Source organism: Spartinivicinus marinus (assembly GCF_026309355.1).
GTDB lineage: Bacteria > Pseudomonadota > Gammaproteobacteria > Pseudomonadales > Zooshikellaceae > Spartinivicinus > Spartinivicinus marinus.
Genome location: NZ_JAPJZK010000001.1, coordinates 1,208,426 through 1,266,096, shown reverse-complemented (window position 1 = coordinate 1,266,096; position 57,671 = coordinate 1,208,426). Strand labels below are relative to the sequence as shown.

Annotated in this window: 49 protein-coding genes (1 of these 49 cut by a window edge); 21 read left to right on the top strand and 28 right to left on the bottom strand. The window is 41.5% G+C overall.

Translation table 11 applies throughout. The features are described from left to right. The 3 genes from OQE68_RS05930 to OQE68_RS05920 form a co-directional block, all read right to left on the bottom strand. Positions 1–814, bottom strand: the 5' portion of a protein-coding gene (locus tag OQE68_RS05930) for a nitrilase-related carbon-nitrogen hydrolase (RefSeq protein WP_180567770.1). Its footprint begins 53 nt before the window's first position; 814 of the gene's 867 nt are visible here — the first part of the coding sequence; the start codon lies at positions 812–814; its stop codon lies off the left edge, out of view. A gap of 162 nt (positions 815–976) precedes the next feature. Then, entirely contained in the window at positions 977–2,284 is a 1,308-nt protein-coding gene (gene aptA / locus OQE68_RS05925; protein WP_180567769.1) for an omega-aminotransferase AptA, read from the bottom strand. Between the two features lie 554 nt (positions 2,285–2,838). After that, positions 2,839–2,991 (bottom strand): hypothetical protein, encoded by a 153-nt coding sequence (locus OQE68_RS05920; RefSeq protein WP_180567768.1) that lies wholly within the window; start codon positions 2,989–2,991, stop codon positions 2,839–2,841. 408 nt (positions 2,992–3,399) lie between these two features. Between OQE68_RS05920 and OQE68_RS05915 the strand changes: the two genes are divergently transcribed. Further along, a complete protein-coding gene (locus tag OQE68_RS05915; protein ID WP_180567767.1) occupies positions 3,400–3,714 on the top strand; it encodes a hypothetical protein in 315 nt (104 codons plus the stop codon). 233 nt (positions 3,715–3,947) lie between these two features. Here OQE68_RS05915 and OQE68_RS05910 read toward each other — a convergent pair whose 3' ends face one another. From OQE68_RS05910 to OQE68_RS05855, 12 genes are all read right to left on the bottom strand, one after another. Further along, positions 3,948–4,853: a CheR family methyltransferase gene (locus OQE68_RS05910; protein ID WP_266195868.1), complete on the bottom strand. Its 906-nt coding sequence runs from the start codon at positions 4,851–4,853 to the stop codon at positions 3,948–3,950. After that, on the bottom strand, positions 4,825–11,310 hold the full coding sequence (locus OQE68_RS05905) for a HAMP domain-containing protein (RefSeq protein WP_219339971.1): 6,486 nt from the start codon (positions 11,308–11,310) through the stop codon (positions 4,825–4,827). The genes OQE68_RS05910 and OQE68_RS05905 overlap by 29 nt, the downstream gene beginning before the upstream one ends. A gap of 55 nt (positions 11,311–11,365) precedes the next feature. After that, positions 11,366–11,947 carry a response regulator gene (locus OQE68_RS05900; protein ID WP_180567766.1) on the bottom strand — a complete coding sequence of 194 codons (582 nt, stop codon included), beginning with the start codon at positions 11,945–11,947 and terminating at the stop codon, positions 11,366–11,368. A gap of 22 nt (positions 11,948–11,969) precedes the next feature. After that, positions 11,970–12,413 carry a response regulator gene (locus OQE68_RS05895; RefSeq protein WP_180567765.1) on the bottom strand — a complete coding sequence of 148 codons (444 nt, stop codon included), beginning with the start codon at positions 12,411–12,413 and terminating at the stop codon, positions 11,970–11,972. Positions 12,414–12,475: 62 nt separating this feature from the next. Then, entirely contained in the window at positions 12,476–16,165 is a 3,690-nt protein-coding gene (locus OQE68_RS05890; protein WP_180567764.1) for a CheR family methyltransferase, read from the bottom strand. 559 nt (positions 16,166–16,724) lie between these two features. Then, positions 16,725–17,375, bottom strand: a complete 651-nt coding sequence (locus OQE68_RS05885) for a hypothetical protein (RefSeq protein ID WP_180567763.1) — start codon at positions 17,373–17,375, stop codon at positions 16,725–16,727. Positions 17,376–17,753: 378 nt separating this feature from the next. Further along, positions 17,754–17,966: a hypothetical protein gene (locus tag OQE68_RS05880; protein ID WP_180567762.1), complete on the bottom strand. Its 213-nt coding sequence runs from the start codon at positions 17,964–17,966 to the stop codon at positions 17,754–17,756. An 86-nt stretch (positions 17,967–18,052) separates the two neighbouring features. After that, positions 18,053–18,751 carry a transporter substrate-binding domain-containing protein gene (locus tag OQE68_RS05875; protein WP_180567761.1) on the bottom strand — a complete coding sequence of 233 codons (699 nt, stop codon included), beginning with the start codon at positions 18,749–18,751 and terminating at the stop codon, positions 18,053–18,055. Between the two features lie 279 nt (positions 18,752–19,030). Then, positions 19,031–21,814, bottom strand: a complete 2,784-nt coding sequence (locus tag OQE68_RS05870; protein WP_180567760.1) for a valine--tRNA ligase — start codon at positions 21,812–21,814, stop codon at positions 19,031–19,033. A gap of 156 nt (positions 21,815–21,970) precedes the next feature. Further along, a complete protein-coding gene (locus OQE68_RS05865; RefSeq protein WP_180567759.1) occupies positions 21,971–22,660 on the bottom strand; it encodes a hypothetical protein in 690 nt (229 codons plus the stop codon). 47 nt (positions 22,661–22,707) lie between these two features. Further along, entirely contained in the window at positions 22,708–23,139 is a 432-nt protein-coding gene (locus tag OQE68_RS05860; protein ID WP_180567758.1) for a DNA polymerase III subunit chi, read from the bottom strand. A 79-nt stretch (positions 23,140–23,218) separates the two neighbouring features. Next, positions 23,219–24,715, bottom strand: a complete 1,497-nt coding sequence (locus tag OQE68_RS05855; RefSeq protein WP_180567757.1) for a leucyl aminopeptidase — start codon at positions 24,713–24,715, stop codon at positions 23,219–23,221. Positions 24,716–25,044: 329 nt separating this feature from the next. On the opposite strand from OQE68_RS05855, the gene lptF reads away from it, so the two are divergent. Then, entirely contained in the window at positions 25,045–26,178 is a 1,134-nt protein-coding gene (gene lptF, locus OQE68_RS05850; RefSeq protein WP_180567756.1) for an LPS export ABC transporter permease LptF, read from the top strand. Next, on the top strand, positions 26,171–27,238 hold the full coding sequence (gene lptG / locus OQE68_RS05845; RefSeq protein WP_180567755.1) for an LPS export ABC transporter permease LptG: 1,068 nt from the start codon (positions 26,171–26,173) through the stop codon (positions 27,236–27,238). Before lptF ends, lptG begins: the two co-directional genes overlap by 8 nt. A gap of 251 nt (positions 27,239–27,489) precedes the next feature. On the opposite strand, the gene OQE68_RS05840 is transcribed toward lptG, so the two are convergent. From OQE68_RS05840 to OQE68_RS05785, 12 genes are all read right to left on the bottom strand, one after another. Continuing rightward, complete coding sequence (locus tag OQE68_RS05840) at positions 27,490–27,948, bottom strand: RDD family protein (protein ID WP_180567754.1); 459 nt, start codon at positions 27,946–27,948, stop codon at positions 27,490–27,492. Positions 27,949–28,009: 61 nt separating this feature from the next. Next, positions 28,010–29,365 (bottom strand): magnesium transporter, encoded by a 1,356-nt coding sequence (mgtE, locus tag OQE68_RS05835; RefSeq protein ID WP_180567753.1) that lies wholly within the window; start codon positions 29,363–29,365, stop codon positions 28,010–28,012. A 309-nt stretch (positions 29,366–29,674) separates the two neighbouring features. Next, entirely contained in the window at positions 29,675–29,944 is a 270-nt protein-coding gene (locus OQE68_RS05830; protein ID WP_180567752.1) for an HPr family phosphocarrier protein, read from the bottom strand. Positions 29,945–29,949: 5 nt separating this feature from the next. Next, positions 29,950–30,801, bottom strand: coding sequence for an RNase adapter RapZ (rapZ, locus tag OQE68_RS05825; protein ID WP_180567751.1), 852 nt, complete (start codon positions 30,799–30,801; stop codon positions 29,950–29,952). Positions 30,802–30,959: 158 nt separating this feature from the next. Continuing rightward, positions 30,960–31,421: a PTS IIA-like nitrogen regulatory protein PtsN gene (ptsN, locus tag OQE68_RS05820; RefSeq protein ID WP_180567750.1), complete on the bottom strand. Its 462-nt coding sequence runs from the start codon at positions 31,419–31,421 to the stop codon at positions 30,960–30,962. A gap of 23 nt (positions 31,422–31,444) precedes the next feature. Next, complete coding sequence (hpf, locus tag OQE68_RS05815) at positions 31,445–31,753, bottom strand: ribosome hibernation-promoting factor, HPF/YfiA family (protein ID WP_180567749.1); 309 nt, start codon at positions 31,751–31,753, stop codon at positions 31,445–31,447. 182 nt (positions 31,754–31,935) lie between these two features. Beyond that, positions 31,936–33,456, bottom strand: a complete 1,521-nt coding sequence (locus OQE68_RS05810; RefSeq protein WP_180567748.1) for an RNA polymerase factor sigma-54 — start codon at positions 33,454–33,456, stop codon at positions 31,936–31,938. Between the two features lie 255 nt (positions 33,457–33,711). Beyond that, the gene (gene lptB, locus OQE68_RS05805) at positions 33,712–34,437 is read right to left on the bottom strand and encodes an LPS export ABC transporter ATP-binding protein (protein ID WP_180567747.1); all 726 of its coding nucleotides are present in this window, start codon (positions 34,435–34,437) and stop codon (positions 33,712–33,714) included. Between the two features lie 6 nt (positions 34,438–34,443). Beyond that, positions 34,444–34,959: a lipopolysaccharide transport periplasmic protein LptA gene (lptA, locus tag OQE68_RS05800; protein ID WP_180567746.1), complete on the bottom strand. Its 516-nt coding sequence runs from the start codon at positions 34,957–34,959 to the stop codon at positions 34,444–34,446. Further along, the gene (gene lptC / locus OQE68_RS05795) at positions 34,943–35,527 is read right to left on the bottom strand and encodes an LPS export ABC transporter periplasmic protein LptC (protein WP_180567745.1); all 585 of its coding nucleotides are present in this window, start codon (positions 35,525–35,527) and stop codon (positions 34,943–34,945) included. The genes lptA and lptC overlap by 17 nt, the downstream gene beginning before the upstream one ends. Beyond that, on the bottom strand, positions 35,524–36,066 hold the full coding sequence (locus tag OQE68_RS05790) for a KdsC family phosphatase (protein WP_180567744.1): 543 nt from the start codon (positions 36,064–36,066) through the stop codon (positions 35,524–35,526). Before OQE68_RS05790 ends, lptC begins: the two co-directional genes overlap by 4 nt. Then, positions 36,063–37,037: a KpsF/GutQ family sugar-phosphate isomerase gene (locus tag OQE68_RS05785; protein ID WP_180567743.1), complete on the bottom strand. Its 975-nt coding sequence runs from the start codon at positions 37,035–37,037 to the stop codon at positions 36,063–36,065. The genes OQE68_RS05790 and OQE68_RS05785 overlap by 4 nt, the downstream gene beginning before the upstream one ends. Before the next feature lie 724 nt (positions 37,038–37,761). On the opposite strand from OQE68_RS05785, the gene OQE68_RS05780 reads away from it, so the two are divergent. The 11 genes from OQE68_RS05780 (at position 37,762) to hisC (ending at position 47,892) form a co-directional block, all read left to right on the top strand. Then, entirely contained in the window at positions 37,762–39,438 is a 1,677-nt protein-coding gene (locus OQE68_RS05780; protein ID WP_180567742.1) for a M20/M25/M40 family metallo-hydrolase, read from the top strand. Between the two features lie 365 nt (positions 39,439–39,803). Further along, a complete protein-coding gene (locus OQE68_RS05775) occupies positions 39,804–40,616 on the top strand; it encodes an ATP-binding cassette domain-containing protein (RefSeq protein WP_180567741.1) in 813 nt (270 codons plus the stop codon). Next, complete coding sequence (gene mlaE / locus OQE68_RS05770; protein WP_180567740.1) at positions 40,616–41,410, top strand: lipid asymmetry maintenance ABC transporter permease subunit MlaE; 795 nt, start codon at positions 40,616–40,618, stop codon at positions 41,408–41,410. The genes OQE68_RS05775 and mlaE overlap by 1 nt, the downstream gene beginning before the upstream one ends. A 1-nt stretch (position 41,411) precedes the next feature. Further along, positions 41,412–41,882 carry an outer membrane lipid asymmetry maintenance protein MlaD gene (mlaD, locus tag OQE68_RS05765; RefSeq protein WP_180567739.1) on the top strand — a complete coding sequence of 157 codons (471 nt, stop codon included), beginning with the start codon at positions 41,412–41,414 and terminating at the stop codon, positions 41,880–41,882. An 18-nt stretch (positions 41,883–41,900) separates the two neighbouring features. Beyond that, positions 41,901–42,575, top strand: coding sequence for an MlaC/ttg2D family ABC transporter substrate-binding protein (locus OQE68_RS05760; RefSeq protein ID WP_180567738.1), 675 nt, complete (start codon positions 41,901–41,903; stop codon positions 42,573–42,575). Then, positions 42,575–42,883, top strand: a complete 309-nt coding sequence (locus OQE68_RS05755) for an STAS domain-containing protein (RefSeq protein WP_180567737.1) — start codon at positions 42,575–42,577, stop codon at positions 42,881–42,883. The genes OQE68_RS05760 and OQE68_RS05755 overlap by 1 nt, the downstream gene beginning before the upstream one ends. Before the next feature lie 291 nt (positions 42,884–43,174). After that, the gene (locus OQE68_RS05750) at positions 43,175–43,432 is read left to right on the top strand and encodes a BolA family protein (RefSeq protein WP_219339970.1); all 258 of its coding nucleotides are present in this window, start codon (positions 43,175–43,177) and stop codon (positions 43,430–43,432) included. A gap of 61 nt (positions 43,433–43,493) precedes the next feature. Next, positions 43,494–44,756 (top strand): UDP-N-acetylglucosamine 1-carboxyvinyltransferase, encoded by a 1,263-nt coding sequence (gene murA, locus OQE68_RS05745; protein WP_180567736.1) that lies wholly within the window; start codon positions 43,494–43,496, stop codon positions 44,754–44,756. Positions 44,757–44,774: 18 nt separating this feature from the next. Then, positions 44,775–45,419 carry an ATP phosphoribosyltransferase gene (gene hisG, locus OQE68_RS05740; RefSeq protein WP_180567735.1) on the top strand — a complete coding sequence of 215 codons (645 nt, stop codon included), beginning with the start codon at positions 44,775–44,777 and terminating at the stop codon, positions 45,417–45,419. 44 nt (positions 45,420–45,463) lie between these two features. Beyond that, positions 45,464–46,786: a histidinol dehydrogenase gene (gene hisD / locus OQE68_RS05735; protein ID WP_266195549.1), complete on the top strand. Its 1,323-nt coding sequence runs from the start codon at positions 45,464–45,466 to the stop codon at positions 46,784–46,786. Between the two features lie 2 nt (positions 46,787–46,788). Continuing rightward, on the top strand, positions 46,789–47,892 hold the full coding sequence (gene hisC / locus OQE68_RS05730; protein WP_180567734.1) for a histidinol-phosphate transaminase: 1,104 nt from the start codon (positions 46,789–46,791) through the stop codon (positions 47,890–47,892). A gap of 50 nt (positions 47,893–47,942) precedes the next feature. Here the strand turns inward: hisC and OQE68_RS05725 are convergent, their stop codons facing one another. Then, a complete protein-coding gene (locus OQE68_RS05725) occupies positions 47,943–49,178 on the bottom strand; it encodes a S1C family serine protease (protein WP_180567733.1) in 1,236 nt (411 codons plus the stop codon). A gap of 146 nt (positions 49,179–49,324) precedes the next feature. Here OQE68_RS05725 and OQE68_RS05720 point away from each other — a divergent pair, with 146 nt between their 5' ends. The 7 genes from OQE68_RS05720 (at position 49,325) to OQE68_RS05690 (ending at position 57,615) form a co-directional block, all read left to right on the top strand. After that, positions 49,325–50,086, top strand: coding sequence for a Nif3-like dinuclear metal center hexameric protein (locus tag OQE68_RS05720; protein WP_180567732.1), 762 nt, complete (start codon positions 49,325–49,327; stop codon positions 50,084–50,086). Positions 50,087–50,270: 184 nt separating this feature from the next. Beyond that, complete coding sequence (gene cysD / locus OQE68_RS05715) at positions 50,271–51,179, top strand: sulfate adenylyltransferase subunit CysD (protein WP_180567731.1); 909 nt, start codon at positions 50,271–50,273, stop codon at positions 51,177–51,179. Between the two features lie 35 nt (positions 51,180–51,214). Continuing rightward, positions 51,215–52,855, top strand: coding sequence for a sulfate adenylyltransferase subunit CysN (gene cysN / locus OQE68_RS05710; protein ID WP_180567730.1), 1,641 nt, complete (start codon positions 51,215–51,217; stop codon positions 52,853–52,855). A 559-nt stretch (positions 52,856–53,414) separates the two neighbouring features. Then, positions 53,415–54,434, top strand: coding sequence for an amino acid ABC transporter substrate-binding protein (locus tag OQE68_RS05705; RefSeq protein ID WP_219339969.1), 1,020 nt, complete (start codon positions 53,415–53,417; stop codon positions 54,432–54,434). 82 nt (positions 54,435–54,516) lie between these two features. Beyond that, on the top strand, positions 54,517–55,704 hold the full coding sequence (locus OQE68_RS05700) for an amino acid ABC transporter permease (RefSeq protein ID WP_180567729.1): 1,188 nt from the start codon (positions 54,517–54,519) through the stop codon (positions 55,702–55,704). 1 nt (position 55,705) lies between these two features. Further along, positions 55,706–56,806 carry an amino acid ABC transporter permease gene (locus OQE68_RS05695; RefSeq protein ID WP_180567728.1) on the top strand — a complete coding sequence of 367 codons (1,101 nt, stop codon included), beginning with the start codon at positions 55,706–55,708 and terminating at the stop codon, positions 56,804–56,806. A gap of 80 nt (positions 56,807–56,886) precedes the next feature. Further along, positions 56,887–57,615, top strand: coding sequence for an amino acid ABC transporter ATP-binding protein (locus tag OQE68_RS05690; RefSeq protein ID WP_180567836.1), 729 nt, complete (start codon positions 56,887–56,889; stop codon positions 57,613–57,615). The last annotated feature ends 56 nt before the right edge of the window (positions 57,616–57,671 follow it).

Here is a 57,671-nt window from a genome sequence, read left to right as displayed (position 1 = left end):
ACTGCCACTGATTTCGAACTTCTCTCACCAGTTCTAAATTTAAGTCACAGATTAATAGCTCATCTTTATCTTCACTGGCCTGGGCTTCTATTTCACCGCGAGGGTTTACAAAATATGAGGAACCATAAAAAGTGCCAATATCCCATGGTGCTTCATTACCAATTCGGTTAATTGCAGCAATATAACAGCCATTAGCAACGGCAGCGGCTGGTTGTTCTAACTCCCACAAATATTTGGATAAGCCAGCAACGGTGGCTGAAGGGTTGAAAATAATTTCCGCACCATTAAGCGCTAACGCTCGCCAACCCTCTGGGAAGTGACGGTCATAGCAAATATAAACACCAATCTTGCCGTATTGTGTTTCAAAGACGGGCCAATTAGATTGCCCTGGCTTGAAAAAGAATTTTTCCCAAAAACCTGCTACTTGAGGAATATGGGTTTTACGGTATTTTCCTAAATATTCACCATTAGCATCGATCACTGCAGCTGTATTATAGTAAACGCCAGGGATGTCTTCCTCGTAAATAGGTGCAATAATGACCATTTGATGTTTTTTGGCATATTGCTTTAACAGTTGTATGGTTGGGCCATCTGGCACTTTTTCCGCAGCAGCATACCACTTAGTATCTTGACTGGGGCAAAAGTAAGGTTGATTGAAAACCTCTTGCATACATAGAATTTGTACGCCTTTTTCCCCTGCCTGATCAATTAATTGAATATGAGCTTCATTCATTAAGTCACGGATAGTTTCGGGCGATTCGTTAGTATCCGCTTTTAGGCCCATTTGAATTAGGCCTGCCTTTATTTTTTTCATAAATTTCCTTATATACACTTCGCGAATGTTTTTATACCCCTAGGGCACAAGGGCTTTGTTACCTTCGCTTTGAGTCTATACCGTTTTTTCTTTACACCTAAAAATTATTCTTTTTAACTATAAATGTGCAAGCTAATACTGACTTTACTGGTAATTGATTTTTTACGTCAGGTGCTTTAGCACTTTACTCACAGTTTCCACCAGCCTATCAATGTGTTGTTTCTCAATAATCAACGGTGGTGAAAAAGCGATGGTATCACCTGTTGTACGAATTAGCAGCCCTGCTTCATAGGCATTAAGAAATGCCTGAAAAGCACGTTTGCCAGGTGAACCGGCAACGGGTTCTAACTCAATAGCGCCAATTAACCCTAAGTTGCGTATATCAATCACAAAAGGCAAGTTCATCATACTATGCATGGCATCCTCCCAGTATTGATATATGCCATCCTGGCGTTGAAAAAGTTTTTCTTCTTCATATACATCTAGTGCTGCTAAAGCGGCGGCACAGGCTAATGGATGTCCTGAAAAAGTATAACCATGAAATAACTCAACCGTATGCTCAGGGCCATGCATAAAGGCTTGATAAATTTCATCGCTTATCATTACAGCCCCCATAGGAACAGTACCATTAGTCAGCCCTTTGGCTGTAGTAAGGATATCGGGAATTACTCCAAAATAGTTGGTAGCAAATGAATCTCCCAGCCGACCAAAGCCAGTGATTACTTCATCGAAAATCAATAAAATATCATGTTGATCACAAATAGCGCGTAACTTTTCGAGGTACCCTTTTGGGGGAAGCAAAACACCTGCAGAGCCAGCAATAGGTTCAACAATCACTGCTGCGACCGTTGATGGGTCATGCAAATTCAGTAAATCATTAAGGACATCTGCTTTTTCCATACCATGGCTTGGTAATCCTCTGGAAAAAGCATTTTTGGATATATCGTGAGTGTGAGGTAAATGGTCAACATTACCCAGTAGGTTGGCAAACATTTTACGGTTGGCCACCATTCCGCCTACAGACATTCCTCCAAAATTGACACCATGATACGCACGTTCACGCCCGATTAATAAAGTTTTTTGTCCTTGTCCTTTGGCTCGGTGGTAAGCTAAAGCTATTTTAAGCGCAGTTTCTACTGACTCAGAACCAGACCCTGTATAAAACACATGTTGTAAACTGTTAGGAAGTAAATTCGTCAAGCGATTAGCTAATTCAAAAGCTTTTGGGTGACCCATTTGAAAAGCGGGTGAATAGTCAAGTTCTGCTACTTGTTGTTGAACAGCACTAACAATTTTGCTGTGGCAGTGGCCAGCATTAACACACCATAAACCCGCAATGCTATCCATCACTTCTAGGTTTTCTGGGGTGTAATAAAACATTCCCTTTGATTTTGTAAACATTCGAGGAGATTGTTTGAACTGTCTATTGGCGGTAAACCCCATCCAATAAGCACTTAGGTTATTTTCCATTCTGGTACTCTTAAAATTAACCAATTAGTTTCAAGTGTTGGACAACAATAGTCGATGAATTAGGCAAAAAATTGTGTTGATTTAAAAATTAACTGTTAATTGAGCAAACAAAATAGGTGAGCGTTAATTTATATTTTTTATTATACTCTTTGCTGTGAGTATATATCTCATTATGAATGGCTGTTAGGTCATGTTGTCACTAGAAGCTATTCATATTTAACAATATACCTAAGATTTAACAATATACCTAAGTGTACTCTCCAAAAGCTGACCAGGCTGTTAAGATTTGTAACTTGTTTTGTTTCTAAAGACTGTGATAAAAAAAGTCAATATCAATCATGAAAAAGTTGAGAGTATGATTTTTAGTAATAAATTTATTTGCTTGAAGGCATAAATAATGTTTTGTGTAAAAGTGAGCATGCACGATAATTGATAGTCATTCTTATTTTTTGTTGTCTTCGCTCCTTACCCCAATCACCTGCTTGCGCAGAGGCCATAAACAATTTTTAGAGGTGCCTTGAGTCGGTTGAGGCGGATTCAACTAACAAGTGCAACTACGCGTTTTCTTCCTTTTCACGCTTGCGGTCAGCAACGCTTTTTTTACCACTAATACCGGAAGGTATTTTCACAATTTCGCCACCCGATTTGAGGAATGCAACGGTTTGCTCTTCAATACTCTGGTGGGTAACCGCTTTTCTAATAAACATAAGTAAACTCTTCAATTCACAGCATTCTTATAGTAAGTATAGTTGAGCCAGAGGTTCTCTCTATACTCAATGCTAATCGTATTAAGGATTTGACTGGCAGAGTGGTCAGCAATTTAAGGTAACAGCTTTATGCATGGATCACTAGAGAGCAGTGTCAGAGTGTCTAGCAGGGTTTTCATGAATGGCTTAGCGGCCTGCGAAAAGTATATGAATGATAAAGCAGGCCGCTAGCTGCTAAGGCTTATTTGCCTTTGCATTATTAATTATAGCTAAATTTAAAAAATTACGAATTTGACTGAAAACATAATCTTGTTGTCTAACCTATGATAAGGTGGTAACTAAAGTAGGTTTACTACAGCCTATAGAGCTATTACGTATAAAAAATGCAATGAAAGAGGTTTTTAATCAGTGTCGGTTCATAACACTACCCTTAAGACTGCCCATTTTAAAATTAATGGTCAAAGCCTGAGTGTTGCATTAGCAGACGTTCTGGAAACTGTAAGAAAAAGCAAACTAAGCCCAGATGTTTACAAAGCTATAAGTAATGCAATTAATGATAGCTTTCAATGGTTCATAGACAATGCCATTGATGTAATGAATGATCCTGCTCAAATGACTTTTTTTGTTGATTATCTTGTTCTTAATGCCGACTTGCACTTTAGAGAGCTTCTAAGTTTTCTGGATGAACTGGCCAAATTACTTGGGATAATTAAAAATTTATGACAATGGTATACCCAATGCGTAGGATTTTTAGGTGAGGCCATCAAGTGACGAAGCCTCATGAGCCTATATTAATAGGTGATTGGGGTGACAGTTAAATGCTCCATGCATTAACTGCATTCACACCATCCTTGGTGATTAGGAACGATGATAACAAAGCCTAAAAATGATTCGCGACGGATATATCTCTAATGCGACTTGTTTGTGGGTAGGTCATATAACATTTACGAATTAATTTAGGCTCTTTTCTGAAAAATGCTGTATTGCTCATCTAATGTTTTGTATTGCAGGCGAGTTGGAGTTAAATTTATCGTCTCCTGATGGCCAAGAATTAATGTGCCAAATCGACAAAGACTATTATATAAAAGATGGTGCACACGGCTGCGTAATGTTTCATTAAAATAAATCATGACATTGCGACAAAAAATGACAGTAAATTCGTTAAAAGAACTATCTGTTACTAAGTTGTGCTTTGCAAAGACGATTTTATTGCGTAGCTCTGGTGCTAAAATAGCGTGATCATATTTTGCAGTATAATAACGAGAAAATTCTTTTTTGCCGCCTGCTTTAAGATAATTAGTTGTATACGTTTGCATAACTTGTAATGGGAAAATACCCTCTTTGGCTTTTTTTATGGCCACCTCATTGATATCTGTGGCATAAATGGTTGCCTTGTCAGCAAGTTGTTCTTCTTGTAGCAAAATGGCAAGAGAATAAACTTCTTCTCCTGTAGAACAACCAGCATGCCAAATTCGAATGGAAGGGTAGGTATGTAAAACAGGAACAATTTTTTTCCTGAAAGCCAAATACATACCTACATCTCTAAACATAGAGGTAACATTAACAGACAGGTTTAATAGAAACCGCTCCATTACCTGTTGGCTATGTAAAATTTTATTTTGTACGTCTGATATAGAATTAATATTCTCCAGCTCCATGAAGCTTTGAATACGCCTAGCTAAAGAAGCACGTGCATATTGACGAAAGTCAAAGCCATAATGCCGAAAAATACCCTCACAAAGAAGATCAATCTCAATATCTTCTAATTTTTTTGCTGAGGCCTGTTGTATCAGCTGAGAACTATTTTGGAGATAGCCCGTGAAGCCTCTCATTTTAACACTGTTCTTTGTATAGCCATACACGTACAAGAGAAAGTAGTTGCTCGGTATCAATAGGTTTAACAATATAGTCTGATGCACCTGCATCTAGACATTTTTGTCGGTCTTCCTTCATAGCCTTGGCGGTGACAGCAATAATTGGAATTCCTTTAAACTGGTTTATTTTTCTAATGGCTCCCATTGTTTCATAACCATCCATTTCAGGCATCATGATGTCCATCAATATGATTTCTATGTCTGGGTGACTTTTCAGTGTTTCAATGGCTTGCTTGCCACTTTCTGCATATAAAGTAATGCTATCATGTGCTTCGAAAATAGACGTTAGCGTAAAAATGTTACGCACATCATCATCAACTACCAATATTTTTCGACCGGCCAACTGTGGGTCATTTTCATGCACTTGCTGTAACATTTGTCTTTTCGGCTCAGGCAGGTTTGCTTCGATGCGATGTAAAAATAAGGAGGTTTCATCGAGTAAACGCTCAGGCGATTTTACATTTTTGATAATAATGGTCTCAGCTACTGAACTTAACCTGGTTTCTTCTTCTGGAGTGATTTCCTTTCCTGTGTAAACAATAATGGGTAAATTAACCAGGGATTCTTGATGTTTGATATTTTCTATTAATTCAAAGCCACTCATATCCGGTAGCATTAAATCCAGTACCATGCAGTGGAATTTTTTCTCATTTAACGCAGCGAGCCCCTCTTCAGCTGTGGCAACAGCAGTCACTTTTACATCGCCGTTACCAATGAGATCGATAATCGCTGACCGTTGTTTTTCATCATCCTCAATAACAAGTAGTTGTTTTTCATTCAACTGTTGAAACTCGACAATTTGATCAAAAATACTTTTTAAACGGTCATCGTCTAATGGTTTTTGTAAACAGGAAATTGCACCTTGTTTTAGACTGCGTTGGGTTACATCATCAATAGATATAACATGTACTGGAATATGTCGAACATTAGGGTCATGCTTTATACGATCTAGCACTGTCCAGCCATTCATTATAGGTAGCTTAATATCTAAAATAATGGCATCGGGACGATATTCTTGGGCACAAAATAGCCCCGCATCGCCACTTGAGGCCACAATACCCTTAAAGCCTTTTTCTCGGGCATGTTCTAGTAATATTCTGGAAAAGTGATGGTCATCTTCAATAATTAATACTGTTCGATCGCCAGGTTTCAGATAAGTGCGATCATCTTCTATTTCAGTTAAAGTGTGTTCGATGACGGTTTGACTGGTTGTTGTATCCAACACTGTTGTTTCAAACAAAGGGACATTTTGTTTCTTGGGCTCGACTACTTGCCACTTTTCTGCTTGCCACTTTTCTGCGTTTTCACTCAAATGAGGCGAGTCAGGGTAAACTTGTGGTAAGAAAAGGGTAAACGTACTCCCTTTACCTACCTCACTTTGTAAAACAATCTCACCACCTAATAACGCCGATATTTCACGACTGATGGATAAACCTAAACCAGTGCCACCAAACCGACGGCTGGTAGTACCATCGGCTTGTTGGAAGGCTTCAAAAATCAATTGGGTTTTATCTGGCGCAATCCCAATGCCGGTGTCTGCAACTGAAAAAGCGATTACCATTTTTGCTTCATTTAATGTGTGAATATGTTCACTCCAGCCTGAACGAGCAGGGTGGATAATAAAGCTTACTTGCCCAGTGTTGGTGAATTTAATGGCATTAGATAAAAAGTTTTTAATCACTTGCTGTAAGCGTTTTTCATCAGTTTGAATAGCGGCAGGCAAACTACTATCAGCTTTGGTATTAAATTCTAAACCTTTATTTTCTGCCATTTGTTGGAAGCTGCGTACAGCCCAGTTTTGGATGCGATGGAGGAAAATATCACTAATCTGAACCGACATTTTACCTGCTTCAATTTTGGCAAGGTCTAGAATTTCATTAATTAATTCCAGTAGCTCGATACCCGAATCGTGAATAGTATTCATCTTCTCAATTTGTTTTTTGGTCAGATTTTTATCAATATTTTTTCGTAATCCATCGGATAACACCATTAAACTATTAAGTGGGGTACGTAACTCATGGGACATATTTGCCAAGAATTCAGACTTATATTTTGAAGATAATGCCAGTTGCTGGGCTTTCTCTTCAATTTGGGCTTTGGCTTCTTCCACTTCCCGGTTTTTATTTTCTACTTCTCGCTTTTGTTCTGCTAATACTTTGGATTTTTTCTCCAGTTCTTCGTTAGTTTGTTGTAATTCTTCTTGTTGGCTTTTTAGTTTGGTTTCTGACTCTTTTAAATTTCGTGCTTGAGCTTCAAGCTTTTCATTGGTTTCTTTAAGTTCTTGTTGTTGCGCTTGTAGTTCTTGAGAAAGTGATTGTGACGCGCGCAATAAGCTTTCTGTTTGAGAGCTGGCGCTTACTGCGTTAGCTACAACGCCTAGGCTGGTCATCAATTGATCAAGAAAAGTCAGCACAACTTCACTAAAAGGCTCAAAGGAGGCAAGCTCAATAACAGCCAGTAATTCATTTTCAAACAAAACGGGTAATACAACTACATGTAAAGGGGCAGACTCGCCTAAACCAGAGCAAATTTTAATGTAATCACTGGGCACTTGATGAACGATAATGCGTTTTTTCTCTCGTGCTGCTTGACCAACTAGGCCCTGACCCACTTCAAATAAGTTCGCTATTGACTTGCGCTCGTGATAGGCATAACTGGCTAACAACGCTAACTCAGGTTTTTTGGGTTTGTCATCAGTGCCTTGATCCAGAATATAATAAACCCCATGCTGTGCTGCAATAGTTGGGCAAAGCTCTCGAATAACCACCTCTGCCAGGCTTTGTAAGCTTTTATTGCCTTGCATGAGCTGGCCAAATTTAGATAAATTGGTTTTTAACCAGTCTTGTTCAATATTGATATCAGACGTTTCTTTTAGGGTAAGAATCATTTGATTCAGGCCATTTTTCAGGGTTTCTACTTCACCGCGTGCTGCAACATCAATACTGCCTGTTAGATTTCCTTTGGTGACCTCTGTTACCACTGTTAAAATAGACCGAATTTGTCGGGTGAGGTTGTCGGCTAACTCATTTACGTTTTCAGTTAAATCTTTCCAAATACCTTTTGTATTGGGTACATCTGCTTGGCCGCCGAGTTTACCTTCAGTACCAACCTCTTTGGCAACAAAGGTGACCTGATTGGCAAATAGCGACAGGGTGTCAATCATTGAGTTGATGGTTTCTTTCAAGGCCAGCACTTCGCCTTGGGCTTCTACGGTAATTTTCTGTTCTAAGTCACCACGGGCTACGGCAGCGGCTACGCGGGCTATATCACGCACTTGGTCAGTCAGGTTTTTCGCTAACTTATTTACATTGAGGGTCAGGTCACCCCATGCACCTGTTACCCCTGTCACTTCTGCTTGAACCCCCAGCTTGCCCTCAGTTCCAACCTCTTGGGCTACCCGGGTCACTTCCGATGCAAATTGCGTTAGCTTATCCACCATGGTGTTGATGGTATTTTTAAGCTCGAGTATTTCCCCTCGAGCATTGACGGTGATTTTTTGGCTTAAGTCACCATTAGCCACAGCGGTGGCCACCGTGGCAATATTTCGAACTTGGTTGGTGAGGTTATCGGCCATGCCGTTCACATTGTCTGTGAGTTCCTGCCATGCACCAGACACACCTCGAACAACGGCTTTACCGCCTAATTTACCTTCGGTGCCCACTTCTTGAGCTACCCGGGTCACTTCAGAAGCAAACTGAGTCAGCTTATCTACCATGGTGTTGATGGTGTTTTTCAATTCTAGGATTTCACCTTTAGCATCAACGGTGATTTTCTGGGCTAAGTCGCCGTTCGCCACGGCGGTGGCCACGGTAGCGATATTCCGTACCTGATTGGTCAGGTTATCCGCCATGCCATTCACGTTATTGGTTAGGTCTTGCCAAACACCGGCAACATCTTCAACGTTAGCTTTGCCTCCCAACACCCCTTCAGTACCGACTTCTTGGGCAACCCGGGTGACTTCAGATGAAAACTGAGTTAATCGTTCAACCATGGTGTTGATCGTGTTTTTAAGCTCTAAAACTTCGCCGCGAGCTTCTACGGTTATTTTTTGGGTTAAGTCGCCATTAGCGACAGCGGTGGCCACCGTTGCGATATTCCGTACCTGATTGGTGAGGTTATCCGCCATGCCATTGACATTATTGGTTAACTCTCGCCATACCCCGCCCACATCACGTACGTAGGCTTTACCGCCTAATTTACCTTCGGTACCTACTTCGCGGGCCACCCGGGTCACCTCTGAAGAAAATTGGGTTAGGCTATCCACCATGGTATTAATGGTGTTTTTGAGCTCTAGTACCTCGCCGCGGGCTTCTACCGTAATTTTCTGGGTTAAGTCCCCATTGGCTACGGCGGTGGCCACCGTCGCGATATTCCGTACTTGGTTGGTGAGGTTATCCGCCATGCCATTTACGTTATTGGTCAGGTCTTGCCAAACCCCTGCGACATCAGGGACTTCCGCCTTACCTCCCAGCTTGCCCTCGGTGCCAACCTCTTGGGCTACCCGGGTGACCTCTGAAGAAAACTGAGTCAGTCGATCCACCATGGTATTGATGGTGTTTTTAAGGTCGAGCACTTCGCCACTGGCTTCTACGGTAATGCGTTGGCTCAGGTCTCCATTCGCGACAGTGGTAGCCACCGTAGCGATATTACGTACCTGGTTGGTGAGGTTGTTGGCCATGTTATTGACATTATTGGTCAGGTCTTGCCAGACACCTGCAACTTGTCTAACTTCGGCGCTGCCACCCAGTTTGCCATCTGTCCCTACCTCCCGTGCTACCCGAGTCACCTCAGAGGAAAACTGAGTCAGGCTGTCTACCATGGTGTTAATGGTGTTCTTTAGCTCTAGCACTTCCCCTTGGGCGTCAACGGTGATTTTTTGGGCTAGGTCACCATTAGCCACAGCAGTGGCCACGGTAGCAATATTACGTACCTGGTTGGTGAGGTTATCCGCCATGCCATTTACGTTATTGGTCAGGTCGCGCCAAACGCCTGCTACTTCTTTAACCTCGGCTTTACCGCCTAATTTGCCATCAGTACCCACTTCTTTAGCAACCCGGGTCACCTCAGAAGAAAACTGGGTTAAGCTATCAACCATCCTATTGATAGTGTCTTTTAACTCTAATACCTCACCCTTAGCTTCAACGGTTATTTTTTGGCTCAAGTCGCCGTTGGCCACGGCAGTTGCAACTGTGGCGATATTGCGTACCTGGCTGGTCAGGTTATCAGCCATACCATTAACATTGTTGGTCAGCTCCTGCCAGACTCCCGCAACACCGGGCACTTTGGCTTTACCACCGAGTTGCCCATCCGTCCCTACCTCTCTCGCAACCCGGGTCACTTCTGATGCAAACTGCGTGAGACGATCCACCATGGTATTAATGGTGTTTTTTAGCTCTAGCACTTCGCCTTGAGCATCAACGGTAATTTTTTGGGTAAGATCACCATTGGCCACCGCGGTAGCAACGGTCGCGATATTACGCACCTGATTGGTGAGGTTATCCGCCATGCCATTCACGTTATTGGTCAGCTCTTGCCAGACGCCAGCCACATCTCTAACTTCTGCACTGCCGCCAAGCTTGCCATCGGTACCTACTTCTCTGGAAACTCTTGTCACCTCTGAAGAAAACAGGGTAAGCCTTTCTACCATTCGGTTAATGGTTTCTTTCAGCTCAAGCACTTCACCACTGGCTTGTACGGTAATCCGCTGGCTTAAATCACCATTAGCCACAGCAGTAGCAACCGTGGCGATATTGCGTACCTGACCTGTTAGGTTGTTTGCCATACCGTTAACGCTGTTAGTCAAATCTAACCAAACCCCAGATACACCTCGAATTTTGGCTTGTCCTCCCAAAATGCCATCAGTGCCCACTTCTAAAGCTACGCGGGTGACTTCTGAGGAAAAGTTATTTAATAATTCGATCATTTGGTTGGTGGTTTTTGCTACCCGTAAAAATTCACCACGAAGCGGGCGCCCTTCAATTTCTAATGACATTGGTTCAGTTAAATCGCCTTTGGCGATAGCGGCCACGACTCGACCAAACTCACCTACGGGTTCTGCCATGCCTTCTACCGTTGCGTTATAAGCCATCACGGTATTAGCCCAGCCTCCTTTGGCGGCACTTACTGAAACTCGTTGGCTTAATTTGCCTTCGCGGCCAACGGCTTTACTGACCCGTTCAAACTCTTTCAGCATTATCTGGTTAAGCTCAACGCATTCATTAAAAGCACGAGCAATTTCTCCTGCGATACCTACCTGAGTTTCCGGCAGCCGTACTGAAAAATTACCGTTTCGATAAGCTCTTAAGGCTTTTAATAAATTGGCATGGTCAACAACCTCTGTTTTATCTTTCCATTCCTGAAGCGCTTGTAGAACTTGTTCAGTATTGACTTCCTCAATGTTGACGGTTTCTGAACCCGCTTTTTTTCTGATTCTGGTTTTGACCACAGGTGCCTCCTAAATTTTTCTTGTTATATACGTCAACAACGAGGTAATTGATTACTCATAGGGTCGTATTTTGTTTAGCATGCTGAAATTTGCTCCAGTTTTGCTGTAATTCTTCTACTTTTGTCATGGCTTGGGTTAATTCGGAGAGTAAACCGTCATCAGTAATGTGATCTTTCGTTGTAATTTTTTTTAGCGGTTTAATAATGTCAGTTGAAATGTTTTTTAAAATGTGCTCAATACTCTCAATGCACTTAATACGCAGCGCTTGATGGACAAAAAAACTGACTTTGCGGTATACCACATGGGCATCTAATGGTTTTATTAAAAAGTCGACAGCCCCATACTGATAAGCACGCAGGGTTTCATTTTCACTAAAGATCTTCCCAGTCACCATAATAACGGGAATATTGGCATGAGTAGGTGCTGCCTGTAGTGTTTTTAAAAACTCAAAGCCATCCATTTCCGGCATGCTGACATCAAGTAAAATACAGCTGATGTCGTTATCTAGCATCATCATTAAAGCATCTTTAGCGGAGGTTGCTTTGAGTAAGTTGACTTTTAAGCTGGCAAGTAAGTCTTCCAGAACCAACAGGCTGGATAACTGGTCATCTACAAGCAATATATTCACTGGTTGCATAGGTAGGAGTCTCATTTAATAATTAAATAAACTTTTGTTGCGATAACTGAATCCAGCCTTCAATAAACAACTGACAGTTTTTAGTGAATGTGTTGAGATCAGAGCTTTTTTGAATATAAGCATTGCAGCCTAAAGCAATACATTCATGATAGTCTCGCTGGGAAATAGAGCCTGACATCATGATGACTGGAATTGTTTTCCCCATATCATCTTGGCGTAGGGTTTTTAGTACAGTTTTACCGTCTATACCAGGTAAGCCAATATCTAACAGAATTAAGTCAGGTGTATTATGAGTGGCATTGTGGTATTGGTTTTTTTTAAAAGTCCAATCGATAACTTCTTGTCCTACAGGAGTATGGTGAAATGCACCCTGGTAATTCATTCTATTCAGAATAATTTCCATTGTCGCTTTGTCACTCTCATCGTCTTCACCCAATAACAGGGAAAAATTATGACTGCCTTGCATTTGATAAGCTCCCTAGCTGGATTTTATATTGGTGATTGATATCCATTGTTATTTGTTATTTGTTATTGGCTGTTAAGGGGGAGTTGAATTGTAAAGGTGGTTCCTTTTCCTGGTGTTGAGTCTACAGATATTTTACCATCATGCTGCTCAACCACAGTTTTACAAATAGACAAACCAATACCGCTTCCCTCGTATTGGCTTTTTGTGACCAGCCGTTTGAAAGGCTTAAAAATGTTTTCTGACAAGTTAGGGTCGAAACCAATACCATTGTCCTGTACTTGAATAAAGCAATACTTACCTTCTAACCTATACTTAATTATTATTTCAGGCTTTTCCTTATCATTATACTTTAAAGCATTGCCCAATAGGTTTTGAAATAAATGGCTTAACATACTCTTATCGCCAGTTATAGAGGGCAGCTGCTCACACTGTAAGTCAAAATTTTTGTTGGTTATTTTAGGCGCAAGAATATTTATGGCTTGATCTACCACAATATTCAAGTCAACAGTTGCTACTTTTTTCTTTTCTGAGTTGAATCTTGAAAAACGAATCACATCATCAATTAGATTTTGTAGTGCATGTAAATTATAACTTAATGAGTTAACTTCTTTTTTTATTAGTGGTTGATCGTTTTCTGCAATAGCCGTATTAAGGTAATGTAAATTATGCATGCTGTGTCGTAGTGGTGCTTTTAAATCATGGGAAACAATATGAGCAAATTGCTCTAATAACTCGTTAGAACGAGACAGTTCATGCAGTTGATGTTGCATACTAACTTCAAGCTGTTTGTACTGTTGCATGTCAATAAACTGGCCAGCCAGCCGCCCATAGTCTTGATTGGTTTGCTGTTTTGCTAGAAATCGACACTTACACAACATCCAATGGATGTTGTTATCTTGTTTACGCAATGGTAGTAGTATTTCTAACGCCTTTTGTTGTTCATATGCTTCAGTAAGTGTATTCAACACATCGTTTGTATCCTCTCTTAGCAGGTTGTACCAAGTAATGGTGTCTTCATTGGAATAACCTAGCTTCTGTCGGCAATAGTGACTTAGAAACAGTTTGTCTTGCACTGTATCCCACTCAAAGTAACCATCCGTTAAAGCATCTAACACGGCTTGGAAACGACTTTCACTGCGGGCTAAATTGCGTTGAGTTGAATAGAGTTTGCTGATATTTAAAAAAGTAAGAATAACGCCTCGTTGTTGATTTGTTTTATCCAGCTGTTCTAAACGATGAATACGTATCTGATAAACTACACCTTCTTCTGGGCTAAACTCTTTTTCTATGACCCCCCCTTGATTAAGTACTTGACTGATATCAGTCAGTAGGCTTTGTACGATTTCACCAGAAATGGCGCCAAGCGGGCGACCATAGTCGGCGTTGTTTAAGCTGAATAATTTAGCCGCTGACTCTGAAAATTTACGAATGTGTAAGTATTCATCAAGAAACAGAATTCCAATACCTGACACTTGAATAATACTTTGTTCATCAGCCTCTATTTCTGCCCGCTCCAACTCCTTTACTTGATGTTCGGCATTGACTGTAAATAGCTCTTCATTAACCGACTGTAACTCTTCATTTGTGCTTTGTAACTCCTCATTAGAAGCCATTAGCTCTTCATTAGAAGCTTGTAATTCTTCATTACTGGCTTCTAGTTCTTCTACTGTGGTTTGTAAGCTTTCTTTGGTATATTGCAATTCTTCTTCAAGTTCTCGCATTCTTATTGCAATACTAGAGTTGGAGTTTACTTCTTCTGCTTCTGTACCAGCTGTTGCCTGTTGTGCCAGTACAGTATTGCTTTGCTTTAACGTAACAATAAAGTAATCTAAATCTTTTGAAGAGTTGGATAGTGGCCGTATTTCTATATCCACCTTGTCGTATTTTGCAAAACCTTCGACAAAGCGGGTGCATATAGGCTTATAAGTTTTATTTGCCTGATTAAGCATTTGAATACATACTGCCTTGGCTGGGCCTGATACCATCGAGCGCAAATTCAGGCTGGCACTTCCCACATCTAGCTTTAGCATTTCACCAACATTACCAAATACATGCAAAATATTTCCATTGCAGTCTATTAATATACTTGGAGGGACATACTGTTGCAGTAGGACTTCTTGGGCCTGTTTGCTTTTAATGCTGATGGGGTGGTGTTCTCGTTTAGACTCTTTAAGTTTGTATTGTCCTGAATCCAGCACACCCAGGTTGAAGTCTGGATGTTCTTGAGTATCACGGTTTTTTTGGAAAATTTTATAGGTTGAATCGATACATTGATAATCACTGGCATGTCTGCCAAGACTTTCACTGGAGCCTAAAAAGAGTAAGCCTTTATTTTTGAGAGCAAAGGTAAATAAACTGAAGATACGCTGCTGGGCTACCTGATTAAAATAAATCATTAAATTACGGCAGCTGATCATATGCATTTTGGTAAAAGGTGGGTCTTTTAGCAGGTTATGCTGGGCAAACACAATGCGTTTTCTTATGGCTGGTATTACCTGATAATCTCCATTAGGTAGTTTTTTTAAATAGCGATTTTTGTAATAACTACTCAAACCAGTCACTTCACTGGTTGTGTAAGAAGCTTGGGCTGCTATAGCAATTGAGTTTCGATGAATATCTGTGGCAAAAATTTTGAATGATCTGACTTGATTTTTCTGATGAAAAATATCATACATTAACATCGCTAGAGAATAAGCCTCTTGCCCAGTTGCACAGCCAGGTACCCAGATACGAACCTCTTCGTTACTTTCTGCTTTAAGTGTTTCTAATAAGTCAGGTATTTTTTTGGCTAGGTTTTGAAATGCTTCCGGGTCTCGAAAAAACTGAGTCACTCCGATTAACAAGTCGAAGTATAGTGCTTCTAATTCTTCTTCATTTGATAATAGAATGTTAGTATAATCTTTGAGGGTTTCAGCTTGTAGCATTGCTAATCGTCGCTCTAAGCGACGCACAATGGTTGAGGGCTTGTACTCAGAAAAATCTAAATCAAATCGGTTATTTAACAATACGATAACATCTGTAAATCGACCTTCATTAGCTTCTAGAGAGCCTAAGGCAATTTGTTGGGTTGCCTTAATGGTTCGCTGAGAATACTTTATTAACGCATCAGGAATATCGTTTGGTGCTAAGGAAAGGTCAACACAGTTTGTGTTGTTGGCATTGAGAGGCATGCTGTCAAACTTACAGCAATTAAGGTTTTGGGTAATGACAAAACCACCACTATCATGGATAAGCTTAATGCCTTTGCTGCCATCTGAGCCACTACCGGATAGAATAATGGCAATACTTTTATCTTGATAGGACTCTGCCAGTGAACGAAAGAATGTATTAATCGGCATATTGACTGTCTCACTGTGTTCGCGCTCAGTGAGTAATAATTTGCCATTTGAGATAATCATTTCTTTTTTCGGTGGTAGTAAATAGATGTTGTCTGCTTCAACGGCCATTTGGTTTTCAGCTATTTGAATGGGAATGCAGGTTTTTCTGGCTAACAGCTCATCCATCAAACTTTTATAATCTGGTGACAGGTGTTGAATAATGACAAATGCCATACCTGTTTTTAACGGCATGGCTTGAAATAGTTCTTCTAACGCTTCTAGTCCACCTGCTGATGCACCAATACCAACAACATATTCAGGTAAATTTATGTTTGTCTGTTTGATACCCTGGTGTTGTTCGTGCTTTGTTTCGTCTTCACTGTTTGAAGTTTGGGTGGCATAGTCATCAGGGTTAATTAAATTGTTATTTTTCATTAGAAGCATTCCCTTTACTATTAATATTGAGTTAGCTTTATGACTGGGCAACCCAATATCTACATCATATGACTATTCTTTGATGCTTGTTGCTGCCACATTTTTCTTCTTATGAACCATTATCTAACATTCAGGCTAATATAAGGCAGGTATTTCACTCCTGTGTATGACATTAAAACATGTAATATACCTTGTAGGCATAGAAAATATACCTCCTTCTCATGTGGTTAAGTATGCATTAATGCTTATTTTGAAAGCTTAGTTTTTCTACGGTTAAAGTTGAATAAACTTAAGAATATAGAAGTATAGAAGGGTATAGAATGTTAAATTTTTATGATAAAAAGATGCCAGTTGTAGAAATATATGATAGTGAACGATCATTTGTAGGTTTTGTTATTTTTATTCTATCTCACCAAAGATAGTAAGAATGCAGTTAAATCATGAAGTATAGCATTCGCTTTGGCTATATTTAAATTGTCACCTCAATCACCTATTTCAATAGGTTCATGAGGCTTGGTCACTTAAAAATCATTCGCGAAGAGTATATCTAGAGTGATATTTACAATTTACGGATTTTTGCTGTATTTGGAAAACGTCCAGGGCAGGAAGTGCTACTGCCTCTTCCTGTTATTACATAGCCGTTAGGTAGCGGTGAAACTGAACACATAGTATCTACTCTCGCTGGCACTTTGATTCGCCATAAGTTAGGGAAGCGGTGTGGGCAAGAGGTGCTACTGGATTCACTGGTAATAATATAATTCTTTGGTATTTTAGACACTTTACAGATGGCTTCAGCGCTTCCAGGTTTTTTGATTTTCCAAACATTAGGAAAACGGCCGGGACAAGAAGTGCTTGAGGCTTCTGCTTTAATCACATAACCATTAGGTATGTTGGAAACTTTGCATACGCTTTCTGAACTGCCTGGTTGTTTGATAATCCACATGTTGGGGAAACTACCAGAACAGCTGGTACTTGAAGTTTCTCCAGTAATTACCCAGCCTGCTGGTACTCGTTGATTTTTGCATATTCGCATACTGCGAGAAATAATGGAATTTAACGTTTCCACTTGATCTTGATTAAGTGGTTGAAGCTCTTCTTCATTTAATAGCTCAATATCTGGGTCCCACTCATAATCAGTTGCAGACGCATATTGAGGTAATGTGCTTATCAAAGCTAAAGCAATAGCTGTTTTAAATATATTCTTTTTCATATTATGTGTCCTATTCTCAGGAGGGCGGTGTACTAGTGGGCCATGTGCAAAATAAGGTAACAACTTCTTCTCCATTTATTTTCTGGCTGTGTTACTTTTTCTTGACGTAGACCCACTATGCCTGCAAAAAAGCGCCTTACCAGAAAATAAATGGCTTTGAAGACTGTTACCCAACTTTACGCATGGATCACTAGTCAGAATTGTTAGAATTTATAATATCTGATGGAGTGTTCAGGCTAGAGCTAAAAAAAAGAATAATCAATATAGACAAAAGTATAATGCTTTTTGTTTGCTTTGTTTTTTTTGTTATAGATCAATGGAAATGTTTGCTTTAATTTAATAAGGCTAAGTTGGAATGGTTTTAGCAGTTATTTAAAATTAATTAGAATTGTTGTTTTGTTTGAGGGTTTTAATTCGTAGTCGTAGATGTACATTTTCAGCGACTAGTAAAGTAATGGCAATTAAAATGAAAATTTCAAAAAATATTGACTGGCCACTGCTGCTCCAAAATAGCCAGGCCAGTAATATCATAATGATGGCGGTAATCATTAATAGAAAACGATCTGTTAGTAGTTCGAAGTATTTTTTCATTTTTGGAAGCGGATGCGTTCTTTTAGGTTGTATGAATATGGGGATACAGTTATATTACAGTAGCTTTTGCTATATTGCTCATAATATTAGTCAAGTTCATATTTTTCTATGATTTTCTTTATGCTTGTTTGTTCTTCTAGTAAAAACTGATTAAATTGATTGATTATTTTAGCGTGTTTGATGCTGGATAAATGATAGTTGCTCTTTGTGTGGGGTAATGATTCATCGAATATAACGACCCCCTCTTTATTTAGTTCGTGTTTTAAGTAATAAGAAGCAACATGAACATTAAAGTAGGCTGCATCCAATCGGTCGCTAACCACTTGTTTTATAAGTGAATCTAAAGAGCTGACACCACGCAAGGAAATTTTTTTAGCTTTTATTAAATCAAGGTAGTCCCAGGCAGTAAAACCTCTAAGTGTGCCTAACCGCTTGAGCCACTCAATGCCTTTACCTTTATTCTCTGGCTTAACCAGTCCTCCATCGATAAATTTGAGTACGGGCTGACTATAGGTAACGGAATAGTTTTTTTTATCTTGTTGTCCCCAATAGATATTGTCAGGAAATTTAAAGTCTACTTCGCCATTTAAATAGCTTTTTAATAAGCGAGTGATTGGCATACCTTTATAAGTGAATGTGTAATTATTTTTTTTAGCAAATGCTTCGAGAATATCATAAGCTGCGCCGGAATATTCCTTGTTTTTGTATCTATAAAAAGGATAGTAGTCTATATCTTCAACACCTACTGTGAAGGAATTGGCGCAAGTAAGCGTGGTAACACTCATTAGAACTGCTATTAAAGGTAAAGTCAGCAATTGAGTTAGAAATTTAAGTGGTATCATCACCTAACTCCCCTATCAAATAGTAAAGCTTTTGTGATATGTATTGAGTTAAAGTGTAGATCAGGAATGATGGGGAAGGGGAGTAAAAAGGATGTTGTAGATGATAAAGAGAGTGAGCTATAAAAAAAGCCCACTCCCTTGTGGTCCATGCACAAAATAAGGTAACCACTTCATGCGTGCACCACTAACTTCATGCATGCACCACTAGATGATAAGTGAAGTTTATAAAGCTTCTATGCTGGCTTTTTGCTCTAACAGTTTTTGCTGTGCAGCCTGTGTATCTGCTAACTTGGCTTTTTCTTTATCGACCACTTGAGCAGGTGCTTTATCAACAAAATTAGGATTATTCAGCTTGCCTTGTAAGCGGCTGAGTTCTTTATCTAATTTGTCGATTTCCTTGCTTAAGCGTGCAAGCTCAGCTGATTTATCAATCAGATCAGCCATTGGTACCAGCACTTTCATTTCGCCTACTAGCTGAGTCGCTGAAGTAGGGGCTTCATCAGTGCTTTCCAGCCAAGTGATTGACTCGATATTGGCCAGCTTTTGCAGGTAGGTTTGATTGGCTGCTAATCGCGCTTTATCTTCAGCGGTGCCATTTTGCAGTAACACTGGCACCAGCTTTTTCGGGCTGATATCCATTTCGCCACGGATATTTCTCACGCCAACCAAAACGCCTTTTACCCACTCAATATCAGCCATGGCTTCCTGATCCAGCAAGCTGTCATCAGCTTCTGGGTAAGGTTGCAGCATGATGGTATCGCCCTGTTTGCCTGCTAGTGATGCCAAGCGTTGCCAAATTTCTTCGGAGATAAAAGGCATGAAGGGGTGTACCAGACGTAAAGTGGCTTCTAATACTCGAACCATAGTACGGCGAGTGCCTCTTAATTGAGCTTCACTCGCCGTTTTGTCATAAATAACGGTTTTTGATAGCTCAAGGTACCAGCTACAAAATTCATCCCAAACAAACTGCTGAATAGCATTGGAAGCATGATCCAAACGGAAGGACTCAATCGATTCAGCAACTTCTTGCTCAGCTTGCTGTAAGCGAGAAATAATCCAGCGATCAGCCAGGCTTAACTCCACTTCACCGCCATTCTGTCCGCAGTCTTCGCCTTCAGTATTACTTAATACCAGCCTTGCTGCGTTCCAGATTTTATTGCAGAAGTTGCGATAACCTTCCATTCGGCCCATGTCGAATTTAATGTCACGACCCGTTGAGGCTAATGAACAGAATGTAAAGCGCAAGGCGTCTGTGCCATAAGGTGCAATCCCTTCCGGGAAGTGTTTGCGAGTAGATTCCTCAATGGATTTTTTCATATGAGGCTGCATTAAGCCGCTGGTGCGCTTGTTTAATAAGTCATCAAAGCTAATGCCGTCAATCAAATCGAGAGGGTCGAGTACATTGCCTTTCGATTTTGACATTTTTTGACCGTCCTGATCGCGAACCAACCCATGTACATACACTTTCTTGAAGGGGGTTTCGCCACGGAACTTTAAGGTCATCATAATCATCCGAGCAACCCAGAAGAAAATGATATCAAAGCCGGTTACCAATACATCCGTAGGGTGGAACTCTTTTAGCTCGGGTGTTTCTTCTGGCCAGCCTAAAGTAGAGAAAGTCCACAATGCAGAAGAGAACCAGGTGTCTAAAACATCTTCATCCTGGCGAAGCTTAGTCGTTGGGCTAATTTGATGCTTTGCTCTAACTTCAGCTTCATCACGGCCTACATAGACGTTGCCATTTTCATCATACCAGGCTGGAATACGGTGTCCCCACCACAACTGACGGCTAATACACCAGTCTTGTAAGTCGCGCATCCAGGCAAAGTAGGTGTTCTCCCACTGCTTAGGTACAAATTCAATATCCCCATCTTCAACTGCTTTGATGGCAGGCTCTGCCAGTGGACCCACTTTGACATACCATTGATCAGTCAGGTAGGGCTCAATAACAACACCGCTTCTGTCACCACGGGGTACTTTGAGTTTGTGGTCTTCAATTTTTTCCAATAAGCCGGCTGCTTCAAAGTCTTTAACGATTTGTTTGCGGGCAGCAAAGCGTTCCATGCCGCGGTATTTTTCGGGTACTTCATTATTGAGGTTGGCATCAATGGTTAGGATATTAATCATTGGTAGCTGATGACGTTGGCCAATCTCATAGTCATTAAAGTCGTGAGCCGGGGTGATTTTTACACAGCCAGTGCCGAACTCTTGATCGACATAATCATCTGCAATAATAGGGATACGGCGTCCGGTTAAAGGTAATTCAATAAACTGACCTACCAGTGCCTGGTAGCGCTCATCTTCTGGGTGGACGGCAACTGCTGTATCACCCAACATGGTTTCAGGACGTGTGGTAGCGACGACAATATAGTTTTTGCCTTCAGCTGTTTTTGCGCCATCAGCAAGTGGGTAGCGGAAATGCCATAAGTAGCCGTTTTCTTCTTCAGAAATAACTTCTAAGTCGGATATTGCTGTATGTAGTTTAGGGTCCCAGTTAACCAGGCGTTTACCTCGATAAATCAGGTCTTCTTCATACAAACGAACAAAGACTTCTTTTACTGCATTGGATAATCCATCATCCATGGTGAAGCGTTCGCGGGACCAGTCGACAGAAGCCCCCATCCGGCGCAACTGTTTGGTGATTGTGCCGCCAGATTCAGCTTTCCATTCCCAGATTTTCTCAAGAAACTTTTCGCGACCAAGATCTAAACGGCTAACACCTTGTGCTAATAATTGACGTTCCACCACCATTTGTGTGGCAATACCGGCATGATCAGTACCCACCTGCCATAGGGTTTTTTGACCTTTCATTCGGTGGTAGCGAGTTAAGACATCCATAATAGTGTCTTGAAACGCGTGCCCCATGTGCAAACTACCTGTCACATTGGGAGGAGGAATCATTATAGAGTATGGCTTTCCATCACCCTGAGGAACGAAGTAGTTTTTCTCTTCCCAGGTTTTATACCATTGGCGCTCTAATTCATGTGGCTTAAACGTTTTTTCCATGGTGATACTATTACCGGTTGCCTTATAAATGGGTAATCTTCAACAGCTAAGAATTATACATAAGGTATAACCTTTCAGTTAAGAGGGGGAACTGAAAGGAAACAACTAATTAAGCAATAACTTTTGCTTTAGCTGTAAATACTGGTTGGGAGTTAATCAGGGATTGATAATTTGATCAATAATGTCGTTTATTTCTGAGCGCATACGCTTATGAAATTCGGCTTCAATTTGGGGTATAAACTCATCAATGATTTCTTGTAGCACAATTTCGCTTTGCATTTCCAGCTCTTGCCGTAATTTGTTGCGCACGCCGTCATCCAGGCTTTTTATTCTTCTTGAGCTGCTGGCTGGTTGTTTGTACTGAAGCGGCTTTTGAGAAGCTGCTGGTGATAAAGCTTGCTGGGCTTCTTTTTTGAGGGGGCTACTTGTTAGCTTGTTTTGTGTCTGAGTTGTTTTAACGCTATCAGGAATAAATGGGTTATTTCCACTGATATTGTTTTTAACGGGTGGTTTGGTTTTAGCAGGTGGTTTGGGTGCAGGCTGTTTAGTTTGATAGCTCTTAGTCTGGCTTTGCTGAAAGGAATTTAAAGCTGGTGTTGTGAGGGTTGGTATATCGGTGGTGGGTTTAGCTTGCTGGGTTACTCCACTGAGTTGTTGGTCTTTATTCAAGGCTGCGTCTGCTATTTCATTTAGGGTGGGTATGTCGGTACGCTCTAAAGCATTGGAGGCAGGTGAGTACCCTTGTTTCTCTTTGGAGCGTTCTGACTCAGTTAATAGCCGTTGATCTGGCTTACCTGTGCCATTGGGCTGTTTAGAGTTTGGTTTGGTAAAGTAAAGCTTGGCCATACAGCAGTAATACTACGATCTAATAAATACCAGCAATCTAACAAATGCTAACTTTGTATGTTATGACTGTGTAAAGGATACCCCTTGTCTCGATAGCTTTTGAAGTTCTGACGTGCCGTTTTGCGACTTACGCCATCTCCTGCAACAATTTCTGCAACTCGCTCAAATTGATCAACAAATGAAGGTACTGTATCAGTCAAGTTAATTAGCAAGCTGGTTGATGATTGTGGCGGCAATTGCCAACCAATTTTTACTGGGCAAGATGCATCATCGTGCTTGGTGTCCAACTGGTGTGGAATGAAACTATCTTCGCGAAAGGACCATAGCAGTTCATCAAGCATTGCTGCTTCTTCATGCCCATTAGTATGAATATAGACTGACTTAGCATGTTTGATGGCTTTTTCGGCTAAACGGCAACAAAACTGTAAGCGAGCAGCTGGTTGTTGATCAGGTAATATATAGAAATCAATACGTGTCATGCTAGGTTTGCATTGTGGTAGGTGACGGGTAACAAATAGTTGGCCAACAGAACGTCAGCCAACTTCACTTCACTACGTTTTAGTTCTTAGTTCGGTTGATTAAGTACTGTACAAGCAGGCTGACGGGCCGGCCTGTGGCGCCTTTTTTGTCACCTCTTAGCCAGGCAGTGCCAGCAATATCTAAGTGAGCCCAGTGGTATTTCTTAGTAAAACGAGCTAAAAAGCAAGCTGCGGTTACTGACCCAGCTTCTGGACCACCGATATTTGCCATATCAGCAAAGTTTGTATCTAGCTGCTTTTGGTATGCCTCCCAAAGTGGCATACGCCAGATTCGGTCATAACTGTCATCGCTAGCTTGTTGTAAGGCTTTGGCCAGCTTTTCATTATTGCTGTACATAGCTGATGCTTGGCTACCTAAGGCAACAACACAGGCACCCGTTAGCGTAGCAACATCAATAACTGACTCGGGCTCAAACTTTTCGGCGTAGGTTAATGCATCACACAATACCAGTCGTCCTTCCGCATCGGTATTAAGAATTTCGATAGTTTGACCTGACATAGAAGTAACCACGTCACCAGGCTTGGATGCATTTCCACTGGGCAGGTTTTCTGCTGCAGCAACGATAGCCACAACATTAATGGGTAACTTAAGCTCAATAACACTATTGATTGCACCAAACACACTGGCTGCACCACACATGTCGAACTTCATTTCGTCCATACCCTGACCAGGTTTCAGGCTAATACCGCCACTATCGAAGGTAATGCCTTTACCAACTAACACATGGGGTTTGTCGCCTTTATTGCCGCCGTTATATTCCATGACAATTAACTTGGCAGGCTCCTTACTGCCCTTGCCAACCGATAAGAAGGAGCCCATACCCAGCTCTTCCATTTCTTTTTCACTAAGGATTGTGGCTTTTAGCTTGGTTTCATCCTTATCCAGTTGCCTGGCTTGTTTCGCCAGGTAGCTAGGCGTGCAAATATTGCCAGGTAAGTTACCAAGATCACGCGCTACATTAATGCCTTTAGCAATGGCAGCTGCTTCTTGGGCTGCTTGTTCAAGTGCTTTGTGGGTAGAAGTGGGGGCGAGAAAAACCAGTTTTTTAAATTTGCTTTTGGTCGTTTTGGGTTTGGTTGATTTGAGTTGGCTAAACTCATACTGACTGGTAATAGCCAACTGAGCTGCAGTGCGAACTACCCAGGCTTTTTCACGATCCGCTAAATGAATATCAGCCAAGGCAAGGGCGGCTTGTTTTAAGTTGAGCTGATTCAACACTGCAAAAACAGCAGATAGTGTTTTAATTAAATCTTCAGTGGATAATTTTTTATTCTGCTCTCCCGCGCCAAAGAGTAAAATACGTTTAGCTTTGACTTCACCAAGTTGTGGTAGAACTAGAGTATCACCCGGTTTTCCTGCAATGTCGCCTTGTTTAATAATGTTGTGTAGTTGCCCCTTGGTTACTTCGTCGAGGGCTTTTCCTGTATCGCTTAATTTTGAATTTTCGAACACCGGCATCACTAGGCAGTCAGTACTTATAGTGGCAGGTTGTGTGTTTTTGATTAGAAATTCCATGAAAACCCCACAAGACAAATTTATCACTTTGTTGGATAATTAGCAGCCTTTGCCCATAGCTACTGAAAAGTGGCTGGGTATTTTACCCAATTAATATCAGCTTGATTGGCAGTGCTGAGAGCTAATTGTTTGACAAACCCTATTAAATTAAGTGTTTGAGTGTAACAGAGTCTGCTCTTGATTGCTTATATGCAGGGTGACCTTGGCAGAGGAATGAAAGTTTTCGTCGCCCAGTTGTAAAGGTCTTGTGGTTGTAAAGGTTATGCAGTTGTAAAGAAAGCACTGTCATAGTATTGGGTGGTACTTGGAGAGTTAGTTAGGAGAGCCAGTTGATTATCTTCCGCTACTTAGCAAGAGAAGTGTTTACAGCCATGCTGGCTGTTAGCGGTGTACTGTTACTTATTATTATGAGTGGCCGCTTTAACAAATACTTAGCACAAGCTGCTTCAGGGCAACTGAGTGCTGATTTTTTATTTGTCATTATGGGCTATCGGCTACCTGAGTTTTTGGAACTGATTATTCCCTTAGGGTTGTTTATTGGTATTTTACTCGCCTATGGCAGGCTTTATATCGAGAGTGAAATGACTGTGCTGACTGCTTGTGGGGTTAGCCAAAAAAATATTTTAATGCAGACACTGGCTCCAGCGACCGTGGTTGCCTGTATTGTTGCTTTATTAGGGCTGCTTATTACACCATGGGGAGCAAAAAATGTTGAAGAGATTTTTGCTAAGCAAGATGCTTTGACTGAGTTTGAAACCCTGGCCCCTGGCCGTTTCCAAGAGCAAGAGAATGCTGGCCGGGTCACTTACACCGAGCGTTTGTCGGAAGACAGACTACAGATGGGAGATGTATTTATCTCTCAGAAAAATGAAGCCATTGGCAAGCGGGGAATCACGCTACTCTTGGCTGATGGTGGTGTACAGCATGTTGAGCCACAAACGGGAGCCCGCTATTTGATTCTAAATAAAGGCTATCGTTATGACGGCACTCCAGGTCAGGCAGATTTTCGTATTACTGAATACGATACTTACGGTATAAAAATGCCGGAAAGTAAAGCCAGTAAAGAAGCAGACAAGGTTAAAGCCATTGCCACCACGGATCTTATAGGTTCTAGTGAACTGAGTCATATTGCTGAGTTACAGTGGCGACTGTCATTACCAATACTGGTATTTATTGTCGTATTACTGGCAGTGCCATTAAGTAAAGTGAATCCACGACAAGGACGGTATTTAAAATTATTGCCTGCTATTTTGACTTATTTAGTGTATTTGGCGTTATTAATTGGTGCTAAAGGTGCCGTGGAAGATGGGAAAATTCCCCCGGCAGGGTTATGGGGAGTGCATGGACTATTTTTGCTTGTTGCGATGTTAATTTTGGCGCATGAGCCCTTCCAGATGAAAAGGCGACAGCAAAAACACCTGAAGCAAACTGTAGTCGCATCAGAGGTGGCAGAACATGAATAAGATTGATCGTTATATTGCCACTAGTGTACTGAGTGCTACCTTTTTAGTGTTATTGGTGATTGTATCGCTGGACATGCTGTTTGCTTTTGTAGCTGAGTTAGCCAGTATGAAGGCCAGTTATCAGTTACTAGAAGTATTACAATATATTGGCTTATCAATTCCTAACCGTATTTATAAATTTATTCCCTTTTCTGCACTGATTGGTTGTTTGGTTGGCTTGGGCGCATTGGCTAGCAATAGTGAGCTGGTAGTCATGCGTGCTGCAGGTGTATCACTATGGCGAATCGTGTGGGGAGTCATGCAGCCAACTTTACTGATTATATTGATTGGTATTTCCATTGGTGAGTTTGTGTCACCTTATACTGAACAGCTAGCAGATAGTGGCCGAGCAATTGCCCGTAGTAAAGATGGCTCTTCATCCCAGTTTAGCCAGCAAGGAGTTTGGCATCGGGAAGGCAATGAGTTTATGCATTTAAATGCCGTAGAGCCTGGTGGTATCGTACATGGCATTACTCGCTTTAAATTTAATGATAAAAAAGAACTGTTAGAGGCTAGTTTTGCTGACCGAGGCATTTTCAAAGGCGATTATTGGTTGTTGCAGAATATTCAGTCCAATCAGTTTAAAGGTGATCGTGTAACTACTGAGCGACTACCATTTTTGCAATGGCAAACCAGCCTATCTATGGACCTGCTTAATGTCGTAGTGGTAAAGCCTGACGACTTATCAATTCGGGGGTTAAGTACTTATATTGACTACCTTAGCCAGCAAGGGTTGAATGCTGGTGAATATCAATTAGCATTTTGGCGAAAATTACTACAGCCAGCAGTCATTATTGGGCTAGTGCTGGTAGGTATCTCTTTCGTGTTTGGCCCATTGCGCTCTGTCACGATGGGGCTACGTATTTTTATTGGAGTAATTGTTGGGTTTTCTTTTAATATCTTCCAAGAATTACTTGGCCCATCCAGTTTGGTATTTGGCTTCTCGCCGCTAATCGCTGTGATTGTGCCACTACTGTTGTGCTTTACGGTGGGTGGGATTTTACTGAAAAGGGCAGGGTAGCTACTTGTCTAATCTTTGGTTGGTATTGTTGTGAAAGTACGTCAAATCAAATCCTTTCTCCCCCACGAGGGCTTAGCGAAAGGGTACTGGAGAATAAATATGAAGTAACAGGATATTCTTCCACCGCTCTACAAGGCCATCCATGGCCTTTAGAGCTTTAGCTGTTCCCAACAGCAGTTCCAGAATACCCTATCACTCCATATTTCTCAGCTTTTGCAACAGTCTGCTGGGAAGAAGAGCTTGTTTAAGTATTATTTTTTAGTTTTCTCCAGTAATACGACTTCTGTTTTCGCTGCATAGTCATAAATCGCTTGGTCTTTTGAATCAAATAAAATCCACAAAATACCGATGCCTCCTAATATACAGCTGGGGATGCCTACGATAAAACGAATCAGGCATTGTTTGAAGCTGATGGTTCTTCCTTCGTAGTTGACAACCATAATTCGCCAGGCAATCATTCCAGGCGTTTGACCACTTCTTCGCCAGAAATAAGCATAAAAGCCAAAAAATCCTATAAGCAAAATAGCACTTAGATCCCATTTAAATCCCACCGCAGTGGCCTTAGCTTCTCCCACTAAAGTAATACTTAACCATAGATGAAGGCTTGATATAACAATAGCGATAGCAACTAACAGTAAACTGTCGTATACCATGGCGGCTAGCCGCCGCCAAAGGGGAGCAGAGCCTATAGATGAAAGTGTTTGAGTCATGAACAATCGTCAACTGCCTGTAGCTAATTGATAAATTAAAAGGGTGATAAGTCAAAGAGTGTTAAGTCAGAAATAAGGTAGCTAGACCTAAAAACGAGATATAGCCTACAACATCTGTAACAGTGGTTAAAATTACGCCGCCTGCTAGTGCAGGGTCAATTTTCAACGTTTTTAAAATAATGGGTAGTGCGGCGCCTGATATGACGGCAACCACTAGATTAATAATCATTGCTGCGGCAATAACCGTCGAAATAATCCCATCACCGAACCAAACGTAGGCAACCCCCGACACAACTAGTGCCCAAATCAAGCCATTCACTAGCCCGACTATACATTCGCGATTCAATAGCCAAAACGTGTTAGATTTACCGATTTGCCCTAGAGCCATTGCTCGAATAACCAGGGTTAGCGTTTGGCTGCCAGCGATGCCACCCATGCTGGCAACGATTGGCATTAATACCGCTAATGCAACCACCTTATCAATGGTTTCCTGGAACATACCAATAAATGCTGATGCAACAAACGCAGTAATAAGGTTAATACCCAGCCAGACTGCTCGGCGCTTAGCTGTTTTCATGGCTGGGGCGAAGGTGTCTTCATCATCTTCTAAACCAGCCATACTCATCAATGAGTGATCAGCTTCTTCACGAATAACGTCTACAACGTCATCAATGGTGATCCGCCCCAATAATTTGCCATCATCATCAATAACGGGAGCTGATACTAAGTCTTGCCGCTCAAACAATTGAGCAACCTGACTGGCAGGGGTCATGGCATTGATGGGTTCAATATCGGTATTCATCACTTCACGAACAGTGATTGATGGATTGGTGGTCAGCAGTTTATTAATTGGTAATACACCAATAAACGCATCCTGACGGTTAACCACTAATAGGCTATCCGTCATTGCTGGTAGCTCATCATGGCGACGCAAGTAACGTAATACCACATCAAGTGGATTGTTGGGGCGAATCGTGATGGTATCTGTATTCATTAAGCCGCCAGCGGTATCCTCTGGATAAGACAAGATATGCTCAACGCGAGCTCGGTCCTGTGCATCCATAGAAGACAACACTTGCTGGGTAATAGCGTCTGGTAATTGTTGTAGCAGGTCAACTAGGTCGTCGGGATCAAAACCTGTAGTAATTTCTGCCACCTCAGCAGCATTCATTTGATCCAGGTAATACTGGCGAACGTCATCGCTTAGCTCCTGCAGCACCTCGGCTTCTTGCTCTTTATCAAGCAGTTGCCATAACAAGCTTCTGATCTTAGGCGGGGAGGACTCAATTAAGTGCGCAGTATCTGCTGCCGAGAGGCTATTCAACATGCGTTTGACAGGCGAAGAGATCCCTTGATCCAGTGCTTGGCTTAGTTCTTGTAGTTGATCCTCTGATTTTCCGAGTTGTTGTGTGGACATCAGGTAATCCTATTGCTGAGTGCAGCTGGCTGGGTGAATGCTTTAGTGCCGCATCCTATAAATAAGTGGCGGCTAGCGGCCTGTAAAAGGCTCTCTTCACTCTTATTTATAGGATGTAGTACTAGAGCCTGTTGATTTTTGAGTTGAAGATACTGTTGGAGGTTTTTTAGTCACAACAGCGAGTTTCAGGCAAGCGTCAACAGACCCTCTTTGGCGGGGTAGTTTACCTGAAGAGTTTGGCTGCTGGTATTGTGGATTGTAGTCAGTTTTATAGGTGATTCCAGAAGTCTGGTGTTGATAGTGAAAAACCTATTCACCTTCATCAAAATAATTATTTATTAGTTGAGTAATGGCCTCGAAGGCTCTTTTTTCATCTTCGCCATCAACTTCAATATCTAAGACTGTTCCTTTGCTGGCTGCTAACATCATCACTGACATAATGCTTTTGCCGTCTACCATTTTTCCATCTTTGCCCAGTTTGATGGAACTGCCAAAAGCAGCAGCGGTTGAAACAAATTTTGCTGCAGCACGGGCATGTAAGCCGAGCTTATTGATGATTGTGACTTTTTCTTGAATCATGGAGCCTAAGGCAATTCTCGATGACGTACTTGAACATTTGGCCACTTTTCACGAAAGTAAGTAGCGAGCTTCTCACTGATATAGACCGAACGATGGTGACCACCCGTACACCCAAGGGCAATGGTAATATAACTTCTATTATTTGCTTCAAAGCATGGCAGCCAACGTTCTACGAAGCGTTTGATGTCATCAAACATATCCAGCACTTGTTGTTGAGAACCTAAAAACTCTTTTACAGGCTCGTCTAGCCCTGAATATTGCCGTAAATGGGTGACCCAGTAGGGGTTTGGCAAACAGCGTACATCAAACACATAGTCAGCATCAATGGGGATTCCTTTTTTAAAACCAAATGACTGAAATAGCAGTGCCATGCTGCTATGTTGCTTGCGAGCAACGCGTTTACTTATGGTGTCCCGTAACTCATGAAGAGAAAGTTGGCTAGTGTCGATGGTTAGATCGGCCAGTCGAGCAATGGGCTCTAGCACTTCTTTTTCTTTTTTTATCGCTTCATCTAGTGAGCATTGTTGGCTGGATAGTGGGTGTTTACGTCGAGTTTCGCTGAAGCGTTTGAGTAGAGTGGCATGTTCTGCATCAAGGTAAATGATTTCAGCTTCGATTTTTTGCTCTCTCAGCGCATTCATGATGGATGGAAAGCGTCTTAAATCCTGAGAAAAATTTCGTGCGTCAATACTAATAGCAGCCTTATCATAAAGTGGCTCTTTTTCCATTTCATCAACAAAAGCAGGAAGTAAGCCAGCAGGCATATTATCAATACAATAATAGCCTTGGTCTTCCAGTACATGTAAGCCTGTACTTTTACCTGAGCCTGAACGGCCACTGATTATTATTAACTTCATATATACGCAGAGTGTTTTGTAAATTCTTACTATAACAGAGTTTAAATGATATACGGCAGTTAATTAAATAATAGCCGCCAGAGAAGCTATTTAAGCGAATATCATAAGAAAGCTCTCTTGCACACGAACTTAATTATTAAAGGCTGGCGACGATAAATTTATGCAGTAGGAACGCTTTGGATTGCTATATCAAATAAGTCTGGATTAGTGTCTGCTTGGCGCAAGTTATTGCGGTAGCTTGAGTTTTCAAATCGAGTGGCAAGTTCTTGTAAGATGGCGAGGTGCTCGTTAGTGGCTTCGGCAGGAACAACCAGAGCAAAAATAACGTCCACAGGGTGCCCGTCTATTGCATCAAAGTCGATGCCTTCTTCCAGTTTAAGCAGGCAGGCAAATGGTTTGTGGCAGCTTTCAAGGCGACAATGGGGAATGGCAATCCCATTCCCAAAGCCTGTGCTACCTAACCGTTCCCGATTGATTAAGTTATCAAATAGCTCGTTAGCATCAATATTACTGGAATACTCGGCTAATAGGTTGGCAATAAGCTGTAAAACACGTTTTTTACTCCCCCCTTGCACCCCGGTAAGGGTGCATTGTGGGAGAAGGAATTGTTCTATTTTCATGCTTTTTAAATAAATAAACTACTTTAACGAATACTGGCTCCCTGAAGTCGATCCAGGGTTTTCTCTTTGTGCTTGCTTAGCTGTCGGGCTAGTTTATCACTAAGTAAGTCAATTGCTGCATACATATCTTCAGATTCTGCTGTGGCGGCAATATCAGCACCCCTTACGTGCAAGTTGGCTTCTGCTTTTTGACGGAGTTTCTCAACACTTAGGGTGATTTGCACGTTAGTAATGCTATCAAAATGGTTTTCAATGCGATCGAGTTTTTTGATGACATATTGGCGCAACGCATCAGTCACTTCTACATGATGACCACTGATGTTAACTTGCATGCAACGACCTCCTAATAGGACTTAATGGTTGTTAACCAGCTTTACTGAATTGTAAGGCTGATTGTCAACTGCTTCATTACTGAACTGAGTGTAATGCCAGCAGATTTGGTATTGCTTGTTGCTAGTCAATATAACGCATAGTTAAGCGCTAATCTGTTTATACCTTTACACATGCATCTACTTTATACCAGCCGCTTTCGTTCATTAGAAGGCGGGATGGATAGAGACTCACGATACTTGGCAATTGTTCGTCTTGCCACTTTGATGCCTTGCTCTTCCAGTAAGCTTGCAATTTTGCTGTCACTTAATGGTTTTTTAGGGTTCTCCACTGATACTAATTTTTTAATAATAGCTCGGATAGCCGTAGATGAGCACTCCCCTCCTGATGAAGTACTAACATGGCTCGAGAAAAAATATTTCAGCTCAAAGATACCTCGTGGTGTATGCATGAATTTTTGGGTAGTCACCCGGGAGATAGTAGATTCATGCATACCGACTGCTTCAGCGATATCGTGAAGGACTAGTGGCTTCATTGCCTCTTCGCCATACTCTAAAAAACCTCGCTGATGCTCAACAATGCGAGTCGCAACTTTCATTAGCGTTTCATTGCGGCTTTGTAAGCTTTTTAAAAACCAACGGGCTTCTTGCAAGTGGTTTTTCAGGTAAGTGTTATCTGAACTGCTATCAGCTCGCTTAACCAGTGATGCATAGTTGTTATTAATGCGCAGCTTCGGCGTCGCTTCGGCGTTGAGCTCTACCAACCAGCGGTCATTATGCTTTCTGACAAATACATCAGGAATCACATATTCTGTTTCGGATGACTGGATATCGGCTCCAGGTTTTGGGTTAAGAGCTTGAATCAATTTAATGCTTTCGGCTAGTTCTTCTTCTTTAAGCTTAGTACGACGCATAAGCTGATTGTAGTCATGATGACCCAACAAACCTAAGTATTTGGCTACAATCAATCTGGCGTTATCAAGAAAAGGAGTATCTTCAGGTAAGTGTGATAGCTGAATCTGTAAGCATTCCTGCAAGCTTCTTGCAGCAACACCAACGGGATCAAAGTGTTGGAGGCGCCTTAAGACTATCTCCACTTCCTCTAGGGACATTTCTAATTCTGGATCTAAGCCTTCCCAAATCTCTTCAGTGCTACAACTGAGATAACCATCATTATTGATTGCATCAATGATAGCAATTGCTACCAAACGGTCATTATCTGACATGGGGGTTAAATTAAGCTGCCAATCCAAATGACTATGTAAGGATTCAGTGGTGCCATTGCGGTTGCTGAAGTCATACTCGTCATCATCTGCTGGAGCTGAGCTGATAGGGGCTGAAGATGTCTGGTAGATATCATCCCAGGCGCTATCAACGGGAAGATCATTGGGAATTTCTTCTGACCAGCTGGTTTCTTCTGAGCCATCATGACTGCTTTCTGATGTACTGCTGTCGTCTTGGCTTTTGGTGGAGTCCGAACCATTTAGGCCCGAACTGTTGAGCTGCTGAGGATCGTTGTCATCACTGTTTGTTGATGAGTTGTTATCAGACTCATCAGTCAGCTCAAGCATTGGGTTGGATTCAAGCGCCTGTTGAACTTCTTGCTGTAAATCCAATGTGGATAGTTGGAGTAATTTTATGGCTTGCTGCAGCTGCGGTGTCATCGTCAGCTGCTGGCCAATTTTCAAAACCAGGGATGGCTTCATTGCTAAACAATTACCTTATAGTGCAATCGTGCCTGTTTTGATTTGGCAAAGTCAACAACAATGGAAGTGAATTCAAAAGCGGTTACCTGAGTTGCTGCTGAACAAGCGACTGAATGTTTCCATTGCACCTATTATTGATTTATTGATTTCAATTGTGTGTTTATTTCAGTTGTTTACAGTATTGCTATTGTTGTTTCTTGTACTGGCTTTTTAACTGAACTACTCAAAATTATATGAGTATCCTTGCCAGTTGTCTTATATTTTAAAGTCGTGTCCGAGGTACACTTCTTTGACTTGTTGGTTGGTCATTACCGTTTGGGCATCACCCTCTGCGATAATGTGTCCCTCACTAACTATGTATGCATTCTCGCAAATATCAAGTGTTTCTCGAACATGGTGATCAGTAATCAGTACACCAATACCACGGTCTTTCAGGTGCCAGACAATATCTTTAATGTCTTTCACCGAAATTGGGTCAACCCCAGCAAAAGGCTCATCAAGTAGGATGAAAGAAGGCTCAGTTGCTAAGGCTCTGGCAATTTCTACCCGGCGGCGCTCTCCACCAGATAAACTCATACCCTTACTGTCTTTTATATGGGTGATATTGAACTCTTCAAGTAGTGAGTTAAGTTTTTCTTGGCGTTGCTTCCGATTGAGCTCTTTACGGGTTTCTAAGATAGCCAGTATGTTTTCAGTAACAGTTAACTTACGAAAAACAGAGGCTTCTTGTGGTAAGTAGCCAATACCTGCTTGGGCTCGTCCATGCATGGGGAAGTGAGTGATATCTTGTTCATCAATCCAGACGCTGCCATGATCTGATTGGACTAAACCAACTATCATGTAGAAGCATGTGGTTTTTCCCGCACCATTAGGGCCTAGTAGGCCAACTACCTGACCACTTTTAATTTGCAAGGATACATCTTTTACAACAGCACGGCCTTTATAACTTTTGGCAAGGTGCTCAGCTTTCAATATACTCATATACGACTATTGTTTCTTTTTGCTACGGGGTTGCAGTACCATTTCAACGCGGCTTTCATTGGTTTTACCGCCTTTGGCATTCACTTTCTGGGTTTTGGCAAAGTAGTCTATTTGGCTGCCAGTAAAGGTATTTCCTTCTTGGAATAGTTTGGCATTAGTGATTACTTCTACTTTTTCATTGGTAGCGTAGTATTTGATCGTGCGGCCATAAGCTTTAATGAGTTCTTTGTTTTCTGCTGGCTTTTCCCGGTAGTGAGCAGGACGACCTACTGCAACAATTTTGTTAATGCCATTACTGTCTGAATAAAGAGTGACTTTATCACCTCTTATTTGAATTGTACCTTGGGTAATAATGACATTGCCGGTGTAAATGTATACACCAGACTTATCATCAATATCAGCACTTTTGGCTTTAATATTGATGGGCTTGTCTTTGTCATTGGGAAGTGCCCAGCTTAACAGGCTAAGCCCTGCAGCTGAGATAGCAATAATCCCTACAATCAAATTACTGATTAACTTCATAGTGTCCCCTGACATTAGAAAACAGTTGAATTCTATCTTTTGCTAAAAATGCCCGCATGCCAACCCCTTGGGTGATAGAGCCATTGGGGGATGTTATCACAACTGGGTGCTGAGTATCGGCGACTTCTTCCTCGGCATAAAGGGTTAAAAAGTCGGTTTTTAGTAAAGTGCCAAGTTCACCATTGGACTTAAGCTCTTTGACTCTGACCTGGTCAGATAGCTCAAGGATATCGCCACCAGGTAATAACCGCCCATGTCTAGCCGTGGTTTTCCATTGATCGCTACTATTTGCCTTGTATAAGTCAATATTGGGTTGTGCTAACAAAGACACGTCATTATGAGGGTAATGACTGATCTTATCTGCAATGAGTAAGTAATCTTTATTACCCTCTAAAGTAAATTGAGTAACACGAGGGTTTATTAAGTAGTAGTCTGGTGCTTGCTCAAGGTTATCTGCTAAAGGTTCATTTGAACTGGGCACTGGTGTTGAGGATGTGCCAAACGCAAGATAACCGCAGTAGGCAATTACTAGAATAGCAATTAAGCTAATAATACTGCTTCGATTCATTCGCTTGCCTGCATATAAGGCGTGAGTGCTGGCTGTAAGGTATTTTGTGCGCTCATAATGAAGTCGCAAACTTCTCTTACTGCACCTGCTCCCCCTAGTGTTTGAGTGACACCATCAGCATGCTGTTTCACCAGCCAATAACCATTGGGAACAGATAGGCCCAAACCTACTTGCTGAATGGCTGGTAAGTCAGGTAGATCGTCACCTAAATAAGCTATCTCATTCCAATCTAACTGAAGCTGTTGGCGTATTTCATTTAAAGCGACTCGCTTGTCTTCTCGGCCTTGCAATAACAACTCAATGCCTAAATCTTTTGCACGTTTTGCCACAACTGTCGTTTCTCGGCCCGTTATAATAGCAACTTTTACCCCTGTAGACTGGAGCATTTTGATGCCATGGCCATCTAAAATGTTAAAGGTTTTAAATTCTTGACCATCAGCAGTAAAGTACAGTCGACCATCAGTCATTACCCCGTCTACATCAAGCCCAAGAAGTTTAATCGCTTGTGCTTTGACTATTAATTGTGGATCAAGGTTCATACAACCCCTGCTTTGATAATGTCGTGTAAATGAATGACGCCTTCAATTTTGTTTTGTTGATTGACAACGACCAGGTTGGTGATTTTGTGGTCTTCCATAATATTTAAGGCTTCTGCCGCTAACATGTCGGCATTTACTGTTTTGCACTGAGTTGTCATAACCTGACTGATTGGAGTTGTATGGAGGTTGAGCTCCTGGTCTAAAACTCGGCGTAAATCACCATCGGTAAAAACACCCAATAGCTGGCTTTGTGAGTCAGCAATAGCTGTCATTCCTAGCCCCTTTTGGGAAATAACAATTAAAGCTTCCTTTAAAGGTGTTGATAAACTAACGATAGGAAGCTGTTGCCCAGTATGCATAATATCTGTGACTTTAAGTAGAAGCTTCCGGCCTAGACTGCCGCCAGGGTGTGAAAAGGCAAAGTCTTCTGGTGTAAACCCTTTGGCCTCTAGTAGTGCAATTGCTAAAGCATCGCCTAGTACTAAGCTGACTGTAGTACTTGAGGTGGGTGCTAAGTCCAGTGGGCAGGCTTCTTTTTCTACATAGGTATCTAGGTTGACATCAGCTGCTTGGGCTAATGCTGAATTTTCATTACCTGTCATGCTAATCAAAGGAGTGCCTAGCCGCTTCAATAGAGGGATTAACATGACTAACTCTGCGGTGTTACCTGAATTTGACAAAGCGAGTACTACATCATCAGCGGTAATCATGCCCATATCACCATGGCTGGCTTCACCAGGGTGAACAAAAAATGCAGGAGTACCTGTGCTGGCAAGCGTTGCCGCAATTTTATTGCCGATATGGCCTGATTTGCCCATGCCAACGACGACAACTCGGCCTTTACAGTTCAGCATTATTTGGCAGGCTTGAGTAAAAGTACCATCGATACGGGGGATCAGTTTATCAATAGCGTCTCGCTCACTTTTAATGGTGCGAATGGCGGACTGAGCAAAATCAATATCGTGTGACATAGTTCCAGTAATGTTGTTGCTTTGAGGTGCAAATTATTTGGTATTTGTCGTAATTGAGCAAGGTAAAATATTCGACCGATAAACAGTTAGAGAAAGCTAGCTACTACAAAGTCCAAATCTACAGCTGATAATAGCAAATATCGACAGCTGGCAATACTACTTGAGACCGCGTGTTTTGAACTAACGATCGTTTAGGTTGGTAAGAAGAGAAAACAGCTCTAATTGCTGCTGAGAGGTAGCTGTATGGAAAAGGGTGAAAAAGGTGGCTGAATCTCGCTCTACGTCATGAATATTGATTCAAAATTAACCACTGCATTAGTTGCTAATTGTAGCTTGGTCAGCATATTTAATTTAGGAATATTTATTATTATAAAATAACTAAAAAATTTTCCTTATTCATCAGTTATTGTATGAATTGGATAGGCCATTCCCTCGACTTATCCCGCAGGCTTGAAAGCAAACTGGGTTACTTATACAGTCAAAATGAAAAATGCGATCTGGTATTAAGAAATAGCTAGTTATTTTATTTTACGGTCTTTGCTATCTGGGGTGATGACTATTTAATTGATGAGTGCTAATTAAATTATTTTAACACTTTGATAGGTGATTTTTAAATTTTCTAATTATTTGGTGATTGCCCGAAAATTTATTTCTTAGCGTAAAGGCTAAACACTGTTACTGCTTTGTTTTTTTGTGGCAGTAAAAATACGAGGTTATACTCCCCATGCTGATAAAAAATATTGGCGCTATTGCATTAGTTGGCGCATTAAGTGGTCTAGGGTTTGCCGGCGAGCAGCCACCTGCTTGGATTACAGTAGATGATGAAGCTTATCAATTAGTCAAAGAAGGAATGCCAAACTTATTTTCTGGTTATGAAACAGAGCAAGGTTTGATTGATCGGTTAACAAATATTAGTCAGGGTAAAGTCCATATTGTTGCTATTCATCCTAAGAAAGTTCCTACACTAAGTTTGTATTTGCATATGAAGCAAAAGCGCTGTGGTGGTTTTATTCAGCATGAAACTGCTGAAGCGGCAATCTCAGGTGTTGCAAATGCATTCAACCCGCCAACCTCAGTTGCAGCTATTAACTACCAAATCAGTGAAGATGAAATGGTAAGGAAACTGATTGCTCAAACCAAAGAAAGCAGTATTCGTGCAACTATACAACAATTGTCGAGTTATCATGATCGATACTATAAAAGTAAAACGGGTGTTGAAGCTGCCAACTGGATTAAAGGTTTTTGGCAAAAACTGGTTGGTGAAAAAAGTGGCATATCAGTAAAAACGGTTGATCACAATGGCTGGGAGCAACCCTCTGTGGTAATGACCTGGCAGGGCTCGGAAACACCTAATGAAATTGTTGTGATCGGTGGACACTTAGATTCAATTAATGGTCGAGGAAATACGCGGCTGAAAGCACCAGGGGCAGATGATAATGCTTCTGGTATTGCAACGATTTCTGAAGTTATTCGGGTGCTAGTAGAAAGTAATTTTAAACCGAAAAAAACCATAAAGTTCATGGGGTATGCGGCAGAAGAAGTGGGGTTGAGAGGGTCTGCTGAAATTGCTCGCCAGCATAAAAACCAAGGAGCTAAAGTGGTTGGTGTTATGCAGTTAGATATGACTAACTATAACGGCTCTCAAGATGACTTTAATTTGGTGTCTGACTATACCAGTGATAAGCAAAATAAGTTTATCGCTGAGTTAGCAAAAAAATACTTGCCACAATTAAAGGTTGGCTATACTCGTTGTGGTTATGGGTGTTCAGATCATGCATCATGGCATAATAATGGGTTCCCGGCATCAATGCCCTTTGAAGCTAAGTTTAATCAAAGTAATAGAAGTATCCATACAGAGCGAGATACCTTAGGGCAAATGGGAGGCAATGCGAATCATGCATTGAAATTCTCAAAGTTGGCTACAGCGTTTGTAGTAGAAATGGCTAAGCATGCGGATGATGGTAACCCTCAGCCACCTAAGCCTGATCCAGATCCAAACCCGGATGATGGCAAGTATAAGCAGCTATCTACAGGAAAAGGTACTTGTTTAGGCATTCTCTCCGATAGCGGTAAAACAGGAGTCCGGGCCAGTTCAGGTGACTGTACTGGAGCAGCTAGTCAATTATGGAGCATTGATAGTAAAGGTCTGGTTCACCCTAAGCATGCGCCAAGTAAATGTTTGATAATGCGTAATTGGAAAAAAGGTGTGAATACCGCAGAGCTAGGGGAGTGTAAGTCAGAGCAGCTAAATCAACGCTGGCAATTGGATGGTGGTCGAATCAATAACGTAGCATACCCTAACTTTTATTTGACACATTTTGGGCGTTATTATGGCGATTGGACAGGGGTATGGAAAAAATACAAAAGCGACTATCAACAGTGGAGCTGGAAAAATAAGTAACAGAAAATTGAACCGCGTGTTAAATGAATAATAGGCGCAAGTTTGATTTGATCGAAAAATGGACAATAATGTGGTGTGTTTTAGACGCTGGCTATTCAAGCCAGCTTTTTTGTAGTATTTCTTTCCGCGTATAAAAATAAAAAATCTGTTTGCTATTTAATAAATAGGAAAGATACCTATTCGACCCTCTTCTAGATCATGCTATTCTCCGCGACGACTGTATAATTACTGTTCAGGTTGTGGTGTGAGCGTAGTTTAACTTTTACTAAGTTTACTAAAGTAGTGTTACCATACCTCGCAAGACGCATATTTAATAAACGACTGGTGCTGATAAACGTGTTGTTGATGGATAAGGTGATCGCCTGATGACGGCTCATGATAATAACTTTGTAGAAATCAAAGGGCTTAGCTATCGTCGCGGAGATCGGGTTATTTTTGATGACATCAATATTGATATTCCTCGTGGTAAAGTAACGGGCATTATGGGGCCTAGTGGTACGGGAAAAACCACACTGCTCAGATTAATTGGTGCTCAACTAAGGCCAGAATCAGGAGATATCTTTGTTGATGGGCAAAATGTACCTAAGTTGTCTCGAAATGAGTTATTTGAGCTGCGCAGCAAAATGGGCATGCTATTCCAAAGTGGTGCTTTATTCACAGATATGAGTGTCTATGAAAACGTAGCCTTTCCGCTTAGAGTGCATACTGAGCTGCCTGAAGCGATGGTGCATGATATTGTATTAATGAAACTTCAAGCTGTGGGCTTGCGAGGAGCAAGAGACTTAATGCCCAGTGAGCTATCCGGGGGGATGGCTCGTCGCGTTGCTTTAGCTCGGGCAATTGCGCTAGACCCTGTAATGATAATGTATGATGAACCATTTGTTGGTCAGGACCCTATCGCAATGGGGGTGTTGGTCCAATTGGTTCGTATGTTAAATGATGCCTTGAATTTAACCAGTATTGTGGTATCCCACGATATTCATGAAACAGCAAGTATTGCGGATTATTTATATTTGATTAGTGATGCCAAAGTAATTGGGCATGGTACGCCAGAAGCGTTATTGAATTCAGATGACCCTAGAATTACCCAGTTTATGCAGGGCTTGCCTGATGGCCCGGTACCTTTCCACTACCCAGCACAAAATTATGCTGATGATTTGATGGGAGGGGGTATTTAGTGATTCATGATTTTTGGGCTTTTTTACGTCGACTCGGACAAGCAGGGTTACTCAAAGTAGAAGCGATTGGTCGCTCAGGTATTTACTTGATGCTTGCTATTTTTGGTCGCTCAGGTTTTGGCTCTAAATTTCAGCTATTACTCCAGCAACTGTATTCTGTTGGTGTGCTATCGCTCATTATTATTGCTGTTTCAGGCTTATTTATTGGCATGGTGCTTGGCCTGCAAGGTTATAATATTTTAGTTCGTTATGGCTCTCAAGAAGCCGTTGGACAAATGGTAGCTCTAACCTTGGTGCGTGAGCTGGGGCCAGTTGTTACAGCGCTATTATTTGCAGGACGAGCTGGCTCGGCGTTGACTGCTGAAATTGGGCTAATGAAAGCCACGGAGCAGCTGTCTAGTATGGAGATGATAGGAGTTGATCCATTAAAAAGAATTGTTGCTCCCCGTTTTTGGGCTGGATTTATATCCATGCCATTACTGGTCGCCATCTTTAATATGGTTGGTGTCGTAGGTGGTGCTGTGGTTGGCGTAGATTGGCTTTCGATTGATGAAGGCTCTTTCTGGGGTAATATGCAACAAACAGTGAACTTTGGTGATGATGTGGTAAATGGCATTATTAAAAGTTTAGTGTTTGGTTTTGTTGTTACATGGATTGCGGTTTTTCAGGGTTATGACACTCTTCCTACTTCGGAAGGCATTAGTCGTGCAACTACAAAAACCGTTGTTTACTCGTCCTTGGCTATCCTTGGGCTCGACTTTATCTTAACTGCAGTTATGTTTGGAGATTTATAAGATGCGCATGAGAACGGTGGAGATCAGCGTCGGTGCGTTCATGCTAGCAGGGATTTTTGCCCTGGTGATGCTAGCACTTAAAGTGAGCGGCTTGTCTATTGAAAATAATCAGCAAACTTACCGGGTTCATGCATTCTTCGATAATGTCGGAGGACTAAGCCTGCGAGCCAAGGTTTCAATGAGTGGAGTGACTATTGGGCGAGTTGTTGATATTAAGCTTGATAAAGAACAATATCGAGCCAAAGTGGTAATGGATATTCATAGTGATGTTAAAAATATCCCACTGGATAGTACCGCTAGCATATTAACTGCTGGCCTTTTGGGGGAGCAATATATAGGTATTAGTGTGGGTGGGGAGGAAGAGTTTCTGGATGATGGTGATGAGTTCGAAGACACCCAGTCTGCATTGATTTTGGAAGATTTAATAGGAAAATTCCTACTAAATACGGTTAAACAAACTGATAGTAATTAATTGGTTTAAGGAAGCGCTATGAAAGTGATGTCTCAATGGTTATCAAAGCAGTGGTTATCGAAACTAGTGTTAGCTTTTAGCTGGCTTGCAGCTGTCATGGTTCTAGCTCCTGCTTATGCTGATGAAAGCCCGGATGCAACAGTCAAAACAGCAACAGATAAAATGCTGGCAGTGATTAAAGCAGGTAAGCAAAGTCATAAACAAACACCAGACAAGTTTTATTCACAGTTACTAGCAGTACTTGAGCCTGTGGTTGCTTTTGACGTAATTGCTCGTGGAGTAATGAGTATTAAATACTCTAAAAATGCCTCAGACAAGCAAGTTGTGCAGTTTACTGAGGCATTTAAAATGAGCATGGTTGAGTTTTATGGCAAAGCACTGTTGAAATATGACAATGAAAAAATAGAAGTGCACCCAGTAAATAAAGCGACCCTCAAGAAAAAGAGAGTACCTGTCAACATGACAATTCATGCTGCTGATGGGGTTACTTATCCACTGACATACACCATGTTCAAAGACCAAAAGGCTGATCAGTGGAAAATGCGTAATGTAATTGTCAATGGCATTAACATTGGCAAACTATTCAGAACTCAATTTTCTGAAGCGATGCAGCAGAATAAAGGTGACTTGCAGCGGGTTATCAATAACTGGACTGATATTATGAAAACTGCAAACGAGAAGGGTAAGTCTTAGTGGTTGAGGGAGAAGTACTTTCAACTGCTCCTGGCCAGTTAAAATTGGTTGGGCGTGTAACCTTTGGGGCTGCAGTCAATATTGAGCAGCAAGGACGTGAGCTATTAATTAAGCAGACTGGTAGTTGTACAGTGGATTTGGCTGAGGTCGAAGAAGCAGGCAGTGCAGCCTTATCAGTATTACTTTCCTGGATGCGTCAGTCCCATCACCTGTCTATAAGCTTATCTATAGTCAATATGCCTATTGATCTCTATGATTTAGCTAGGGTCAGTGGTCTAGATGCTGTGTTGCCAATTCAGCAGTCATAAACCAGCGACTTATTACAGAGCCTTTTGGAAAGAAACGGGTACCTTCAGAAATGGAGGCTTATCTAAAGTTGCAGTAGCCTTTCCCTCTTTGTTCAAAACCTTTCCTATTTTGGTGTCAAAATAGGAAAGGACTTCCAAAAAGGTGTGTCAGTTTTCGCCTTTTTGCTTGTTTTTATATATCATAACCGCCCTTTCTTGAAGCAGTAACTTCATAGCAGATTATTATTTAAACATACTGATATTTAAATATTTAGAAGGCACCCAGGTATAACCTTTATTTTAAGGGTGCTCATGATCAGGAGAAGACAAGTGCAGGCATTAGAGGTTAAGCAGCTATTAGAATCAACTTTACCTAATACTGAAGTTGTGGTGGAAGGAGAAGGCTGTAACTTTCAATTAACATTAGTCAGTGATGAACTAATGGCACTTTCTCCTGTAAAGCGCCAACAGCAAGTTTATGCACTTTTAAATGAGGCCATTACCTCTGGTGCGATTCATGCAGTGACTATGAAGTTTTTTAGTGTGGCTGACTGGCAAGCTCAAGCTTAATAGTCCAGTAAACAACACAGCCTGACTACATTATTGAAGTAACAAATTAACGGGAGCATGCATGGATAAACTGATTATTTCCGGTGGAGTAAAACTTGATGGTGAAATTCGAATTTCAGGTGCAAAAAATGCTGCACTGCCCATCTTAGCTGCTACGCTCCTGGCTGATGAGCCTGTTACTGTTTGTAATTTACCTCACTTGAATGACATTACCACAATGATTGAGCTATTTGGCCGCATGGGGGTCGAACTAGTGATTGATGAAAAGCTCAATGTGGAAGTGCATGCTAATACAATTAAAAGCCTTCACGCACCTTATGAACTAGTTAAAACCATGCGTGCTTCAATTTTGGTTTTAGGGCCCATGGTCGCTCACTTTGGTCGTGCTGAAGTGGCTTTACCTGGTGGCTGTGCTATCGGAAGCAGACCCGTTGATTTGCACATCCGTGGTTTGGAAGCAATGGGTGCTGATATTAAAGTTGAAGATGGCTATATCAAAGCGAGTGTTGATGGACGCTTGAAAGGAGCCAAGATATTTCTTGATACAGTTACAGTAACTGGTACTGAAAACCTGTTGATGGCTGCCTGTTTAGCGGATGGAGAAACTATCATTGAAAATGCTGCTAGAGAGCCTGAAGTAGTTGATCTTGCGCACTGTTTGATAGAAATGGGCGCTAAAATTACTGGCCATGGTACTGACACTATTCGAGTTCAAGGAGTGGAGAAATTATCTGGCTGTCACTACTCGGTACTACCAGACCGTATTGAAACAGGTACCTATTTAATTGCAGCTGCTGCAACTGGTGGACGGATCAAAGTTAAAGATACAGCCCCTGATACCCTTGATGCTGTACTTGTAAAACTAAAAGAGGCTGGTGCTCACTTAGAAGTGGGTGAAGATTGGATTGAGCTTGATATGAAAGGGCGTCGTCCCCAGGCTGTCAGTTTGAAAACAGCTCCGTACCCAGCTTTTCCAACAGATATGCAAGCCCAATTTACAGCGATGAATGCGGTAGCAGAAGGCACGGGTCGTATCACCGAAACTATTTTTGAAAACCGCTTTATGCACGCTTTAGAAATGATTCGCATGGGGGCGGACATGGTAGTGGAAGGGAATACAGTGATTGTGACAGGCGTCCCTTATTTAAAAGCAGCGCCAGTAATGGCGACAGATTTACGGGCATCAGCTAGTTTGGTTATTGCTGGCTTAGTTGCAGACGGTGACACAGTCGTTGATCGCATTTACCATATTGACCGAGGTTATGAGTGTATAGAAGAAAAACTTCAGTTATTGGGCGCTAAGATAAGGCGGACACCTTCCTAACGTAGTTGAAACCACGGCATGAAACAATCAATCATGATCGCCCTTTCTAAAGGGCGAATTTTAAAAGAAACTTTACCTTTATTAAAACAAGCTGGCATAGAGCCTACCGAAGACCTTAATAGTCGCAAGCTAATTTTTCCTACCAACCACTCTCATATTAATTTACTTATTGTTCGTGCTACTGATGTTCCTACCTATGTAGAGTATGGTGCTGCTGATATGGGGGTGTCTGGTAAGGATGTGTTGCTTGAGCACGGTAGTCAGGCCCTGTATGAGCCTCTCGATTTAAAAATTGCCGAATGCAAACTGATGACTGCAGGGCCGATAGGGCGAGAGCCTGGATCTGGTCGGCTTAAAGTGGCGACCAAGTTTGTCAATATTGCCAAGCGCTATTACGCCGAGCAGGGTAAGCAGGTAGATATCATTAAATTGTATGGCTCTATGGAGCTGGCTCCATTAGTGGGCTTAGCTGATAAAATTATTGATGTGGTTGATACAGGGAATACGCTCAGGGCCAATGGGTTGGAACCACAAGAACTGATAGCGCATATTAGCTCTCGGCTAGTAGTCAATAAAGCAGCGATGAAAGTGAAGCTCCACGAATTAAAGAAAATTATAGATGGGCTCAAACAAGCTGTACTAAACACAACTAATAACCAGTAAATTAGTGTTACAAAAGTAGTACCATTATTTAAGAGGTTCCAATAGTGTCTGGTGTGTCTATTACCCGGTTAAACTCGTCGGCTGAGTCGTTTAACCAGCAGCTAGATGAGTTGCTTAAGTGGGAAGCCGTTTCTAACCTTAATGTTAATCAAACTGTTGCAGAAATCATCGCTCAGATCAGGCTGCATGGCGATGAAGCATTAATAAAATATACCAACCAATTTGACCGCCTTTCAGTTAATTCAATAAATGAGTTGGCTATCTCTCCTGAAGCATTGCAAGCCGCGTTAGAGCAAATATCCCCTGAACAAAAGCAAGCACTCATAGAAGCTGCAAACCGAATTCGTCAATATCATGAAGAACAGAAAAGCTGCTCATGGCAGTATGCTGAGCTTGATGGAACCATTCTTGGCCAGCAGGTGACACCCTTGGACCGAGTAGGTGTTTATGTCCCTGGAGGTAAAGCGGCTTATCCTTCTTCAGTATTGATGAATGTGATTCCTGCTAAAGTTGCAGGAGTAAAAGAGGTGATCATGGTGGTGCCGACCCCTGATGATCAAGTTAACTCACTAGTGTTGGCTGCTGCAGCAATTGCTGGAGTAGATAAGGTCTTTCGAGTGGGGGGAGCTCAGGCAGTAGCAGCTCTAGCGTATGGCACTGCAACCATCCCCAAAGTCGATAAGGTAGTGGGACCTGGTAATATTTATGTGGCAACAGCAAAGCGAATGGTATTTGGTCAGGTTGGCATTGATATGATTGCTGGGCCATCTGAGATTCTGGTGGTCTGTGATGGCCAAACCAACCCTGATTGGATTGCAATGGATTTGTTCTCCCAGGCAGAACACGACGAAGATGCTCAAGCGATTTTAATTTCACCTGACAGCAGCTACTTAGAGGCAGTTGAAAGAAGTATTAATAAGCTGTTACCTGAAATGGAGCGAGCAGAGATTATTCGTCAGTCGCTATCTTGTCGAGGTGCTTTAATTCAAGTTACAGATATTGATGAAGCCATCGAGATTACTAATCGTATTGCGCCTGAGCACTTAGAACTATCAATTGAAAACCCTGAACAATACCTACCTGTGATTCGTCATGCCGGGGCCATTTTCATGGGGCGACATACCCCTGAAGCTTTGGGTGATTATTGTGCCGGTCCCAATCATGTGTTGCCTACCTCTGGTACTGCACGTTTCTCATCTCCGCTAGGTGTTTATGATTTTGAGAAGCGCTCTTCTATTATTCACTTTAGTGCCAAAGGTGCAACAAAAGCTGGCCAAGTGGCTTCAGTGCTGGCCAGAGGCGAAGGGCTAACCGCTCATGCCCGTTCTGCTGAGTTTCGGATCGATAAGCAGAGCATGGGAGAATAAATATGCCACAAAAAGAACTTGATCAAGCAGTCCAGGCACGAGTAGAAAAGTGGATTCGATCTGATATTCAGTCGCTTAAAGCTTACCAGGTTGCTGATGCTTCAGGGCTAATCAAGCTCGATGCAATGGAGAACCCTTATATTTGGGGAGAGGAGCTAAAACAGCAGTGGCTAGCGGAAATGCAGCAACAGTCGCTGAACCGTTATCCAGATCCAGCTGGAACAAGAGTTGTTGCTGGATTAAAGGAAGTGTTTGGGATAGATCAGCGCTATGAATTACTGTTAGGTAATGGCTCAGATGAACTGATTCAAATCATTATTGCGGCGTTGGCTGCTGATAATTTAACAGTGTTGTCACCTGAACCCAGCTTTGTTATGTACGAAATGATTGCCAAGTTCCTTAGGGTCAACTACGTGGGAGTCCCGCTGGGTAATGACTTTAAGTTGGATTTGACAGCAATGCTGGATGCAATCGAAGCTTATCAACCAGGTGTGGTTTTCCTGGCCCAGCCAAATAACCCAACAGGTAATTTATTTGGTGAGGAAAAGGTACGTCGAGTAATAGAGGCATCACCTGGTCTGGTAGTGATTGATGAAGCTTATTTGGCTTTTGCAGAATGCAATGCTCTGACACTGCTAGCAGATTATAGCAACCTGTTGGTCATGCGTACCTTATCTAAAGTAGGGCTGGCTGGTTTAAGGTTGGGCTTTTTAGTAGGGCATCCAGGCTGGATCACTGAGCTTAATAAAGTAAGGCTGCCGTACAATATCAATCAGTTAACTCAGGCTAGTACTCAGTTTGCACTGGCAAACTATCACCAGTTAGCTGAACAAATAAATCAGCTTGTAACAGATCGAGAGCAGTTGTTTGAGTCTCTTCAGCAGCTTGAGGGAATTACCGTCTGGCCAAGTCAAGCCAATTTTCTTTTATTCCGAAGCCATACAATACCTGCTAAAGAGTTGCATCAAGCACTCATAAAAGAACGCATCTTAATTAAATGTCTTGATGGAGTTCACCCGTTGCTTACTGGTTGCTTAAGGGTGACAGTAGGGGCGCCAGCAGAAAACGAAGCTTTTCTTAAAGCACTAACTGCAATTTTGTCATGAGTCTATACCAACTTAATTAACCAATGAGAGAGCCTCATTGGTTAACCTTCTTAGCGCCTTGGTTTTGCCCTGGGTTTGAAGCTTGGTCGCTGACCAATCACTGATTCAACAACGAGCTTTTGTCCATTTCTGACTGCCTCAATTACAACCTGTTCTCCAGGCTGCATTAGTGCTACTTGTTGCATAACTTTGCGACCAGCTTTAGTCGACATGCCATTGATTTCGGTGATGATATCTCCTCGCTGTAAACCTGCTTGATGTGCTGGTCCGTTGCGATAAACGCCAGTGATCAAAATGCCTTCTTTATTTTTTAAGCCAAAAGCATCTGCAAGCTCTGGTGTTAGTGACTGGGCTTCAATGCCAAGCCAGCCTCGAATAACTTTGCCATGTTTAACAATAGACAACATGACATCACGAGCAATTTCTGAGGGGATAGCGAAGCCAATTCCTTGAGAACCACCTGACTTTGAGAATATAGCTGTATTTATACCAATCAAGTCACCATAGGCATTAATCAGCGCACCACCTGAGTTACCTGGGTTAATAGCTGCATCAGTTTGAATAAAGTCTTCGTAAGTACTGAGGCGTAATTTATTCCGTCCTGTAGCACTAATAATACCCATAGTAACGGTTTGTCCCACCCCAAATGGGTTGCCAATGGCCAGTACAACATCACCAATATCCGCATTTCTGGAGCGTGCTAAGGTAATGGCGGGTAAGTCTTTCATATCAATTTTTAACACAGCCAGATCTGTGTCTGGATCGGTGCCAATCACTCGAGCACGGGTGTCTCTACCATCTTGTAAAGCGACAATAATTTCATCTGCACCTTGAATAACATGATTATTGGTAACCACATAGCCTTCTGGGCTCATAATGACACCAGAACCTAGGCTGGATTGCATCCGCTGATGGTTGGGCATTTGGTCATAACCAAAAAAGTCTCGAAAGAATGGGTCATCAAAAATAGGATGGCGATGCTCGCGGATAATTTTGGTGGTATAGATGTTGACTACGGCAGGCGCTGCTTTTTTTACCGCATGATTGTATGACACAGGGCCTGAAAGGGTTGGAGTTTTATCTGTTTTGTGATTGGTTGAAGATGCACGAGAGCTGTCGCCAGTATAACTGGCTGGTGTGACTCCATCGCTATAATCAACTTGAGTCAAATGGGGAGTAGGTGTAGTAGATTTTCTGGTTAATTCAGGGAACTGCTGGAGAATCACCAGTGCTAGCAACACACCAGAAATAGTAGGCCAGGTAAGAAACTTGGTAAGTTTTTTCATGCATAACCCTATTTGCGGATACACTTTATGCAAAACTAAGTAGTGTTGTCCTCAAGTTGTCTCGACTAAATGCCTTGCTATTATACGGGCTATTGTCCTCGTGTGTCATCTCACATGTAATTTTGTTTGGAGGTAATTTTTATACAATGGCTATATCTCGCCAATCTTTGCTCGACTTTTTAGGTCAGACATTAGAGCCTCAGCTGTTCAAAGACTATTGCCCAAATGGACTTCAAGTAGAAGGAAAAGATCAAATTAAAACGATTGTTACAGGTGTAACAGCATCGTTAGCACTTATAGAAGCAGCAATAGAGAAGAGTGCTGATGCCATAATTGTGCATCATGGCTATTTTTGGAAAGGAGAAGCACCTGTTATAACTGGGATGAAAAAACGCAGGCTTGAGTTACTCTTTAAACATGAAATTAATTTATTTGCTTATCACTTACCACTAGATGCTCACCCAGTGCTGGGGAATAATGTACAGCTTGCCAATCAACTCAACTTTATCCCTGAAACTGGTCTGGAGCAGGATAATCTAAGAAGCATTGGCTTGGTAGGAAGCTTAGCTGAGGCTCTGTCTCTTTCTAAGCTTGGTGAACAAATTCAGGTAACACTTGGGCGTGAGCCGTTGTTGATATCAGGAGGAGATCAGCCAATTAAGCGAATTGCGTGGTGTACTGGTGCCGCACAGGGTTTTATTGATCAAGCAATTACTCATGGTGTTGATGCTTATTTAACGGGGGAGATTTCAGAGCCTACGGTCCATACTGCTCGAGAGATGGGCGTTCATTTTATCGCAGCTGGGCATCATGCGACTGAGCGTTATGGAGTCAAAGCGCTGGGGGAGCATATACAACAGCAACTTGGTATCAATCATTACTTTATTGATATAGATAATCCTGTTTAATACAACTCCTGTAGCAGTGAAATAGCTCAGCTAGATATATCTATATTATTTATTTGTATAGATAGCATACTTCTTATAATTACTTTTAATTTGTTATATTAGTCTGCAGAGAAAAGTACCTGCAAAACGGGTGCTTCACTCCACTAATCATCAAGCTCCATAAGATAAGCTTTGTGGGTACCCAATGGCGGCAAAAAAGCAGACTCATTTAAGCCAGCTCGAGGCTGAGAGTATTCATATTATAAGAGAAGTGGCGGCTGAGTTTGATAACCCAGTAATGCTTTACTCTGTTGGCAAAGATTCAGCGGTTATGCTGCACCTGGCGATGAAAGCATTCTATCCAGGCAAGTTGCCATTTCCTCTATTGCACGTAGATACGACCTGGAAGTTTAAGGAAATGATTCAGTTTCGGGATCAACGAGTGAAAGAGTTAGGGTTGGAGCTGCTTGTTCATACTAACCCTGAAGGTATTGCACAAAAGATCAGCCCATTTGTGCATGGCAGTGCTAAACATACTGATGTCATGAAAACCCAAGCGCTAAAGCAGGCGCTTGATAAGTATGGCTTCGATGCTGCTTTTGGTGGCGCACGTCGCGATGAAGAAAAGTCTCGGGCCAAAGAGCGAGTTTACTCTTTCCGTGATCAGAACCATCGTTGGGACCCTAAAAATCAACGCCCAGAGCTATGGAATATTTATAACGGCAAAATTAATAAAGGCGAAAGCATCAGAGTTTTCCCCTTATCTAACTGGACAGAGCTGGATATTTGGCAATATATCCATTTAGAAAATATTCCTATTGTTCCGCTATATTTTGCCAAGCCAAGGCCGGTGGTCAATCGTGATGGCGTTGACATTATGGTTGATGATGAACGAATGCCGCTGGCTGAGGGTGAAAAACCTGAGATGAAAAACGTCAGATTTCGTACGCTAGGCTGTTACCCTTTAACTGGTGCCGTTGAGTCAACAGCAACTACTTTGCCAGATATTATTCAGGAAATGCTATTAACAAAAAGCTCTGAAAGGCAAGGCCGGGTTATTGATCATGATAGTGCCGGCTCAATGGAAAAGAAAAAGCAGGAAGGCTATTTCTAAACCACTGTTTGTACGAATCGACTCAGGAACCTGCTATGTCACATCAATCTGATTTAATTGCATCTGATATTCATGCTTATTTGGCAGAGCATGAACAAAAAAACCTTTTGCGTTTTTTGACTTGTGGAAATGTGGATGATGGTAAAAGCACGCTGATAGGTCGCTTGCTGCATGATTCTAAAATGATTTATGAAGATCAGTTAGCCGCAGTGCAAGCGGATAGCAGCAAGATAGGCACAACTGGAGAAAAGCTTGATTTAGCATTACTGGTAGATGGTTTACAGGCTGAGCGCGAACAGGGGATTACCATCGATGTGGCTTTTCGGTATTTTTCGACTGCAAAGCGGAAATTTATTATTGCAGATACCCCTGGCCATGAACAATATACCCGAAATATGGCGACTGGTGCTTCAACCTGTGATTTAGCGATAATTTTGGTTGATGCTCGATATGGCGTACAAACACAAACCCGTCGACACAGTTATATTGCTGCATTATTGGGAATTAAGCATTTAATTGTAGCAATTAATAAAATGGATTTAATTGCTTATTCTGAAGAAAAGTTTAATGAGATAAAAAAAGTATACTTAGATTTTGCCGAGCAAATTAATGTCAGCGATATCCGTTTTGTGCCTATTTCTGCGCTAGACGGTGATAATGTAGTAGAATCCAGTGTTAATATGCCTTGGTATCAAGGTGAAACGCTAATGCAGATTTTAGAAAATGTCACTGTTGATAATGATAAAAACTTCAATGATTTTCGTTTCCCTGTGCAATATGTTAATCGCCCTAACCTGAACTTTAGAGGGTTTAGTGGCACTGTTTCTTCGGGTGTAATCAAACCGGGAGATGACGTAGCCGTATTGCCTTCAGGGAAGCTCAGCAAGATTAAGAGTATAGTAAGCTATGATGGTGAGCAGAAAGAGGCCGTTGCAGGTGATGCCATAACTCTGACATTAGCTGATGAAATTGATGTGAGCCGGGGAGACATGCTGGTTAAGGCTGGAGATCAGCCTTTAGTCGGCCATCAGTTTAGTGCTCATGTTGTCTGGATGTCAGAAGCACCGTTAACTGAAGAAAAGCAGTATGATATTAAGCTGTCTTGTAACTCTACGGTTGGTCGTGTTGAGTCAATTCAATATAAAATTGATATTAATACGCTAGAAAAATGCACCACAAATGAGTTGCAGTTAAATGAGATTGCGGTTTGTAAACTAGCTGTTAATAAATCTATCGTATTCGATCCTTATGATCAGAACCGACTGACAGGCTCATTTATTTTAATTGATCGATTAACTAATGTTACTGTTGGCGCGGGGATGATAATTAATAGTGAAATCGGTCAAGTAAAAGACCAGCCTGTTACTCCATTTCAGCGTCAACAGAGATTTCATCAACAACCCCTCGTTATTATGATTAGTGAAGGTAACCAGTCTTTTAGCGATACCTCTCAACGTATAGAAAGGCTGTTGTTTGATGCAGGTAAAACAGTGGTCATTTTACCAGATAACTGGGATCAAAATACTTATCAAAAGGTAATTCCAGCATTACTGTTATCAGGACTGATTGTGATTACTAAAGCGATAGATAGTGTCGAAAGTGAGGCTGTGGTTAATATTGATGAAAAAAATAATTCAACAGAAGAGCTAGCTTTACTACTCGCGCCTTATGTCTAACTAGTCTTATTGAATATCTTTTAAGCCTCCAAATTTGACTTGAAGGTCAAGTTTGGAAGCTTTTATATACTATTGTTTCCTAAAAATATTTTAAATAATTTATTAGAATATAGAATGGCTCTAATATAGTGCAGCTGTGCCTCAAATAAGTTCAAAAACTCAATATAAGCAACTGCTAAGATAAATTAAACGCAATCTGTAAACGTGCATTATAAAAAAATTTGACTCAAGCCCTTTCTTTTGCTCTAAATTAGAACTCGTACCTCAGAGTTACAATAGGACACAAACCTGCGTTAATTTAACATTGCATTATTAAGTAAAAATTGTTTAATTAGACTGACTCTTTTGGGGCATTCCTGGTAAATGCACCAAAATGATGAATATAAAATAGTTATAATAAGCCATTTTTATAGAATGGCATAAGTCGGAGTCGGGGAAGAAACTGAAAGTACTGGTAAAAGTACCGTTATAGGAGTCTGGCAAGTATGCCCAGGGGTAAAACCCCACACCATGGAAGGGCTTTCCCATAAATAGATAATACCAAGGATACAAAACAATTATGAAGAAGATAGGTCTAGTAGCGGCCATGACCGCAATCAGTGTATCTTTTGCCTCAGCCTCTATTTCTGCTGATACATTATCAACAGTTAAAAAGAAGGGTTATCTCAATTGTGGTGTTAGTACAGGGCTGCCTGGCTTTTCTAACCCTGATGATAAAGGCAAATGGCAAGGCCTGGATGTTGATGTATGCCGTGCAGTTGCTGCAGCAGCATTAGGTGATGAGAAAAAAGTCAAATATATTCCTCTTACAGCTAAAGAACGTTTCACTGCCTTACAATCAGGCGAAATTGATATCCTATCGCGTAACACCACTTGGACGCTTACTCGTGACGTTTCCCTAGGTTTAAACTTTGCCGGAGTTAACTACTATGATGGCCAAGGCTTTATGGTGAGCAAAAGTCTTGGAGTCAAGAGTGCAAAAGAGTTAGATGGTGCCGCAGTTTGTATTCAGTCAGGTACTACTACAGAATTAAACTTGGCAGACTATTTCCGTCAACATGGCATGAAGTATACGCCAGTTGTATTTGATACCTCAGACCAAACAGTTAAAGGTTTTGAGGCAGGTCGTTGTGATGTATTAACCAGTGACCAATCGCAGCTATATGCGTTGAAAATAAAACTTTCTAAACCCAATAATGCTATGGTTTTACCTGAAATTATTTCTAAAGAGCCATTGGGGCCAGTGGTGAAGCAGGGTGATGATAAGTGGTTTAACATTGTTAAATGGTCTTTATTTGCCATGATTAACGCAGAAGAACTGAGTTTAGCTTCTGACAATATTGATGCTAAGAAAAAGGCTAAAAACCCAGAGGTTAAGCGCTTTGTTCAAAGTGATGGCCCTATTGCTAAACAACTAGGCCTGAATCAAGACTGGGCTTATCAGGTGGTTAAGCAAGTTGGTAACTACGGAGAATCCTTTGACCGTAATGTCGGTAAAAACTCGCCTTTAAACATCGACCGTGGTGTTAACTCTCTTTGGAGCAAGGGCGGTTTCATGTATGCCCCTCCAATGCGCTAAGCATTTCTCAAAAAACGGCTACAATCATTTGATGTAGCCGTTTTGTCTAATTAGCCTTGCAGTAACTTGGAGAATTATAAAAATGCCGGAAAATAAGCATAATCTGGCAACTGGAAACGTGAGTTTCTGGAATGACCCTGCCAAACGGTCATTAGTCTTTCAAGCCATTTTATTTCTAGCAGTTTTTGCTGTTGGATACATTATTTATCAAAATACTCAGCATAATCTCGAAAGCCGGGGAATCACCACAGGCTTTGAGTTTTTAGATGCTGAAGCTGGGTTTGGTATTATTCAAAGCCTTATTCCTTATGATGAAACCCATAGTTATGGTAGGACCTTTGTTGTAGGTCTTCTTAATACCATTTTAGTAGCTGCACTTGGGATCTTCTTTGCAACAATATTGGGTTTTTTAATTGGGGTTGCTCGGCTATCTCATAACTGGTTAATTGCTCGTATAGCTGCAGTTTACATCGAAATTTTTCGAAATATCCCTCTCTTGTTGCAAATATTTTTCTGGTATTTTGCAGTTTTAAGGCTACTGCCTGGACCAAGACAAAGCCTTGAGCTTGCTAACGTTGCTTTTCTCAATGTGCGTGGTGTTTATCTCCCTTCACCTGTTTTGGGAGAAGGGTTTAGCTGGGTCCTCGCTGCTTTGGTACTTGCTCTGATAGTGATATTTTTTATAAAACGATGGGCTAGGCGGAGACAAAGTGAGACAGGTGACCAGTTTCCTGTTTTTTGGGCCTCTCTTGGTGTGCTCATTGGTTTGCCTTTTATCGTATTTCTTTTAAGTGGAGCATCTTTGCAATGGGAAATACCTGAGCTTAAAGGGTTTAACTTTAGGGGTGGCTTAACAATTATCCCTGAATTAAGTGCGTTGCTAATTGCGCTTACTATATACACCGCGGCGTTTATTGCAGAGATTGTTCGTTCTGGGATTGAGTCAATTAGTAAAGGACAAACCGAAGCAGCTCGTGCGCTTGGTGTCAGTCCTGGTAAAACACTGCAATTGGTTATCATCCCACAAGCAATGCGCGTTATTATTCCTCCATTAACAAGTCAGTACTTGAATCTTATCAAGAACTCGTCACTAGCAACGGCGATAGGCTACCCCGACTTAGTTTCGGTGTTTGCTGGTACAACGCTAAATCAGACTGGTCAAGCTATCGAAGTTATATCAATGACGATGGCAGTATACTTGACATTGAGCTTACTCGTGTCGCTGTTTATGAACTGGTATAACAAGCGCATGGCGTTGGTGGAGAGATAAGATGATTCATAATGATAATAAGTTGCCAGATTTGCCTCCACCTAAAAATACGACGGGTATTATTGGGTGGGCTAAGGAAAATTTATTTTCATCGCCTTTGAATTCTATTTTAACAATCATTGCTGGCTATTTACTGTATATCAGTCTTGTGCCAGCAATAGAGTGGGCTTTTGTTAAAGCTGACTGGCTAGGTGATTCCAGAGAAGCTTGTACCAGCGGTGGAGCGTGCTGGGTATTTATTACAGCCAGATTAAATCAATTTATTTATGGCTTTTATCCAGAAGAGCTGTATTGGCGAGTCAATATAGTTTTCGCAATGTTTTCAGTATTAGTGGCTGCACTAGTTATTGAGAGAACTCCTTACAAAGGCTGGATTGCTAGTTTTGCTTTGATAGTGTTTCCAGTTATCGCCTTCTTCCTGCTTTATGGTGGTGGATTTGACTTAAAAATCGTTGAAACCCATAAGTGGGGGGGCTTAATGCTAACGCTTGTGCTGGCTGTCGTGGGTATTGTGGCAGCATTGCCCTTCGGTATTTTGTTAGCATTAGGGCGCCGTTCTGACATGCCAGTGGTTAAATCATTTTGCGTCATTTTTATTGAAATCTGGCGGGGTGTGCCACTAATAACTGTGTTATTCATGGCGTCAGTAATGTTGCCGTTGTTTATACCTGAGGAAGTGTCCTTTGATAAGCTATTACGGGCTTTAGTGGGAATTGTCATGTTCCAGTCTGCTTATATGGCAGAAGTAGTACGGGGTGGCTTACAGGCTATACCCAAAGGACAGTATGAAGCAGCTAAAGCGCTTGGCCTTAATTACTGGAAATCAATGGGGTTAATTATTCTTCCTCAGGCACTGAAAATGATGATACCTGGGATTGTTAATACCTTCATTGCATTATTTAAAGATACCAGTTTGGTATTGATTATTGGCCTTTTCGATCTACTTGCAATTGTTCAGGCAGGTTTGTCAGATCCAAAATGGTTAGGCTACTCAGTAGAAGGGTATGTGTTTGTAGCGTTTGTATTTTGGGTCTTCTGTTTTGGTATGTCCCAATACAGTCAGGCTTTAGAAAGAAAACTAGATACAGGACATAAGAGCTAACCGATTGGGTTTTAGGATTTAGAGGTATTTATATGTTAGAAAAAACAGATAAGCCTGGGATGCAAATTAGCGACGAAGTAATGGTAGAAATGCGCAATGTCAATAAATGGTATGGCGAGTTTCATGTCTTAAAAGATATCAATATGAAAGTGAATAAAGGGGAGCGAATAGTAATTTGTGGCCCTTCTGGTTCAGGAAAATCTACCACGATACGCTGTATTAATAGGCTGGAAGAACATCAGCAGGGAGAAATTATTGTTGCAGGAACCCCACTGACGAATGATGTTAAAAATATTGAAAGCATTCGTCGTGAAGTAGGCATGGTATTTCAGCACTTTAATTTATTCCCTCATTTAACAGTGCTAGAGAACTGCTGCTTAGCACCCATTTGGGTGCGTAAAAAGCCTCGAAAAGAAGCAATGGCCGTAGCTATGCACTACCTGGAGCGAGTAAAGATTCCTGATCAGGCGAACAAATATCCAGGCCAACTATCTGGTGGTCAACAACAAAGGGTGGCAATTGCACGTAGCTTGTGTATGAACCCTGAGGTAATGTTATTTGATGAGCCAACTTCAGCACTAGACCCTGAAATGATTAAAGAAGTGCTGGATACCATGATTGAGCTAGCGGAAGATGGCATGACAATGCTGTGTGTAACCCACGAAATGGGCTTTGCCAAAACCGTTGCTAATCGGGTCATCTTTATGGATGGTGGTCAGGTGGTTGAGGAAAATGAACCTAATGAGTTCTTTAATAATCCTCAATCTGAAAGAACTCAGCTCTTTTTAAGCCAGATCTTACAGCACTAACTTTAAAAACAACCTTCCTAGAGTTGCAAATCGGGCCTCAGCCTGGTTTGCAACTT

What these genes read in the sequence shown, in the direction of transcription:
- aptA (WP_180567769.1), bottom strand. Translation starts at nt 2,284, where the DNA reads ATGGAAAATAACCTAAGTGCTTATTGGATGGGGTTTACCGCCAATAGA.
- OQE68_RS05920 (WP_180567768.1), bottom strand. Translation starts at nt 2,991, where the DNA reads ATGTTTATTAGAAAAGCGGTTACCCACCAGAGTATTGAAGAGCAAACC.
- OQE68_RS05900 (WP_180567766.1), bottom strand. Translation starts at nt 11,947, where the DNA reads ATGCAACCAGTGAATATATTGCTTGTAGATGACCAGTTATCCAGCCTG.
- OQE68_RS05895 (WP_180567765.1), bottom strand. Translation starts at nt 12,413, where the DNA reads ATGCAAGGCAGTCATAATTTTTCCCTGTTATTGGGTGAAGACGATGAG.
- OQE68_RS05890 (WP_180567764.1), bottom strand. Translation starts at nt 16,165, where the DNA reads ATGAAAAATAACAATTTAATTAACCCTGATGACTATGCCACCCAAACT.
- OQE68_RS05885 (WP_180567763.1), bottom strand. Translation starts at nt 17,375, where the DNA reads ATGAAAAAGAATATATTTAAAACAGCTATTGCTTTAGCTTTGATAAGC.
- OQE68_RS05880 (WP_180567762.1), bottom strand. Translation starts at nt 17,966, where the DNA reads ATGAAAAAATACTTCGAACTACTAACAGATCGTTTTCTATTAATGATT.
- OQE68_RS05875 (WP_180567761.1), bottom strand. Translation starts at nt 18,751, where the DNA reads ATGAGTGTTACCACGCTTACTTGCGCCAATTCCTTCACAGTAGGTGTT.
- OQE68_RS05870 (WP_180567760.1), bottom strand. Translation starts at nt 21,814, where the DNA reads ATGGAAAAAACGTTTAAGCCACATGAATTAGAGCGCCAATGGTATAAA.
- OQE68_RS05865 (WP_180567759.1), bottom strand. Translation starts at nt 22,660, where the DNA reads ATGGCCAAGCTTTACTTTACCAAACCAAACTCTAAACAGCCCAATGGC.
- OQE68_RS05860 (WP_180567758.1), bottom strand. Translation starts at nt 23,139, where the DNA reads ATGACACGTATTGATTTCTATATATTACCTGATCAACAACCAGCTGCT.
- OQE68_RS05855 (WP_180567757.1), bottom strand. Translation starts at nt 24,715, where the DNA reads ATGGAATTTCTAATCAAAAACACACAACCTGCCACTATAAGTACTGAC.
- lptG (WP_180567755.1), top strand. Translation starts at nt 26,171, where the DNA reads ATGAATAAGATTGATCGTTATATTGCCACTAGTGTACTGAGTGCTACC.
- OQE68_RS05840 (WP_180567754.1), bottom strand. Translation starts at nt 27,948, where the DNA reads ATGACTCAAACACTTTCATCTATAGGCTCTGCTCCCCTTTGGCGGCGG.
- mgtE (WP_180567753.1), bottom strand. Translation starts at nt 29,365, where the DNA reads ATGTCCACACAACAACTCGGAAAATCAGAGGATCAACTACAAGAACTA.
- OQE68_RS05830 (WP_180567752.1), bottom strand. Translation starts at nt 29,944, where the DNA reads ATGATTCAAGAAAAAGTCACAATCATCAATAAGCTCGGCTTACATGCC.
- rapZ (WP_180567751.1), bottom strand. Translation starts at nt 30,801, where the DNA reads ATGAAGTTAATAATAATCAGTGGCCGTTCAGGCTCAGGTAAAAGTACA.
- ptsN (WP_180567750.1), bottom strand. Translation starts at nt 31,421, where the DNA reads ATGAAAATAGAACAATTCCTTCTCCCACAATGCACCCTTACCGGGGTG.
- hpf (WP_180567749.1), bottom strand. Translation starts at nt 31,753, where the DNA reads ATGCAAGTTAACATCAGTGGTCATCATGTAGAAGTGACTGATGCGTTG.
- OQE68_RS05810 (WP_180567748.1), bottom strand. Translation starts at nt 33,456, where the DNA reads ATGAAGCCATCCCTGGTTTTGAAAATTGGCCAGCAGCTGACGATGACA.
- lptB (WP_180567747.1), bottom strand. Translation starts at nt 34,437, where the DNA reads ATGAGTATATTGAAAGCTGAGCACCTTGCCAAAAGTTATAAAGGCCGT.
- lptA (WP_180567746.1), bottom strand. Translation starts at nt 34,959, where the DNA reads ATGAAGTTAATCAGTAATTTGATTGTAGGGATTATTGCTATCTCAGCT.
- lptC (WP_180567745.1), bottom strand. Translation starts at nt 35,527, where the DNA reads ATGAATCGAAGCAGTATTATTAGCTTAATTGCTATTCTAGTAATTGCC.
- OQE68_RS05790 (WP_180567744.1), bottom strand. Translation starts at nt 36,066, where the DNA reads ATGAACCTTGATCCACAATTAATAGTCAAAGCACAAGCGATTAAACTT.
- OQE68_RS05785 (WP_180567743.1), bottom strand. Translation starts at nt 37,037, where the DNA reads ATGTCACACGATATTGATTTTGCTCAGTCCGCCATTCGCACCATTAAA.
- OQE68_RS05780 (WP_180567742.1), top strand. Translation starts at nt 37,762, where the DNA reads ATGCTGATAAAAAATATTGGCGCTATTGCATTAGTTGGCGCATTAAGT.
- OQE68_RS05775 (WP_180567741.1), top strand. Translation starts at nt 39,804, where the DNA reads ATGACGGCTCATGATAATAACTTTGTAGAAATCAAAGGGCTTAGCTAT.
- mlaD (WP_180567739.1), top strand. Translation starts at nt 41,412, where the DNA reads ATGCGCATGAGAACGGTGGAGATCAGCGTCGGTGCGTTCATGCTAGCA.
- OQE68_RS05760 (WP_180567738.1), top strand. Translation starts at nt 41,901, where the DNA reads ATGAAAGTGATGTCTCAATGGTTATCAAAGCAGTGGTTATCGAAACTA.
- OQE68_RS05750 (WP_219339970.1), top strand. Translation starts at nt 43,175, where the DNA reads ATGATCAGGAGAAGACAAGTGCAGGCATTAGAGGTTAAGCAGCTATTA.
- murA (WP_180567736.1), top strand. Translation starts at nt 43,494, where the DNA reads ATGGATAAACTGATTATTTCCGGTGGAGTAAAACTTGATGGTGAAATT.
- hisG (WP_180567735.1), top strand. Translation starts at nt 44,775, where the DNA reads ATGAAACAATCAATCATGATCGCCCTTTCTAAAGGGCGAATTTTAAAA.
- hisC (WP_180567734.1), top strand. Translation starts at nt 46,789, where the DNA reads ATGCCACAAAAAGAACTTGATCAAGCAGTCCAGGCACGAGTAGAAAAG.
- OQE68_RS05725 (WP_180567733.1), bottom strand. Translation starts at nt 49,178, where the DNA reads ATGAAAAAACTTACCAAGTTTCTTACCTGGCCTACTATTTCTGGTGTG.
- OQE68_RS05720 (WP_180567732.1), top strand. Translation starts at nt 49,325, where the DNA reads ATGGCTATATCTCGCCAATCTTTGCTCGACTTTTTAGGTCAGACATTA.
- cysD (WP_180567731.1), top strand. Translation starts at nt 50,271, where the DNA reads ATGGCGGCAAAAAAGCAGACTCATTTAAGCCAGCTCGAGGCTGAGAGT.
- cysN (WP_180567730.1), top strand. Translation starts at nt 51,215, where the DNA reads ATGTCACATCAATCTGATTTAATTGCATCTGATATTCATGCTTATTTG.
- OQE68_RS05705 (WP_219339969.1), top strand. Translation starts at nt 53,415, where the DNA reads ATGAAGAAGATAGGTCTAGTAGCGGCCATGACCGCAATCAGTGTATCT.
- OQE68_RS05700 (WP_180567729.1), top strand. Translation starts at nt 54,517, where the DNA reads ATGCCGGAAAATAAGCATAATCTGGCAACTGGAAACGTGAGTTTCTGG.
- OQE68_RS05695 (WP_180567728.1), top strand. Translation starts at nt 55,706, where the DNA reads ATGATTCATAATGATAATAAGTTGCCAGATTTGCCTCCACCTAAAAAT.
- OQE68_RS05690 (WP_180567836.1), top strand. Translation starts at nt 56,887, where the DNA reads ATGGTAGAAATGCGCAATGTCAATAAATGGTATGGCGAGTTTCATGTC.